The organism is Olivibacter sp. CPCC 100613 (assembly GCF_036959255.1).
Taxonomy (GTDB): domain Bacteria; phylum Bacteroidota; class Bacteroidia; order Sphingobacteriales; family Sphingobacteriaceae; genus Olivibacter.
Window position 1 is genome coordinate 1 of record NZ_JAWMTI010000009.1, and the last position, 57,671, is coordinate 57,671.

The 57,671-nt window shown below is 40.8% G+C and carries 47 protein-coding genes and 1 other RNA gene (1 of these 48 running past the window's edge); 25 read left to right on the forward strand and 23 right to left on the reverse strand.

Translation table 11 applies throughout. The features are described 5' to 3' along the window. Both RYH73_RS21595 and RYH73_RS21600 read left to right on the forward strand, forming a co-directional pair. Positions 1-593 (forward strand): glycoside hydrolase domain-containing protein (locus RYH73_RS21595; protein ID WP_335315566.1); only part of this gene is annotated, 593 nt, incomplete at its 5' end. 52 nt (positions 594-645) lie between these two features. Further along, the gene (locus tag RYH73_RS21600; RefSeq protein ID WP_335315567.1) at positions 646-2,133 is read left to right on the forward strand and encodes a sialate O-acetylesterase; all 1,488 of its coding nucleotides are present in this window, start codon (positions 646-648) and stop codon (positions 2,131-2,133) included. A gap of 18 nt (positions 2,134-2,151) precedes the next feature. Here RYH73_RS21600 and RYH73_RS21605 read toward each other — a convergent pair whose 3' ends face one another. Beyond that, positions 2,152-2,514, reverse strand: coding sequence for a response regulator (locus RYH73_RS21605; protein ID WP_335315568.1), 363 nt, complete (start codon positions 2,512-2,514; stop codon positions 2,152-2,154). A 15-nt stretch (positions 2,515-2,529) separates the two neighbouring features. Further along, a complete protein-coding gene (trxA, locus tag RYH73_RS21610) occupies positions 2,530-2,826 on the reverse strand; it encodes a thioredoxin (protein WP_335315569.1) in 297 nt (98 codons plus the stop codon). A 202-nt stretch (positions 2,827-3,028) separates the two neighbouring features. Between trxA and ssrA the strand changes: the two genes are divergently transcribed. Next, positions 3,029-3,395: a transfer-messenger RNA gene (ssrA, locus tag RYH73_RS21615) on the forward strand. 76 nt (positions 3,396-3,471) lie between these two features. Here the strand turns inward: ssrA and RYH73_RS21620 are convergent. Further along, positions 3,472-3,678 carry a hypothetical protein gene (locus RYH73_RS21620; protein WP_335315570.1) on the reverse strand — a complete coding sequence of 69 codons (207 nt, stop codon included), beginning with the start codon at positions 3,676-3,678 and terminating at the stop codon, positions 3,472-3,474. A gap of 373 nt (positions 3,679-4,051) precedes the next feature. Here RYH73_RS21620 and RYH73_RS21625 point away from each other — a divergent pair, with 373 nt between their 5' ends. Continuing rightward, the gene (locus RYH73_RS21625) at positions 4,052-4,960 is read left to right on the forward strand and encodes a carbohydrate kinase family protein (protein ID WP_335315571.1); all 909 of its coding nucleotides are present in this window, start codon (positions 4,052-4,054) and stop codon (positions 4,958-4,960) included. A 6-nt stretch (positions 4,961-4,966) separates the two neighbouring features. On the opposite strand, the gene RYH73_RS21630 is transcribed toward RYH73_RS21625, so the two are convergent. Continuing rightward, positions 4,967-7,735, reverse strand: coding sequence for a substrate-binding domain-containing protein (locus RYH73_RS21630; RefSeq protein ID WP_335315572.1), 2,769 nt, complete (start codon positions 7,733-7,735; stop codon positions 4,967-4,969). 268 nt (positions 7,736-8,003) lie between these two features. Between RYH73_RS21630 and RYH73_RS21635 the strand changes: the two genes are divergently transcribed. From RYH73_RS21635 to RYH73_RS21665, 7 genes are all read left to right on the forward strand, one after another. Beyond that, positions 8,004-9,383 (forward strand): sugar porter family MFS transporter, encoded by a 1,380-nt coding sequence (locus RYH73_RS21635; RefSeq protein ID WP_335315785.1) that lies wholly within the window; start codon positions 8,004-8,006, stop codon positions 9,381-9,383. Between the two features lie 51 nt (positions 9,384-9,434). Further along, positions 9,435-12,557 (forward strand): SusC/RagA family TonB-linked outer membrane protein, encoded by a 3,123-nt coding sequence (locus tag RYH73_RS21640; RefSeq protein WP_335315573.1) that lies wholly within the window; start codon positions 9,435-9,437, stop codon positions 12,555-12,557. Between the two features lie 38 nt (positions 12,558-12,595). Beyond that, positions 12,596-14,317 carry a RagB/SusD family nutrient uptake outer membrane protein gene (locus RYH73_RS21645; protein WP_335315574.1) on the forward strand — a complete coding sequence of 574 codons (1,722 nt, stop codon included), beginning with the start codon at positions 12,596-12,598 and terminating at the stop codon, positions 14,315-14,317. A gap of 61 nt (positions 14,318-14,378) precedes the next feature. Next, positions 14,379-15,947 (forward strand): glycoside hydrolase family 172 protein, encoded by a 1,569-nt coding sequence (locus RYH73_RS21650; RefSeq protein WP_335315575.1) that lies wholly within the window; start codon positions 14,379-14,381, stop codon positions 15,945-15,947. An 87-nt stretch (positions 15,948-16,034) separates the two neighbouring features. Next, positions 16,035-17,678 carry a glycoside hydrolase family 32 protein gene (locus RYH73_RS21655; protein ID WP_335315576.1) on the forward strand — a complete coding sequence of 548 codons (1,644 nt, stop codon included), beginning with the start codon at positions 16,035-16,037 and terminating at the stop codon, positions 17,676-17,678. 157 nt (positions 17,679-17,835) lie between these two features. Beyond that, on the forward strand, positions 17,836-18,921 hold the full coding sequence (locus RYH73_RS21660) for a DNA topoisomerase IB (protein ID WP_335315577.1): 1,086 nt from the start codon (positions 17,836-17,838) through the stop codon (positions 18,919-18,921). A gap of 108 nt (positions 18,922-19,029) precedes the next feature. Continuing rightward, positions 19,030-19,386, forward strand: a complete 357-nt coding sequence (locus tag RYH73_RS21665) for a bleomycin resistance protein (RefSeq protein WP_335315578.1) — start codon at positions 19,030-19,032, stop codon at positions 19,384-19,386. Positions 19,387-19,571: 185 nt separating this feature from the next. Here RYH73_RS21665 and RYH73_RS21670 read toward each other — a convergent pair whose 3' ends face one another. Both RYH73_RS21670 and RYH73_RS21675 read right to left on the reverse strand, forming a co-directional pair. Beyond that, positions 19,572-20,774 (reverse strand): pyridoxal phosphate-dependent aminotransferase, encoded by a 1,203-nt coding sequence (locus RYH73_RS21670; protein ID WP_335315579.1) that lies wholly within the window; start codon positions 20,772-20,774, stop codon positions 19,572-19,574. Positions 20,775-20,875: 101 nt separating this feature from the next. Continuing rightward, positions 20,876-21,256 (reverse strand): DUF1573 domain-containing protein, encoded by a 381-nt coding sequence (locus RYH73_RS21675; RefSeq protein WP_335315580.1) that lies wholly within the window; start codon positions 21,254-21,256, stop codon positions 20,876-20,878. Between the two features lie 464 nt (positions 21,257-21,720). Here RYH73_RS21675 and RYH73_RS21680 point away from each other — a divergent pair, with 464 nt between their 5' ends. Beyond that, positions 21,721-24,138, forward strand: a complete 2,418-nt coding sequence (locus tag RYH73_RS21680; RefSeq protein ID WP_335315581.1) for an alpha-ketoacid dehydrogenase subunit alpha/beta — start codon at positions 21,721-21,723, stop codon at positions 24,136-24,138. 637 nt (positions 24,139-24,775) lie between these two features. Continuing rightward, positions 24,776-25,513, forward strand: a complete 738-nt coding sequence (locus RYH73_RS21685) for a DUF6733 family protein (RefSeq protein WP_335315582.1) — start codon at positions 24,776-24,778, stop codon at positions 25,511-25,513. 73 nt (positions 25,514-25,586) lie between these two features. Here RYH73_RS21685 and aroC read toward each other — a convergent pair whose 3' ends face one another. The 6 genes from aroC to RYH73_RS21715 form a co-directional block, all read right to left on the reverse strand. Next, entirely contained in the window at positions 25,587-26,687 is a 1,101-nt protein-coding gene (gene aroC / locus RYH73_RS21690; RefSeq protein ID WP_335315583.1) for a chorismate synthase, read from the reverse strand. Positions 26,688-26,734: 47 nt separating this feature from the next. Continuing rightward, positions 26,735-27,982, reverse strand: a complete 1,248-nt coding sequence (aroA, locus tag RYH73_RS21695) for a 3-phosphoshikimate 1-carboxyvinyltransferase (protein ID WP_335315584.1) — start codon at positions 27,980-27,982, stop codon at positions 26,735-26,737. Further along, the gene (locus RYH73_RS21700; RefSeq protein ID WP_013666484.1) at positions 27,982-29,088 is read right to left on the reverse strand and encodes a chorismate mutase; all 1,107 of its coding nucleotides are present in this window, start codon (positions 29,086-29,088) and stop codon (positions 27,982-27,984) included. The genes aroA and RYH73_RS21700 overlap by 1 nt, the downstream gene beginning before the upstream one ends. A 39-nt stretch (positions 29,089-29,127) precedes the next feature. Further along, on the reverse strand, positions 29,128-29,955 hold the full coding sequence (locus RYH73_RS21705; RefSeq protein ID WP_335315585.1) for a prephenate dehydratase: 828 nt from the start codon (positions 29,953-29,955) through the stop codon (positions 29,128-29,130). A 268-nt stretch (positions 29,956-30,223) separates the two neighbouring features. Then, the gene (locus tag RYH73_RS21710) at positions 30,224-31,582 is read right to left on the reverse strand and encodes an ammonium transporter (RefSeq protein ID WP_335315586.1); all 1,359 of its coding nucleotides are present in this window, start codon (positions 31,580-31,582) and stop codon (positions 30,224-30,226) included. Positions 31,583-31,618: 36 nt separating this feature from the next. Then, entirely contained in the window at positions 31,619-32,680 is a 1,062-nt protein-coding gene (locus RYH73_RS21715; protein ID WP_335315587.1) for a porin, read from the reverse strand. A 555-nt stretch (positions 32,681-33,235) separates the two neighbouring features. Between RYH73_RS21715 and RYH73_RS21720 the strand changes: the two genes are divergently transcribed. From RYH73_RS21720 to RYH73_RS21730, 3 genes are all read left to right on the forward strand, one after another. Further along, entirely contained in the window at positions 33,236-34,384 is a 1,149-nt protein-coding gene (locus RYH73_RS21720; protein ID WP_335315588.1) for a BamA/TamA family outer membrane protein, read from the forward strand. 70 nt (positions 34,385-34,454) lie between these two features. Further along, positions 34,455-34,751: a hypothetical protein gene (locus RYH73_RS21725; protein WP_335315589.1), complete on the forward strand. Its 297-nt coding sequence runs from the start codon at positions 34,455-34,457 to the stop codon at positions 34,749-34,751. A gap of 267 nt (positions 34,752-35,018) precedes the next feature. Next, positions 35,019-35,780: a rhomboid family intramembrane serine protease gene (locus RYH73_RS21730; RefSeq protein ID WP_335315590.1), complete on the forward strand. Its 762-nt coding sequence runs from the start codon at positions 35,019-35,021 to the stop codon at positions 35,778-35,780. Between the two features lie 42 nt (positions 35,781-35,822). Here the strand turns inward: RYH73_RS21730 and RYH73_RS21735 are convergent, their stop codons facing one another. After that, complete coding sequence (locus tag RYH73_RS21735; RefSeq protein WP_335315591.1) at positions 35,823-38,165, reverse strand: hypothetical protein; 2,343 nt, start codon at positions 38,163-38,165, stop codon at positions 35,823-35,825. A 278-nt stretch (positions 38,166-38,443) separates the two neighbouring features. Here RYH73_RS21735 and RYH73_RS21740 point away from each other — a divergent pair, with 278 nt between their 5' ends. Both RYH73_RS21740 and RYH73_RS21745 read left to right on the forward strand, forming a co-directional pair. After that, complete coding sequence (locus RYH73_RS21740; RefSeq protein WP_335315592.1) at positions 38,444-39,130, forward strand: Crp/Fnr family transcriptional regulator; 687 nt, start codon at positions 38,444-38,446, stop codon at positions 39,128-39,130. Positions 39,131-39,241: 111 nt separating this feature from the next. Beyond that, positions 39,242-41,101: a chloride channel protein gene (locus RYH73_RS21745; protein ID WP_335315593.1), complete on the forward strand. Its 1,860-nt coding sequence runs from the start codon at positions 39,242-39,244 to the stop codon at positions 41,099-41,101. A 36-nt stretch (positions 41,102-41,137) separates the two neighbouring features. Here the strand turns inward: RYH73_RS21745 and RYH73_RS21750 are convergent, their stop codons facing one another. Next, positions 41,138-41,617 carry a nucleoside deaminase gene (locus RYH73_RS21750; RefSeq protein WP_335315594.1) on the reverse strand — a complete coding sequence of 160 codons (480 nt, stop codon included), beginning with the start codon at positions 41,615-41,617 and terminating at the stop codon, positions 41,138-41,140. A gap of 223 nt (positions 41,618-41,840) precedes the next feature. On the opposite strand from RYH73_RS21750, the gene RYH73_RS21755 reads away from it, so the two are divergent. Then, complete coding sequence (locus RYH73_RS21755; RefSeq protein ID WP_335315595.1) at positions 41,841-42,296, forward strand: hypothetical protein; 456 nt, start codon at positions 41,841-41,843, stop codon at positions 42,294-42,296. Between the two features lie 82 nt (positions 42,297-42,378). On the opposite strand, the gene RYH73_RS21760 is transcribed toward RYH73_RS21755, so the two are convergent. Further along, a complete protein-coding gene (locus tag RYH73_RS21760; protein ID WP_335315596.1) occupies positions 42,379-42,576 on the reverse strand; it encodes a hypothetical protein in 198 nt (65 codons plus the stop codon). Positions 42,577-42,856: 280 nt separating this feature from the next. Here RYH73_RS21760 and bla point away from each other — a divergent pair, with 280 nt between their 5' ends. The 3 genes from bla to RYH73_RS21775 all read left to right on the forward strand — a co-directional run bounded on the left by bla (position 42,857) and on the right by RYH73_RS21775 (position 44,654). Beyond that, positions 42,857-43,591, forward strand: coding sequence for a subclass B1 metallo-beta-lactamase (bla, locus tag RYH73_RS21765; protein ID WP_335315597.1), 735 nt, complete (start codon positions 42,857-42,859; stop codon positions 43,589-43,591). A gap of 572 nt (positions 43,592-44,163) precedes the next feature. Next, the gene (locus RYH73_RS21770) at positions 44,164-44,403 is read left to right on the forward strand and encodes a hypothetical protein (protein ID WP_335315598.1); all 240 of its coding nucleotides are present in this window, start codon (positions 44,164-44,166) and stop codon (positions 44,401-44,403) included. Positions 44,404-44,429: 26 nt separating this feature from the next. Then, positions 44,430-44,654 carry a dodecin family protein gene (locus tag RYH73_RS21775; protein ID WP_335315599.1) on the forward strand — a complete coding sequence of 75 codons (225 nt, stop codon included), beginning with the start codon at positions 44,430-44,432 and terminating at the stop codon, positions 44,652-44,654. 24 nt (positions 44,655-44,678) lie between these two features. Here RYH73_RS21775 and RYH73_RS21780 read toward each other — a convergent pair whose 3' ends face one another. Together RYH73_RS21780 and RYH73_RS21785 are read right to left on the reverse strand one after the other, a co-directional pair. Beyond that, a complete protein-coding gene (locus tag RYH73_RS21780) occupies positions 44,679-45,947 on the reverse strand; it encodes a DUF819 family protein (protein WP_335315600.1) in 1,269 nt (422 codons plus the stop codon). Positions 45,948-45,962: 15 nt separating this feature from the next. Beyond that, on the reverse strand, positions 45,963-46,976 hold the full coding sequence (locus tag RYH73_RS21785) for a dipeptide epimerase (RefSeq protein ID WP_335315601.1): 1,014 nt from the start codon (positions 46,974-46,976) through the stop codon (positions 45,963-45,965). A gap of 456 nt (positions 46,977-47,432) precedes the next feature. On the opposite strand from RYH73_RS21785, the gene RYH73_RS21790 reads away from it, so the two are divergent. Then, positions 47,433-47,990 (forward strand): hypothetical protein, encoded by a 558-nt coding sequence (locus tag RYH73_RS21790; protein ID WP_335315602.1) that lies wholly within the window; start codon positions 47,433-47,435, stop codon positions 47,988-47,990. A gap of 161 nt (positions 47,991-48,151) precedes the next feature. Continuing rightward, entirely contained in the window at positions 48,152-50,038 is a 1,887-nt protein-coding gene (gene htpG, locus RYH73_RS21795) for a molecular chaperone HtpG (protein ID WP_335315603.1), read from the forward strand. A 72-nt stretch (positions 50,039-50,110) separates the two neighbouring features. On the opposite strand, the gene RYH73_RS21800 is transcribed toward htpG, so the two are convergent. Together RYH73_RS21800 and RYH73_RS21805 are read right to left on the reverse strand one after the other, a co-directional pair. Continuing rightward, complete coding sequence (locus RYH73_RS21800; protein ID WP_335315604.1) at positions 50,111-51,559, reverse strand: glyceraldehyde-3-phosphate dehydrogenase; 1,449 nt, start codon at positions 51,557-51,559, stop codon at positions 50,111-50,113. A 194-nt stretch (positions 51,560-51,753) separates the two neighbouring features. After that, positions 51,754-52,614, reverse strand: a complete 861-nt coding sequence (locus tag RYH73_RS21805) for a sigma-70 family RNA polymerase sigma factor (protein ID WP_013666518.1) — start codon at positions 52,612-52,614, stop codon at positions 51,754-51,756. A 447-nt stretch (positions 52,615-53,061) separates the two neighbouring features. On the opposite strand from RYH73_RS21805, the gene RYH73_RS21810 reads away from it, so the two are divergent. Continuing rightward, positions 53,062-54,252 (forward strand): acyltransferase family protein, encoded by a 1,191-nt coding sequence (locus RYH73_RS21810; protein ID WP_335315605.1) that lies wholly within the window; start codon positions 53,062-53,064, stop codon positions 54,250-54,252. A 27-nt stretch (positions 54,253-54,279) separates the two neighbouring features. Here the strand turns inward: RYH73_RS21810 and RYH73_RS21815 are convergent, their stop codons facing one another. The 4 genes from RYH73_RS21815 to RYH73_RS21830 form a co-directional block, all read right to left on the reverse strand. After that, entirely contained in the window at positions 54,280-55,800 is a 1,521-nt protein-coding gene (locus tag RYH73_RS21815) for a sodium:solute symporter (protein ID WP_335315606.1), read from the reverse strand. A gap of 55 nt (positions 55,801-55,855) precedes the next feature. Further along, on the reverse strand, positions 55,856-56,665 hold the full coding sequence (murQ, locus tag RYH73_RS21820) for an N-acetylmuramic acid 6-phosphate etherase (protein ID WP_335315607.1): 810 nt from the start codon (positions 56,663-56,665) through the stop codon (positions 55,856-55,858). A gap of 92 nt (positions 56,666-56,757) precedes the next feature. Continuing rightward, positions 56,758-57,459, reverse strand: coding sequence for a polysaccharide deacetylase family protein (locus RYH73_RS21825; RefSeq protein WP_335315608.1), 702 nt, complete (start codon positions 57,457-57,459; stop codon positions 56,758-56,760). A gap of 2 nt (positions 57,460-57,461) precedes the next feature. After that, positions 57,462-57,671, reverse strand: partial view of a glycoside hydrolase family 9 protein gene (locus RYH73_RS21830; RefSeq protein WP_335315609.1) — the 3' portion only. It continues 1,602 nt past the right edge of the window; the window shows 210 of its 1,812 coding nt (coding positions 1,603-1,812); its start codon lies beyond the right edge, outside the window; the stop codon is at positions 57,462-57,464.

Genomic DNA, 57,671 nt, shown 5'->3' on the forward strand with positions numbered 1-57,671 from the left:
TGAACAAGCTGGATACGTTTTTTACCATGCATTCGGGATTTAAAGTAGGGACATATGGGCAGGAGATCCATGAAATGCGCGAAATGGTACTGGCCAACATGGGGCAGTATGCGCATGGTAATCAACCTGTTCAACATGTGGCTTATGCGTATAATTACGCCGGACAGCCTTGGAAAACCCAATACCGTGTCCGGAAAATCATGCAACAATTGTATAATGCTACCGAGAAGGGATTTCCGGGTGATGAAGATCAGGGACAGATGTCATCATGGTATGTAATCAGTGCCCTCGGCCTCTACAGCGTATGTCCGGGAACTACGCAATACAATATTGGAAGTCCGGTTTTCCGCAAAGCAACGATTACCCTGGAGGATGGTAAGAAATTCACGATCAATGCAACGAACAACAGTCCGGCAAACGTATATATTGAGTCGGCCACGTTGAACGGAAAGCCTTTTGAAAAGAACTGGATAGATTATCGGGATATCATAAATGGGGGAGAGTTGAAACTGGTGATGAGTGATAAACCAAATCGGGAAAGGGCCGGGAGCGATCAAGACAGACCGTTTTCGTTAACCAAGATGAAACCCTAGTACGCAGGCGTAAATCGCTTGTAAGGAATAGAACCTTTTAATACGTAAATAGATGTTAAGAAAATTGTTGATTTTATTGGTTGTTTTAAGTGGTACGCACACGGTGCGAGCGCAAGAAAAGAAGACAGATTTATCATTATCGCCTGTTTTGCAATCCAAGATGGTTATTCAACAGAATAAACCTTTCAAGATCTGGGGACGTGCTAAAGCCGGTGAATCGGTACAGATATCCGCCGATTGGCTTCGTACAACTATAAATGTGCAGGCAGACGATTCCGATCAGTTTATGGCCATACTGGATGTGCCCGCAATCGAGAAAAATGATTTTTCAGAACATGTGATACGGATACGGGCAGGGGCGGACGAAGTGCTATTGGATTCGTTGCTCATAGGTGATGTTTGGTTTTGTTCCGGACAATCAAATATGCAGTTTTCGTTAAAGGAAGATATTCATGCTGCCAGCGATTTGCCAAAAGCAAACCATCCGCATTTGCGTTTGTTCAGTGCAGGATTGAACTTTAGCGAAAATCCCATCGACTCGATCAGCGGCACCTGGGCGCTTTGTACACCAACGAAGGCAAAGGATTTTAGTGCCGTTGCTTATTATATGGGAAAAAAGCTGTTAGACTCTTTACAGTATCCTATTGGACTGATCTTTACGGGGATCGGTGCATCAGCCGCTCAGGCCTATGTGCCGAAATCGGTATTGGCCGATGATCCGCTTCTAAATAGACGCTATCTTCAACCCTATCTGGCTAGTCCGAAGTCGAAAGAAAAAATTGACGGAGGATTCTCTTTTGAAAAGGTGACGCGACCCTATCTATTGTACAATGCTTTAATTCACCCTTTTGTTAATCTGTCCATTAAAGGTTTTACTTGGTATCAAGGAGAAGCCAATCATTTAGAGCGCGAATCTTATACACATTTAACGCAGGTAATGATTGAAACCTGGAGAAAGATTTTTGGACAGGGAGATCTTCCTTTTTATTACGTGCAGATAGCCCCTTATGATCATGAAAAAAAAGATCCCAACTTGGTTTTTGATGCCTTTTTCAGAGAAGCACAAGGCAAAATTGCCGAACTAAATAATACAGCAATGATAACCAGTGTAGATATTGGCGAATCGGACAACCTGCATCCCAGAAATAAGAAACCTTTGGGAGAACGGCTGGCTTATACAGCGCTAAATCGGAACTATGCTCGTTTAGGGGTGCCTTATGAGGGGCCGAAAATGGCCTATGTTCAATATGAAGGTTCGAAGGCTATTGTGTATTATGAACCGAAAAGTATGGCCAATGGCTTAACGACGAAAGATGGCGCAATGCCGAAGTTCTTTGCTTTGGCGGGCGCAGATCAAATTTTTCACCCGGCGAAGGCTGTAATCCAGCAGGATCATATTGTGTTGACCGCTGAAGGTGTTGATCATCCGAAGGCGGTACGCTACGCTTTTTTTAACGATCCTGAAACGAATTTACAAAATGGCGCAGGTTTACCGGCGCAACCATTTAGAACAGATCAATGGGCGGAACCTAAAAATTAGGTGAGACCTGTTGAGAGGCTATTTTTTGAGTAATTCAAGTGCTAGATCTTCCAGTTCATTTAGATCGAATGGCTTCTTCAGATAGCTGTCTGCACCCGCCTCTTCTGCTAAGTTGGGAAGGTCATTGTTGGCAGAAAACAAAATTACCGGTATATCTTTTAAGTGGGCGGTGCTTTTTAACACTTGCGTCGCCCTAACGCCACTCATCCCCGGTATCCAATTGTCGATCAGAATGATGTTCGGTTCAGCTCGTTCAACCTGTTCAACTATATCTTTGCAGTGAGGAGAAGAAATCACTTCAAAATTTAGACCTTCAAAGACAACGGAACAAAAATATAAGATATCCTCGTCGTCATCGAGAATTAGTATTTTATTTCTCATGTATACCAATACGTGTTAAGCGTGGCTATTAATTATTTGTGCTAATTGATGTTGCGGTACTACGCCGCTCTGGCGCCATTTGATTTCGCCTTCTTTAAAGAGAATCAACGTGGGGACACCCCGAACTTGATACGTGTTGGCTGCTATGGGATTTTTATCCACGTCAACCTTTAGTATGGTGACTTTATCCCCAAACTGGGTTTTAACTTCATCTAATATCGGGGCCATCATTTTGCACGGTCCGCACCATTCAGCAAAAAAGTCAACCAATACCGGTGTTGGTCCTTTGATGAGTTCTGAAAATGTCGCCATTGTATATATTAGTTAAATAAAGTACTAATCTAATAAAAAATTGGGTAAATATAAGAAAAAGTGACGAAGAATGAGGACGAGATGAAATCCTTGGTTAATAAACTATTGTTTCAGAACCTCTAATCGTAATTGCGTGCAAGTGGAATAACCTACTTGGCAAAAAGCGAAAGATTTTGTATATTTGTTGGCTTAAATATTACATGGGGTCGACCGGAATTGACAGGATGGAGACGGTTATGTAAGCATGCAGTGCGTTGTTAGTATAGCACTCTAATCTGAACTTTCAACTTTATAAATGGCGAAAATAACTACGCCTTAGCTGCCTAATTTAGAATTAGAATAGCTTTTGTTCCGTTGCAGTCTGTTTCGTGCTGTAACACCGGGAGCATCGATTAACGAAACTAGCGAGCTTGGCGGTACGATAAGTTAGCGAAATTAAGTACCTACGGAAACTGGTACAGGTAAGCGACCGACCTTCCACTTCCCGACAATTAAACGGAAGCTAAGCATGTAGAAAGCATATACAGTACCATGTTTGGACGAGGGTTCGAATCCCTCCGGCTCCACAAAAAAGCCCCTTATTAAAAGTAAGGGGCTTTTTTTCTTTTCAGTTTGCATATAGTATGTAATTTAATACATCCTCATTTATTGTCCCTCCATTTCAATCTTTTTCTTTACTTCATCAGCGGTTTCGATGACATAAATCGGATTCAGGTGTGAGAATACGAATTCTATTTTTGCATATCTGTTTGAACCTATTTGTTCGTCAAAATAAACGGAAATGGAGTCCGTATTTAGATTTATAATAGTCTTCTCGTCATTTTTTAAGGTCAATTGTATGAACTTAGCCATGGCTGTAACATTGAATTTTTTATACACGTAAAGTTACGTTTTTGGATTTAATTCCCGGTACTTATATTTCGTTATGTAATGGATCAGTAAGAAGGGAGAAGAGACGTTTGGACTTTTTTATGCACTCATTGGCAGTTTGTTGGATTTGGTGGCCGATATGGTACGGGATTTAAGAAAAATCACACGATATAAAAGACTATTTTCGGAATAATGTCCTTACTTTGGCCCTGTAAACGATGGTTAATTAATGGTCATCGAAAAAAGAAAACCGAGAACAAATTTAATCGAATGAAACCTGCACAAATTGCCATATACAGAAGACGATGAATAATTTATGCAAGCTTCATTGCCATTGAAAAACAAATTTAATTAAATGAAAAAAGTTGTTTGTTTTGGAGAAGTGCTTTGGGATGTACTTCCTGAGGGAAAAAAGCCGGGCGGAGCACCTATGAATGTTGCCTATCACTTAAACCGCCTGGGTATAGAGAGCTATATGGTCAGCAGGGTCGGCGATGATCCGCTGGGACAAGAGCTAACGATGTTCTTAAAAAAAATGGGTTTATCTACCGATTACATTCAATTGGATAACTATCAAAAAACCAGTGAAGTAATTGCAACGGAAGGAGCCAATCACGAAATGAGCTATGAGATTGTGCAACCGGTTGCCTGGGATTTCATCCATTGGGATAGCAAGACATCGACGCTGGTTGAAACAGCTGATATGATGGTGTTCGGCAGTTTAGCAGCCCGTAATGAACGCAGCCGGACTACACTTTATGAGCTTGCTGAACAGGCAAAACTGAAGCTTTTCGATGTCAATTTTCGTGCGCCGCATTATACGCAATCCACCATTGAATACCTATTGGGTAAGGCGGATATCGTAAAACTTAATAATCACGAACTGCGCATCATTGCATCTTGGTTCGGTGATGATGGCGATCATGAACAGGATAGTGTAAATCGATTGCAGGATAAATACGGAATTGGAGAGATCATTGTGACGAAAGGTGGAGATGGTGCTTCTTATTATACGCCTATGGCGCGGTACGATTATAAAGCTTACCCTGTTATTGTGAAAGATACGGTTGGTAGTGGAGACTCTTTTTTGGCTGCATTTGTTGCACAGAAGCTATTGGGGAAATCCACGGAGGATATATTGGATTATGCAGCGGCATTGGGTGCTTATGTTACCTCGCAAGCGGGGGCCAACCCAGATTACAAAAGCACTGATTTAGCCTATTTTATGTGGCAAAAGCAATTGGAACGACTCAAATGGCAATAAGAGCCCTTATCTGATTTTGCTTTTATATTGGCTGGGCGAAGAACCGAATTTCGCTTTAAAGGTGGTTGAAAAGTAACTGGGACTGGAAAAACCGACAGCGTAGGTGATCTCCGCCACATTTAAGGATTCATGTTTAAGAAGATAAGAAGCCTTTTTTAGTCGACGCTCGAGTATATATTCATTAACGGTCATGCCTGTCAACGATTTGATCTTTCGGTACAGGTGCATTCGTGAAATTCCGATCAATCGGCAAATGTCATCGACACAGAACTGATCATTGCTCAGGTTTTCTTCGACAGCGCTTGAAAAATCATTTAATAATTTTTTATCGAGCGGACTTAATTTGGTGTTTTCGTTCGGGAGTTCAATATCGCTGGTAAAATGACTTTTTAGTACTTTTCTGTTGTTGATTAAGGCTTTGATACTTGCTGAAAGGTTTTTGATCAGGAAGGGTTTGGTAATGTACATGTCAACTAAGGCATTCATGCCGGAAACAAGCTGTTCGGAATTTGTCTGAGCCGTAAGGAGGATAATGGGGATGTGGGCTGTTCTAAAGTCACCTTTTAACGTTTTACATACTTCTTTGCCGGATTTTCCGGGTATGACATTATCGGTAATAATAAGATCGGGTACCTTTTCTTTCGCAAGTCGAATCGCTTCCGGACCATTGGTGGTAAAGAACACATCGTATTCGTCACTGAGCTCTGCTACCAGATAATTTAAAAGATCGGGATTATCTTCTACAATGAGCAGCGAATGATCTTTTAGACCCCATGGTGCCGTTTGTTTGATATCTTGTACCTGGATCTCTGGATCGATGACGTATGTCGTCGCTTTTTCATCCTTTTTACTTAGGGACGTATGAATAGCCCCCTTTTCGCGGTCGCTCAAATGCTGGTTTCCCAGTGGAAGTTTTACGGTAAAGATCGAACCCTGTCCTTTCATTGACGCTACCTTTATTTCTCCTTTGTGTTTATTAATAATCTCTTTTGCCAGCGATAAACCGATACCGAACCCATTAGAAGGCGAGTTATCGGCTTGATAGTAGGGATCGAAAATTAAAGCGATATCTTTTTCACTCATCCCAATACCCGAATCTTTGATTTGGATGCTTACATCGTTACCGCAGCGTTCGATATAAACTTTGATGAAACCACCGGTATTTACAAATTTAAAGGCATTTGATAAGAGATTCAGCAGGGCCTTATCGAGCATATTTGAATCAAACCAGGCCAATATTTCTTTTTCCCCGGGAACGAAGGATAGTTGTACTTGCTTTTTTAAAGCATATACTTTAAAAGGCTCGATGAGATCGCGAACGAATGAGACCAAATTGTTTGGAGAAGCCTGTATAAGGTATCCTTCTATTTCTATTTTTCTGAAATCCAAAAGCTGATTGACAATATTCAGAAGCCGTATCGAATTTCGTTGCACCGTTTGTATCTTATCGGCTGCCAGTGATAAAAAGCGGGTATCTTTTACCATATCCTCGATGGGCGATAAGATCAACGTTAAGGGGGTCCGTAGCTCATGGGTGATATTAGTGAAAAAGTTTAACCTTGCTTCTGTACCGGCGGCAGCTTGTTTTGACATCTCGATAAGCTGTTTCCGTTGGGTGTCGATTTCTAAATTCTTTTTAGCTAGGTTTTTATTGATCTTTCGATTGTCTCTCAGCAAGATGACCACAATGCTCCCAAAAATCAACGATAATACAAGCAATACAATGATAATGTTCAGAACGACCTGTTGGCTTTTGTATACTAATTTCTGTTCGTCAAGCAGTTTCCGCTGACTATAAATATCATCTTTCTGACTGCTGATCATTGCCGCCTGCATCTTCATAACACGAACATTTGTTGAGTCTATTACAATGGAACTTAATTTGTTTTCCTTTTTGAAAGGTTGCCCTTTCAAAATATCCAAAGCGGTCCGAATCGCCTCTTTTCCGAGTGTGGGATATACCAGTGAGGCGGTAATTTTTCCGTCGTACACCATATCTAAACCTCCCCCTTCACCAAAACAGGCATCTACACCAATAATGGGAATGCGCTTTTCAGGATAATATTTACGAAGGATTTTCCGCGCGCCCAAGGCCATATTGTCATTATGTGCAAAGATGGCGTCCACGTCGTGCAACTGCTGATGCATCTTGAGCAGGACATTTTTGGTAGTGTCTTCCATCCAATCGCCATAAACTGTTTTTGCGATGCTTAGACCTTTCGACTGATTAATCACTTCGGAGAAGCCTTTACTTCGATCGATAGCGGGAGAAGAACCCGATAAACCCGTGACTTCAATGATCTTTCCTTTATTTGCAATCAGCTGCGATAAATATTGACCCGCCATTTTACCAATTTCCACATTGTCAGCGCCGATGAATGCCGTGTAACCGTTTCCCTCAATTTCCCGATCGATTACAATGACCGGAATCCCACGATTCATTACCTTTTGTACGGTAGCCGTTAAGGGTTCGGCTTCATTGGGTGAAATCACCAACAAATCAATTCCTTTTTCGATTAGGGTGTCTACTTGTGCGCGTTGTGTGGCGCTGTTGCCACCTGCTTCCAAGTAATGAAAATCGACTTCGGGATGGAGGCTTAACTCCGTCAGCATTTCGGCTAACATATTTCTTCTCCATAAATCGTTACCGGTACATTGAGAGAACCCGATTGTGAATTTGTTGTACTTTTTGGTGCTTCGACAGGACATGGCCGACCCCAAAGCCAAAAATAGGAGCAAAACAATACATGATCGGTTGAAGGAAATGGTATTCATGTTTATAATTCAGTTTTAAGCTACAACTTAGGTTTTCGCAAATATAAGGGATTGTGTGTTTGAGTAAGAAGAAAAAGCATTTTCCTCATTTAGGTGGTTCAACATCAATGGTACAATATCGGAAGAAGATGTTACACGGTCGAAACTTCAACGTGAATGATTAAGTTGTTGAATTTTAATTATTTGATAATCAGTGTTTTAATTTTTGGTATAAAAACGAAATGATTTGATCGTTGTCAGCAGATCGTTCTCTTTATCCTGGTTTATCTTGCACCGCAAATTCAAATTAATCAATATAGATCAATATTTTATGAAAAATCACATTGTGAAGTTATGGTCGGTGGTGGTGGCTTTGGGGGGCTTTCTTTTTGGCTTCGATACTGCAGTTATTTCGGGAGCGGAGAAAGCCATTGAACAATATTGGCAGCTCACTATCTTCGAACATGGTTTTACTATTTCAGTTGCACTGATGGGAACTGTTATCGGATCCTTGCTTGGATCGTATCCCACGGACAAACTGGGACGTAAAAAGACTTTATATTTAGTCGCACTCGCTTATCTTTTTGCATCGCTTGGAACCGCTTTTACCGGTAACTGGTATCTTTTTGTAGTCTTTCGATTTGTTGGTGGCCTAGGCGTAGGCGCTTCGTCGGTTACGGCACCGATTTATATATCTGAAATAGCGCCACCTGATCGCCGTGGTGCATTGGTCGGCTTATTTCAGTTTAATGTAGTGCTGGGGATATTGATTTCGTATTTATCAAATTACTTAATCAATCAGTTGGGAGATGAATCCTGGCGTTTAATGCTTGGCATCCAGGCCGTGCCGTCCCTTCTTTTTTTAATCGCCATCTATTTCATCCGCGAGAGTCCAAGATGGTTGCTCATGAAGGGTTTACGACGAGACGAGGCAATAGAAACGCTAAGCATTATTAATCCGCTGGGTTATCATCAGGAACTCATTGCGATTGAAAATACCGCAAAATTAAAAGCAGCTAAAGAATCGCCGGCACTTTTTGTTAAAGCGTATCGCAGGCCATTGATATTGGCCGGGCTGTTTGCGTTCTTTAATCAGCTTTCGGGTATTAACGCCATTATCTACTATGCACCCCGCATTTTTGAGATGGCCGGACTGGGCGTTCATTCATCCTTGCTTTCAACAATTGGAATTGGCATGACCAATTTTGTGTTTACGCTACTGGCCGTCCAATTGATCGATAAGGTGGGCAGAAGAATGTTGATGAAAATTGGCTCTTTAGGTATCATCATTTCCCTGCTATTGGTTGTTTTCTCGTTTAATAATCCGGCCGCATCGGGTATGTATATTTCATTGTACTTCATGTTTTTTATAGCCTGTTTTGCTTTCTCTCAAGGAGCTGTTATCTGGGTCTTTATGGCAGAAATCTTTCCGAATCAGGTGCGGGCAAAGGGACAAACCTTTGGAAGTTCCATTCATTGGGTTCTGGCAGCACTAGTGACCTTCGCCTTTCCGATTTTGGCGGAAGCTTTAGGGGGGATGATGACCTTTCTGTTCTTTGGGGTAATGATGGTGTTGCAACTAGTATTTGTTATTTGGTGGATGCCTGAAACGAAGGGTATAAGCTTGGAAGCTATTGAAGCACAGCTGGCGAATGAGCCTCTTGCCTAGTTTTTCTATTAACCGATAAAATAAACCAAAAATCTAATTAATTAACCGAAAATGAGAAAAGAATTATTGATGGCATGCTGTATAAGTATGTTCCTTTTCCTTCGCGTGGCGGCGCAGGAAGTTATGATATCCGGCATTGTGCGGGATACGAGCTCGGTTCCGCTTGAGGGGGTAACCGTGTCTATTGTAGGAAAAACCGGTTCTGTTATTACGGACAACAACGGAGCGTACAGAATTGCCGCTTCGGTGGGGCAGAATATCTCCTTCAGTATGTTGGGAAGTGAGCCAATACGAATGGTAATCAGAAACGGCGATCCCATCAATGTACTAATGAAAACCAGCGTAAATGCGCTGGAGGATGTTATTGTAACAGGTTATACGTCGGAACGTAAAAAAGATCTGACAGGGGCCGTTTCTGTTGTTAAGATGGCGGATATTGAAAATGTGCCTTTGGGTAACCCGGTAAAAGCAATGCAGGGGCGTGTTCCGGGTGTAGAAGTTGGTGCAAGCGGCGCTCCAAATGGGGGGGTAACGGTACGTATGCGCGGTCAGACGACGCTCAATATTAGCAATGACCCGCTTTATATTATCGATGGGGTGCCGACACAGCGCGGATTACAAGAGATCAATCAGAGTGACATCGAGTCGATGCAAGTGCTGCGGGATGCATCAGCTGCTTCAATTTATGGATCGAGAGCTGCAGCAGGGGTAATTATTGTAACCACCAAGCGCGGTAAATCAGGTGTTAGACGGATTGATGTAGATGCTTCGCATTCACTTCAGTTTTATAACAGCAAAATCAACACCTTGAATACCGACCAGCGTGCACGGGCGTATTGGCAGGCTGCCGTAAATGACGGACGCTTCGGCCCGTCCCGTAATAATCCGCAAGACCCGTCCACATTAAGTCTGATTTATGATTTTGATTGGAATAAAGATTTTTCGAATCCGCAATTGAATGCAGTGATTTTGGGACAATACGTGGATCCCGAACAGTCGATGCTTACGTCGGATACCCGATGGTTTGATGAAGTTTCACGTATTTCTCAGATTAAACAATATAATATTGCACTCTCAAACGGAGGGCAGCACGGAACGTCTTTCTTTTCTTTGGGTTACTACGATAATGAGGGTATTATTAAACGTACGCGAAGTCAGCGACTGACCTTACGGATGAATGTAGACCATGCCTTGTTTAATGGCAAGCTGAAGATAGGGGAGAATCTAAACCTTTCTTATTTCAAAGACGCGCAAATACCAACTGGAGATGTTACCTCGCTGGCGCTGATATTGAATCCGATTTTACCGGTTCGTACGGTTAGTGGTGGTTGGGGCGGCCCGGTTGCCGGGATGGACGACCGGCAAAATCCGGTTAGACTGATTGAAGATAATAGGCAGAATAATAATCACTTTGCTCGTATTTTGAGCAGTACGTTTGCCGATCTTTCTATTTTACCGGGCTTGAATTTCAGAACAGCTTTTAATGTGGATTATGCAGGTACTTTTTATCGCCATTTACAGGTGCCCTACCATTCCGGTTTTTTAAATAGTGATGTGACCCAGGTGAATACAAACTTTGATTACAGTGGGTCATTAACCTGGCAAAATATCCTGACCTACGACCTGAATTCGAATGAGCATCGTGTTAATTTCCTGTTAGGCTCTGAAACGGTTAACAATCGATATCAGGGCTTTAACGCCAGTGCACAGGGATTGGCCATTGCAGACCTAAACTATGCTTACCTCACACAAGGTACCCAAAACATTCTTGCACGTGGTGATGGAAATTCGGACGCCTTGCAATCATTCTTCTTTAAAGCAAATTATAACTATCATGATCGCTACCTGGCTTCTGTCACGATCCGGAGAGATGGTTCAAGCAAGTTTGGTTCCAACAACCGCTACGCAAATTTTCCGGCAGCATCGTTGGGATGGCGCATCAGTGAAGAGGCCTTTTTTAAAGATAATATAAATTTTATCTCTGATTTTAAACTGCGTTATAGCTGGGGGCAGACCGGTAATCAAAGTATCCCTGCTTATGCCACTTATTCACTCTACCGCGCCATTTATGGGACAGACCTAACCTGGGATCCGAGCGAAGGAAGTGCCTATGACATAGGAGGGCAGGGTACGGGTACGCTTCCTGCCGGCTATACGGCCATTCAAACCGGTAATCCGGATCTTAAATGGGAAACCACTACGCAATCCAACTTTGGAGCGGATTTTGGATTGTTCTCCAATCAATTGACCGGTTCTGTTGAATATTATATCAAGAATACAGACGATGTGCTGATTAGTCCGCCTTATTTAGGTGTAGTGGGAGAAGGGGGAAGCACATGGATTAACGGTGCTTCGCTGCAGAACAAGGGCTTGGAGGCGGTTGTAAATTATAGCCGGCGTTTAAGCGATGATATGCGTTTGGATGTGGCGGCTAATATTACCAGAAATCGCTTAAAGATAACAGAACTTCCTAACAATGCGATTATAGGCTATCCGGGCAATGGTACAACCTATACCATCATTGGGCATTCGCCAAATACACATTTCGGATGGGTTGCAGATGGTTTGTTTACGACACAAGAACAACTTGACAATAGCCCCGAACAGCCGGGTAAAGCGTTGGGCCGCATACGTTACCTCGATCTGGATCAGAACGGACGAATCGACAATAACGATCAACAATACTTGGGTACCTCGGACCCTGATTTTACCTACGGCTTGAATTTAACCTTAAGCTATAAACGATTCAATATTGCTGTATTCTTCCAAGGTATACAGGGAGGGGTGGTCAATAATAGTTATAAAAATCTGACTGATTTTACTTCGCTGGCACCTGGATCAAATTGGGGTAGCCGTGTATTGGATGCCTGGACTCCGGAAAACCCGGGGGCGAGCGTTCCGGCCTTAACCTTGGTGAATACGAATAATGAGAATAGATTTTCGACCTACTTTTTGGAGCCTAGAAGTTATTTCAAATTGCGAAATATTGAAATCGGATACGATCTGAAGGATGCATTTGAAAGGTTTAATGTGAGCCGTGCACGTGTATACATGCAGGCATCCAACCTGTTACGCTGGAAAGACCGGGCGTATACGGCACCGGATCCGGAGAATCCGGGAAATGGCTATCCGGTACCGGTAATTGCTACGTTAGGATTTAACCTCTCCTTCTAACCTATTGTTCTATCATGATTGTATTAAAATACTAGCAAATGAAAAATTTACCTATCATATTATTGGTTTTGACGGCCATCCTATTTTCTGGCTGCTCGAAAAATTTGGAGAAACTGCCGCAAGGCGTTGTGTTTAATGAAAACCTGAAAACACCCGAAAATGTGGAGGCGATGGTGATCAGTGCCTACTCGGCTTTGGGTAATGATCATTGGAGCGTACCCTATACCACCATGTGGGCTTATGGCAGTGTACGCGGCGGAGATGCCTACAAGGGTGGGGGCGGAACGGGAGATCAGAATGATGTGCATGCCTATGAACTGTTTTCCATCAACCGGGTAGACTTGGGAGAAAGTGATGGTACTTGGTTCCGTTTGTATGTGGGCGTAGCGCGGTGTAATGCGGCCTTGGCGCTGTTGAATGAAATGGGTGATGACGTTTTTCCGCAGAAGCTGATGCGTACTGCGGAAGTGCGTTTCCTTCGCGCCCATTTTTATTTTCTGTTGAAGGTTCTTTTCAAACGTATACCCTATATCGACGAAAGTGTCGAAAAGTCCGCCTATCAAACCATTGGGAATGATCTGTACAGTAACGAGGAGCTTTGGACAAAAATAGCAGACGATTTTCGCTTTGCAGCGCAGTACTTACCAGTGACGCAGGAGGAGTCTTCGCGTATTACGAAGGGAGCTGCTCAATCTTACCTGGCAAAAACATTGCTTTATCAGAGTTATGTACAGGATGAGCAGCATAATGTGACCTCAAAAGATCAAGCGAAACTAAATGAGGTAGTGGCCTACTGCGATAGTGTGATCAATTCAGGAAGGTATCACCTGGCAGAAGATTTTGCTGAAAATTTTCTCTCCGAGTATGAAAAAGGACCGGAGTCTGTCTTTGCCATTGTCTTTTCAAAAAGCGATGGAACGCCACAGGGAAGGATTAACGCCGGTGTAGGGACGAATTATCCTATGAACCAAGAATATGGTTGTTGTGGTTTTCATCAACCCAGTTCCAATCTGGTGAATGCATTTAAAACGAATGCCAATGGATTGCCGCTATTGGATGATTATAATACCAATGATATCGTACCTTCCGGCGATTTTAAAACACAACGTTTTGATACACGTCTGGATCATACCATTGCCATTCCGGGACATCCTTACAAATACCAAAAGAACCTGGTGTTTCAGGCCTCATGGAATCGTGACAATGCCACCTATGGCAATTTTATGAGTATGAAGGAAACGGTAGCCTATACCGATCCGACATTTATGAAATACCCACCATTTATGTCGAGCGCCAAAGATTGGCCAGTGATCAGGTATGCGGATGTGCTACTCATAAAAGCGGAAGCTTTAATTGAACTGGGCCGCGAGCAAGAGGCACTTCCTTTGATTAATAGCATTCGACAACGTGCGCAGAAAAGTGCGGCCCGATTGACACAGGCGGATGGAACACCAACCTCAAGCTACTATGTCGCTACTTATCAGCCGGGCGTAAATTGTGTTTGGACGAATGACTTTGCGCGTAAAGCCCTGCGATTTGAACGCAGGTTGGAATTTGCCATGGAAGGTTATCGCTTTTTTGACCTCGTTCGGTGGGGAATTGCATCCGAGTTTATCAACGATTATTTTTCGGTGGAGCAAGGAAGAACACCTCATTTGGCAGGCGCCGCTTTCAAGAAAAATAGAGATGAATATTTACCAATCCCACAAAATCAAATTAATTTTAGCCAAGGATTATATAGGCAAAACTTTGGCTGGTAGTTATATTGCATATAAAACGAATTTATCTATTTTGAAAAAGGGGAACCAATAAATAAATCAAATGATGACTAAACTATTTTTATTAATCTGCGCTACGATTGGTCTTGCCCATTACGGCCATTGCCAGGAGGTGGTCAATATGGCGCAGCTATTAAAAGAAATGCGTGCTATTGAACAGGTTGCGCGCTATCCAGAACCTGCATATACCCTGAAACAAGTAAGTAGCTACGATAGGCGATCCGTCGCACGCAATGAGGCCGGATGGTTTGCTAACAGTGATTTTAACCAGTTTATCCGTCAGGAAGAACAGGAAGGAAGAGTAGAGTATGTCATGATGGACGCAGAAGGCCCCGGCGCCATTGTCCGTTTTTGGTTGACCTGTTTGGAAAAACCCGGGACGATGCGTTTCTATTTTGATCATAAAAAGGAACCCACCATTACCGTTCCCGGATTTGATTTGTTGAAAGCCGGACTGGATTTGGGCCCTGCCTTGTTGAACCCTCATACGAATTATGACCCGCAGGGAAAGGGAGGAAATACGCTATATTTGCCCTTGGTTTATGCGAAGCATTGCAAAGTAACCTGGGAGTTTGCGGATAGCGCAAGTAAGGAGAAACCACATTATTATCAGATCAATTACCGAACGTATCCAAAAAACGTGAAAGCCGAAACGTTTTCTTTTGAGCAGCTACAACAATTAAAAAAGGAAATTAATGATACGGAAAGTGCCCTTTGGCATCCATCGGTAAATTTTAGCATAACAGATTCTATTTCAAAAAGATTGAATCCTGCGGAGGAATGTGCGCTGGGTGTAAGGGACGTTAATAAGGCGATTCGTCTGCTGAAAATCCAATTAGGTGATTTAAACCGCGATCAGGAAGCGCTTTGGAGAAAGGTGATACTGAAAATATCCTTTGATGGTAAGGAAACGGTGTTGTGCCCTTTGGGTGATTTTATAGGTAGCGGCTATGGAGGAAATGACATAGCCAGTTGGTATAGAACACTGGCAGATAAGAAAACGCTGATTTCACGATGGGTAATGCCATTCCGAAAATCGGCAGTGATACGGGTAATCAATAACAATGATTTCCCTGTTGAATTAAAGCTTTCTATTGCAACCGATGATTTTGAATGGGATGAGCGAGCGATGTATTTTCATGCCTACACGAAAATGGAAGAACAGGTATGGGATGCCAAATGGGATTATGATCCGGAGAAGAACCCGAAGGGAGATAACCACGCACCGATCGACTGGAATTTTATTGATGTGAAGGGTAAAGGGGTGTATCTGGGCAACACCTTGGCCACCCTGAATCATATGCATTCCTGGTATGGGGAAGGAGATGCCAAAGCGTATGTGGATGGCGAAGATTTTCCATCCGAATTTGGTACCGGGTTGGAAGATTATTACAATACCTCATGGGCACCTGTAGTTATTTACCAAACGCCTTTTGCTAATGCAACGCGGACAGATCATACGTCGTCCACAGGGCATAATACCTTTACGCGGACGCGCATACTGGATGCCATACCTTTTAGTAAGCAATTTTCATATGATATGGAAATGCTAAGCTGGGATAGTGGTTATGTGGATATTGCGGCAACAACCTATTGGTATGCCAAACCCTGATGTAAACAGGATGATAAGGAAATGCAATAAATAAGGAGTCGATTAGGCTATTAGCCCGACTTAATAAATAATACAAAAAACAAACAGATGAAAACCTTTGCGAACAAATTTTTAACAGTTGCCCTGCTATTGGTAAACTATGTTTCATTAAGTGCAGGTGAAATTGAAATTAAAATCAACAAAAGATACCTTAACTTTCCGGTATCACATAAAGAAGAGCGTCAGAAGATGACGTTCAGCGTAGATGGCAAACCAGATCTTTCGGTGGTAATACGGCTGGCGAAGTCATCGCCCGATTATTGGGTTTTTAAAGATGTTTCGGACTTGGTAGGAAAAACGTTGAAGATAAGCTATGAGGGCGATGAGGCCGGGTTGGCAAAAATTTATCAAGACGACGAGTTAGCCGGTCAGGATAGTCTTTATAAAGAAAAAAACCGACCGCAGTTTCATTTTACAACCCGCAGGGGATGGATCAATGATCCCAATGGATTGCTTTTCTATGCAGGCGAGTATCATTTATTTTACCAGCACAATCCTTATGAAAGTGAATGGGAGAATATGCACTGGGGGCATGCGGTGAGCAAAGATCTGGTACACTGGACGGAGTTGCCGGATGCACTTTATCCAGATAAGTTGGGAACGATGTTCTCCGGATCAGCGGTAATAGATTATAACAATACAGCAGGCTATAATCAAGGTAAAACACCGGCTATGGTAGCTGCTTATACGGCAGCCGGACCGGATAGGCAGGTGCAGTGTTTAGCCTATAGCCTCGATAAAGGGCGTACATTTACAAAATACGAAGCTAATCCTGTTATTGATTCTAAAGAGAAGTGGAACAGTCCGGATACGCGCGATCCGAAGGTATTTTGGTACAAGCCGGGAAAACACTGGGTCATGGTGTTAAATGAGCGGGATGGCCATTCCATCTATACATCCAATGACCTGAAAAAATGGAAATATGAAAGCCATGTTACCGGTTTTTGGGAGTGCCCTGAACTTTTCGAACTTCCAATCGACGGCGATGCCAAGAATACAAAATGGGTAATGTATGGTGCTTCGGGTACCTATATGTTGGGTTCTTTTGATGGGAAGGTGTTTAAGCCGGAAGCGGGCAAATATGTTTATACAACAGGCCCTATCTATGCGGCACAAACCATTACAGATATGCCTAACGGGCGAAGGGTACAAATTGGTTGGGGGCAAATAACGCATCCTGATATGCCTTTTAAAGGGATGATGCAGTTACCGACAGAACTGACGCTGCGCAGCACAAAAGAAGGGCCGCGCCTTTTCAGTCAGCCAGTAAAAGAAACGGAGCAACTTTTTACATCGGTGCAAAAGGAAACCAACTTAACAACCGAACGTGCTAATCAAATGCTTGCAACGTATTCGGAAGCAGATGGTTTGAGGCTGAAGGCCACCATTAAGTTATCCCATGCAACTACTGCCGGGCTTAACCTTTTTGGGCAACGCATTGTGGATTATGATTTGAATTATAATAAGCTTAACGGTATGTTTTATTCGCCAAACGATCCCACCAGTATGGAAATATCGGCAGATATTTACATCGATAAAACGAGTATGGAAGTATTCATTGATGGGGGCGCTTATTCGTATTACCTGCCAAGAAAAGTGGAAGACGGTAATAAAGAAGGTTTTCATTTTTGGGGAAATAATATCGAAGTGACCGATTTGGAGATTTTAAAGGTTCAATCTATCTGGAATTAGTGTCGCGAATTCGCCAAATAAAATGGCCGATTTAAAAAGCGAAGACCCGATTCGTGTTGTATCACAAACTTTTTCCTTTCGTCAGCGTTTGTTAAACATTAAAGCTGGTTGGGCGTAATATGATCGCAAATTTTGGCCCCACCAATAAAGGTAGGGTATGAATCGTTTACAGGTAAAACATGGAAAAAATGGACTTGATGTCCGGGCTAATGCAAAAGCCGCCGGCTTGCGCTATATATCTGATAGTACGCCAGGATATAGTAGAGAAGCCACGAACAACGGATTCCGTTACCGGGATGCTGATGGAAAGATCGTCCGATCAAAGGCACTGATAGACCGTTTCAATAAGCTGGTGATACCACCAGCTTATAAAAATGTTTGGATATCACCGATAGAAAACGGCCATCTCTTATTTACGGGCTTGGATGCTGCAGGTAGGAAACAATACCGTTATCATACCGCATGGAATCAATTGAGAAATCATGCCAAATATGATCGAATGCAACTTTTTGCTTCCTTTTTGCCGATGATCCGGACACAAGTAGACCGAGATCTGCGGCGCCGGGACCTCCATCATGATAAGGTGGTAGCCTTGGTTGTGAGGTTAATGGAGCTGACGAGCATCAGGATCGGTAATAAATGCTATAGACGCTTGTACGGATCGTACGGTTTAACTACGCTGCAAGATAGACATGTGAAAATTGATGGTGCTAATCTAAAATTTGAATTTAAAGGTAAAAAGGGTATTGTACATCGTGTTCACTTATATAGTAAACGAATGGCACGTTTGGTTAAACAATGTAGGGATATTCCCGGCAAGGAATTATTTCAGTACTATGACGAAAATGGGCAACGACAATGCGTAGACTCAGGGGATGTAAACGAATATTTGAAAAAAATTACCGCAGAAGACTTTACTGCAAAGGATTTTCGTACCTGGGCGGGCAGCGTGAGTGCATTGTATGCTTTTAAGGAGGCCGGCGAATTTACTTCGATTTCAGACTGCAAAAAGAAAATTGTCAATGCCCTGGATGAAGTAGCGATCAATCTTGGAAATACGCGTACAGTTTGCAAGAAATATTATGTGCATCCAGCGATTATCAAAAGTTATGAGGAGGGATCTATTTATAAATACCTGGAGAATTTAGAAGAGGACATGCCGGCCGATTCTGCCGAACTGAGCTTAGCGGAGAAGGCATTAATTGAACTTGTAACAAAGGAGAGAATAGAGTTGGCGTGTTAAGCCAGACCGGCTGGGAACATCTAGTGTGTGCATGAGAAGGTAATATATCAACATGCTGACCTGTACTATACATGGTTAAGGAATAAATCTTACTTTTATAAAAAAGATATGCTAACAACGATTAACCCAAAACTACCCATGCGGGATAAAACCGCGACTAGGGCTTTCTACATCAATAAATTGGGCTTCCGAGCGCTTGGGAATACAGATTATGATGGCTACTTGATGCTGGGAAAAGATGGTATCGAAATCCATTTTTTTGAATTTAAAAACCTTGATCCAAGTGAAAATTATGGGCAGGTCTATATCCGAACAGATAATATTGATGAGTTGTACCATTCGATGTTACTTGATGAGGTGGAGATACATCCCAACGGAGCCTTGCAGCTAAAAGCTTGGGGACAGAAAGAATTTTCATTGCTTGATCCGGACAATAACTTACTGACCTTCGGACAGTCCGTATAAAAAAACCACCTCGTACGAAGTGGTTTTTTCTTGGAACTCTATTATGTTATTTTGTCAAATCGATTCAAATATAAAGTCCGGATATTAAGAAGATATTATGTATAGGTTATTAATTGCTAGCCTATAAATCGATAAACTAAGCCCTTGACACGTGAAAAGCGGAGTAAAATAGATTAACACCCATATTAGCTGGTTGTACGTCCGGGATATTTTTCCAATCCTTTTTCGATACATTGCAGGGCACTCGCCAGATCTTCCAAACATAAAACATAGGCTAGCCTTACCTGTTGCTTGCCTAAGGATGTATTAGCGTAAAAACCTGTTGCAGGCGCCATCATAACTGTTTGGTTATGATAGTCAAATTCTTCCAGCATCCACTGACAAAATTTATCGGCATCATCTACGGGCAATTGAGTGACTACATAAAAAGCACCACCAGGCGTAGGACAGTAAACACCGGGGATTTTGTTCAGCCCTTTTACCAATAAATCGCGCCTTTTGGTATATTCGCTGATGACCTTATCAAAATAGCTTTGCGGTGTATCAATTGCGGCTTCACCCGCTATTTGAGCGACGGCGGGAGGGCTTAATCTCGCTTGGGCAAACTTTAAACCGGTTTCTAGAATTTCTTTGTTTTTAGTAATCAGGCAACCAAGTCGGGCACCGCAAGCACTGTATCGTTTAGATACGGTATCGAAAATGACAACGTGATTTTCTAAACCTTCCAAATACATAGGCGAAATGAATTTATTGCCATCATAACAGAACTCCCGATAAGCTTCGTCAGCAAAAAGATAAAGATCATATTTAAGGCAAAGCGCTTTCAGGGCTTCCATTTCTTCTCGCGAATATAGATAACCGGTAGGATTATTGGGATTGCAGATGATAACGGCCTTTGTTTTCGGGCCGATTAACTTTTCAAAAGCCTCGATATCAGGTAAGGCAAACCCATTATCGATATACGAAGGAATGGGTTTAACTTCTATTCCGGCCATGCAGGCGAATCCGTTATAGTTGGCATAAAAAGGTTCGGGAATAATAACTTCGTCTCCGGGGTCTAAGCAGGACTCCATGGCGATGGTGATGGCTTCTGACCCACCTGTGGTTACGAGAATATGATCAGCTGTAATGTTATAGCCAATTTTATTATAATAGGTACTTAGTTTTTCACGATAGCTGGCATTTCCTTGGGATGGTGTATAGGCCCAGACTTTGAAGTCAATGTTTTTAACGGCATTCAGCATCGTTTCAGGTGTCTCGATATCGGGTTGCCCGATGTTGAGATGAAAAACCTTCCTGCCGATTTTTTTGGCAGCGTCCGCATAGGGTGTTAACTTTCTGATAGGGGAAGCAGGCATGCGCTTTCCCTTATTTGATATTGTTGGCATAATATATTGTTGGCAATTTCGGTACAAACTTACTAAAGTAAATCAACAAAAAAAGCCGCTTATTTTTATTAAGCGGCTTCCTATTCGTTTTATTTAATGCTTTATTTTACTACTTCTCCTTTTATATAGAGGGATTTCAGCGGTGTCTTTGCATTTGAACGGATGGTAACCGACTTGCTAAAAGGTGCCGCCTGGGCCGCATTGAATGTTACGTTTATGGATCCCGTTTCTCCCGGTTTAACCGGTGCATTTGTATATTTAGGAACGGTACAGCCGCAAGAAGACTCAACTTTGGTAATGATCAAGGGTTCGGTTCCTACATTCGTAAACTTAAATTCATAGGAAACAGGTTTACCTTGTGGGATTTTACCGAAGTCGTACGTTTCTTTTTCAAACTTGAATTCAGCATTACCGTCTACTTTCCAAGCTGTAAAAGCTGTAAAAGCAACTAAAAGCGTAACAATGGTTAATAGTTTTTTCATTTGCATACATTTTTTAAGTGATGAAACGAGCGGTCATTTCTCGGAAGTCTCATCTTTTCGTTTTCCAGAATCTATTTCTTTCAAGCATCTTAGCATCTTCTCCGACGCTTTTTAACGCTGAAGAACTTCGAATCTTTTGTATAAAATTATAATAAAAATATCATATATGGCAATTATAATGCCAATAAAGTACGTAATATATTTGTTTCTGTTTGATAGTGAAGTGCTTTAGTTTTTATGGAAATGCACCTGTCGAATCATACGGTTTTTTGATAGTCGGTTAATAATGTTACTTTTACTTAAAAAAAAGCCAATTTCAAGTTATGATGTAAACTCTTATGGGAAGAACTGAAATTTTGTTTGTTCTTTATGGGCTATTGTAAAATAGCTTTAGGGTTTATTCGTGTAACGCAGAATTTTATATAATTTTTATTACTTTTGAATTTTAAGCATGATTTCTTGATATGTCTGATACCCACTTGAAATATACCGATCCGATTGATACCTCGAAACTTAGCTTTGAAGACTTCAAAGCTACCGTGTTAAACGATTACCGAATTATATGCGAGAGTAGGGAGGCGAGTTTGTTGGGACGTAAAGAAGTGTTAACGGGAAAGGCCAAATTCGGCATTTTCGGTGATGGAAAGGAAGTTGCCCAGGTTGCTATGGCCAAAGTATTCAGGAAAGGTGATTGGCGATCGGGCTATTATCGAGATCAAACCTTCGCTTTTGCGACCGGGATATCGAATGTTTACGAGTTTTTTTCGCAAATGTATGCGCATCCGGATATTGAGGCTGAACCGGCATCAGGTGGACGTATGATGAATGGCCACTTTGCGACGCGGGAGCTGAATGTAGATGGAAGCTGGGTTAATCAAATGCAACTTAAAAATTCTTCTGCCGACGTTTCCACCACAGGTGGACAAATTCCACGATTGCTTGGTTTGGCGCAAGCTTCAAAGGTATATAGAGAAAATAAAGAACTCGCTTATTTAACGCATTTCTCTAACAATGGGAATGAGGTGGCCTTTGGTACAATCGGTAATGCATCCACTTCGGAAGGTGTTTTCTTTGAGGCGTTCAACGCAGCAGGTGTATTACAAATTCCCTTGGCAATCTCTGTATGGGATGATGGTTACGGGATCTCAGTGCCTAATAAGTATCAGACGACAAAGGAAGATATATCAGAGGTTTTAAGCGGTTTTCAGCGGGATGAAAAAGGAGAAGGCTATGAGATTTTTAAAGTTCGTGGATGGGATTATCCGGGACTTTGTGAAACCTATGAACGTGCTATTCGTATATGTAGGGAAGAGCATGTGCCAGTGTTTATCCACGTAACAGAGATGACGCAGCCGCAGGGGCACTCCACCTCGGGTTCGCATGAACGCTATAAATCGAAGGAAAGGCTTGACTGGGAGACTGAATACGATTGTGTGGTGCAGATGCGGAAATGGATGCTGGAATCGGCCATTGCCGCAGAAGATCAACTGGCAAAAATTGAGCAACAAGCGAAAGAGTTCGTTAAGGAGGAACAGGTTCGAGCCTGGAAAGATTATATCGGTGCTTTTGCGGAAGAAAAGGCAAAAGCTATTGAATTGCTGAATGCGATCGACCATAAAACGGTAAAAACGTTAACAAATCGGCTGAATGCGATTAAGGAGCCGAATCTGAAACAGATTTATGGAACGATCAGAAAGGCATTGCGAGAACTGAGGGGGGTGGCGAGTCAGGAAAAAGAAGAGCTGATCGGTTGGTATGAAAAACAGCAAACGGTTAATTTCGAACGCTATAATTCAAAGCTATTTACAGATACTTTAGAGGCTCCCGATAACGTGGCTGTGGTGCCTGTTACCTATGATGAGGAAGCTAGAATGGTAGATGGCAGAGAAGTATTAAATGCCTGTTTTGCTGCCAATTTTAGTCGAGAACCCCGCTTATTGGCTTTTGGCGAAGATGTGGGGGCTATAGGGGATGTGAATCAGGGTTTTGCAGGATTACAGGCCCAATTTGGAGAGCATCGTATATTCGATACGGGTATTCGGGAGACCGCTATTATCGGACAAGGCCTGGGCATGGCTTTACGAGGACTGAAGCCGATCACGGAGATACAGTATGTTGATTATCTTCTATATGGATTGACGGTACTGAGTGATGATCTGGCTTCGCTGAGTTACCGTACAAAAGGAGGACAAAAGGCTCCTTTAATTATTCGAACAAGGGGCCATCGGCTAGAGGGTATCTGGCATTCGGGTTCTCCGATGTCGATGATTTTAGGTTGCCTGAGAGGATTGCATGTTTGTGTTCCCCGTAATATGACCCAAGCAGCAGGTATGTATAATACATTGTTGCGATCGGATGAACCGGCACTGGTGGTAGAGTGTTTGAATGGCTACCGTTTGAAAGAACGGATGCCTGCCAATGTGGGTGATTTTACGGTGCCGTTAGGGATTGCCGAGGTTGTAAGGGAGGGTAGTGACATTACCGTAGTTTCTTATGGATCTACCTTAAGATTGGTACAGGAAGCTGCAATTGAGCTGAAGGAAATGGGAATTTCGGTTGAAATTGTGGATCCGCAAACCCTACAACCTTTTGATAAGTTGCAGATCTGTGCGCAGTCACTCGCCAAAACTAATAAATTATTGGTAGTAGATGAGGATGTTCCGGGAGGAGCTTCTGCCTTTATACTACAGCAAGTATTAGAAGAGCAAAATGGATATTTCAATCTCGATTGTAAGCCCCGTACCCTGTCTGCAAAGGCGCACAGACCACCTTATGGTACAGATGGAGATTATTTTACAAAACCTTCTTCCGATGATATCATTGAAACGATTTACGCGATGATGAATGAATCGAACCCAGATAAATTTCCGCGTATTATATAGCGGAAAATTTTAAGATATTCTTGTGTAAGGATCTCATATAATGAGATCCTTTTTTTTTAATCCTACTTCAACCTATTTTATTTTTTTGAGTTTATATAAGGGGTTTTTTATTTATTATTCGTGTTTTTCCTTATATTTTTACGACTTTATATAGTTCATTATTTGTTTTTATTCAATAATATTTGTTTTATGGTTATTTTTTGATGGATTTGATTGTTTTTTTGAAGTGTTTTGTATTTTTTTACGCAATGTATATTGTTTTTTATATCATATTTTATGTTTTTATATTAAAATAGCATTAGAATTTAATATTTTATGTCTTATTTCTAAATATTTTGGTGTTTTTTTGATAAAAAAGTAAATATTGACTTGTTTTTGTGGTGTAAATGATTTTTATTTGTGCTGTTGTTTTAACTATTTGTTTTATGGTACACTTTTACTTCATCCAACTTATGATCTAATATTTTTGATTCGGTTTTATGAATTTCTGTTTCTTTATTCCAATGAATATAGATGGCTATGGTCGTTTTGATATTTTTTCTTTTCGGCAAATGGTCAGTAAAAAAAATTGCACCTATGTTTAACTGTAATTTTATTTTATTAATCTTTATTTTATTTATTCATTAAAATTAAATTTATGAGAAAAATGACCACATTATTTAAAAGCTTACTCGCTTTCTTCTGCCTGTCTGTCTTAACCTATTCAAACATTGTGAAAGCGCAAGTCGCCGATGATGATTTTACATTTACTATTGGATTGAATTCTGATCAGTTTTTTGGGTTTGCACCATCATTTTCAGGCGCCTATACCCTAAGCCCTACCACACAGCTTACATTTTACGGTATACATTGGTCCGGTGGAACCGGTGGTGCCTGGGGTAACTGGACGGAATTTGGTGTGGGTGCAAATTTTATGCTTGCGGATGGTTTCGGTGTGAATCCAAGTATTGGTATAACAGGAGGTAACTTATTGTCGAGCGGTGCAGAAGGGCCATCCATTTTTGGTGATGGAATTGTTCCAAACCTTATTCTGTCGCTAAACAAAGAGCATATTGAAGGGCAAGGGTATTTCGGTTATTACGCCCCCTTGAGGAACAAGGCACCGGAGGATGGGACGACACTATCTTATATCCACTATTGGGCAAATGTGGGCTATAAAGTGAGTGCTAAATTTTCTTTCGGCGCGCATTTTGAAGAATTGATTAATTCAGGTGGGTCAAATGTTGAAGAATCTACAAGTGCTTATAAGTGGTTGGGACCCTATATTCAACTTTCGTCACCGAAACACCGTGTTTTTGCACGTCTCACTGCCGGAACCGATTTGGTGAGTGGCAATGATTCTTTCTTTAAGGTTGGGACCGGTTTCAGTTTTTAATGGTTGCAACGTGTTAATGTAGCAAAACGAAGGGCTATCTTTTGAGATAACCCTTCGTCTTTTTGTATTGTTTTTACGAGCGACCCAGACTTAAATTGCGTAGATAATGATCAGTAATTACGAGCGCAGCCATCGCTTCTACAATAGCTACGGCCCGAGGTACGACGCAGGGGTCGTGCCGTCCTTTTCCTGAGATTTCCGTTTCTTCACCTTCTAAGTTAACGGTGCTTTGCGCGCGCATGATCGTAGCGACCGGTTTGAAAGCAACCCTGAAATTGATGTCCATCCCATTCGATATGCCGCCTTGGATGCCGCCTGAAAAGTTAGTTAACGTTTTTAACGAGTTAGCTTGTTTTGCCGGATTGATAAAGATATCATTGTGTTCTGAACCTCGCATAGTTGCACCGCTAAAACCAGACCCGTATTCGAAACCATGGACAGCGTTTATGCTTAACATGGCTTTGCCTAAATCTGCATGAAGCTTATCAAATACAGGCTCGCCCAGACCTACGGGAACCCCTTTTATGAGCGCACTCACGATGCCACCAACGGTGTCGCCATCCTTTCTGACAGCGTCAATAAATGCAATCATCTGATTGGCGGTAGCGGGATCTGCACAACGAACAATGTTCGCCTCGCGAATAGTTACCAATTCATTGATATCCAGATCACCTAAATTGGGTGCTTCAATTTTTCCAACAGCGGATACGTGAGCGAAAACATGGATGCCGAGTTCTTGAAGAAAAAGCTTGGCAACAGCCCCGGCTGCAACCCTCGCTGCAGTTTCCCTGGCCGAAGAACGTCCTCCTCCTCGATAATCGCGTATACCATATTTTGTTTGGTATGTATAATCGGCATGAGAGGGGCGGTATTTATCCTGAATATGAGAATAATCTTTTGATCGTTGATCTTCGTTGGGGATTAACATCGCTACAGGCGTGCCTGTTGTTTTTCCTTCAAAGACACCGGATAGAATTTTAACAGTATCGCTTTCCTTTCGTTGTGTGGTGATCTTGGATTGACCGGGCTTACGCTTATCAAGTTCAGCCTGTATGAAATCAAGATCGAGCTTTATATTGGGAGGACAGCCGTCTATGATTACACCGATGGCATCTCCGTGAGATTCTCCAAAAGTAGTAATACGAAAGCTTTGTCCGAATGAATTTCCTGCCATAGCTACTATATTATTAAGTACATTGTATATTCGAAGGGTAGTCCTTCTTAATCTAGCTCGAAACCTATACTTGCCAAATGTTCCCAGAAAGCAGGATACGATTTACCTACTACTGCCGGATCTTCAATCGCGAGTCCGTCAAACGCAAGTGCCAAAGGCGCAAATGCCATTGCCATGCGATGGTCCTCATATGTTTTTATGAAGGCGTTTTCCGGTTTCTTTTGACGAGCTGTTTTTAAATGATAAATCTGATTTTCTTCAAGCAATTCTACTTCGAATTTAGCTAATTCATTTTGAAGCGCTGCAATACGGTCGGTTTCCTTGATTTTCAGGGTTTCCAAACCTGTAAAACTTGCATCGTATTTCAATGCTGCGCAGCAGGCAATGACTGTTTGTGCTAGATCCGGACATTCTTTTAAATCAAAAAATCGCGTGCCTTCCGATATTGCCAATTTCTCAATGCGAACGCCTTGGTTTTCAAAAGTTGATTTAACACCAAAGTTTGCCATGATTTCGACAATGGCCCGATCTCCTTGTAAACTGTGATCTTTGAGACCCGGTAAAAACAAACGACTACCTATCGGCGCAAGTGCTACAACCGCATACCAATAGGAGGCGGCGCTCCAGTCGGGTTCTACATGTAAAACAGCCTCTTGTACCGTTTGCTTGTGGATTGTAATACTGTCTGCAGTCCACGTATGCGTAATTCCTATTTCCCTTAACATGTCCAAGGTCATGTTAACATAAGGTTTAGAGGTTAAGGCGCCAAGAATGTTTAAACGAAGCCCTTTTGGTAGAAATGGGGCAACCAGCAGCAGGGCAGATAAGTATTGGCTGCTGATATCGCCTTTGATGGATACTTCTTCTCCTTGTTGTGTAAAGTCGCCCTTTATTAAGAGGGGAGGGAAGCCGTCTTGTTCGGTGTAGTTTATCGCTGCGCCAATGCTTCGAAGAGCATCTACCAAGAGCCCTATAGGTCGCTGCTTCATTCGTTCAGATCCCGTTAATATGAAGGTGCCCGGAACGGTTGAAAGGTAAGCAGTAAGGAAGCGCATGGCTGTTCCGGCCGGTCCGATGTCGATCGTTCGAGTTTGCTGCGGCACATCTAGTGCATCCAAAACGGCTTTCAAGGTTACGGTATCATCCGCGTTTGATAAGTTCTGAATACGGACTTTGCCATTGCTGAGCGCGCTTAAGATAAGTGCTCGATTGCTTTCGCTTTTGGATCCTGTTAGTTGAACGGTGCCTTGTATGACACCGCCTGAATATGATACGCCAAGTGTTTCCGTGTTCATTAGGCCTCCACTGCTGGTTTGGCGTTCATGATTTGATTTTGTTTGCGAATCGACTCACCATGGATCAATTCTAATAATTTTACCGTAAAATCTTCTTCAAGATTTAAGGCTTTTGCAAATTTACTGCGTTTCTCGATGATTTCTTCCCAGCGGTTTACCTGTAGAATAGTTACTTTATTGTCGCGTTTGTATTCGCCGATTTTTTCGACAATTTTCATTCGGTCTGCTACTTTTTTAATGATTTGATCATCAATAGCGTCAATTTCTTTCCGTAGGGCAGCAAGTTTGTCTTCGAATACCGGATCGTTGGATTCTGCTTTTCGTAACGAAAGGTTGTTAATAAGATCTGCCAACGCTGCAGGAGTGACTTGTTGTTTAGCGTCGGTCCAAGCTACGGAAGGATCGATGTGCGACTCAATGATGAAGCCTTGCATGTCTAAATCTACCGCTTTTTGCGCGACATAAGGAATTAATTCTCTTGTGCCGCAAATGTGGCTCGGATCATTGATGATCGGAAGTTCAGGTGCTACGGTTTTTAACTGAATGGCCAAATCCCACATGGGTTCATTACGAAAAGCTGTTTTTTCATACGAAGAAAAGCCACGGTGGATGGCGCCCAGTTTCTTGATTCCCGCGCGATTAATGCGTTCCAAGGCGCCGATCCATAAGGATAAATCAGGATTAACAGGGTTCTTAACAAGTACAGGAACATCTACGCCTTGCAAAGCGTCGGCAATTTCCTGAACAGTGAAAGGATTAGCCGTTGAGCGGGCACCTACCCATAATATATCAACACCGGCTGCTAAGGCTTCCTCTACATGTTTGGCGGTAGCTACTTCAGTGGCGGTCAATAAGCCAGTTTCTTCTTTAGCACGTTTTAACCATTCCAAACCGATGCTTCCGATGCCTTCAAATTCTCCTGGACGAGTACGGGGCTTCCAGATGCCCGCGCGTAACACCGAGATCTTACCCGTCGCTGCCAGCAAATGAGCTGTAGCAACTACTTGTTCTTCCGTTTCTGCACTGCATGGTCCTGCAATTACTAATGGTTCTTTGCCGGTTGCTAACCATGAGCTTAAGGGCAAGATGTCTAAATTTAGTTTCATTGTTCTATTGTTTTTATATTATATGCTTGTTAATTTGTTTTATACTTTGTCGTTTTTTATATATTCCCCAAGGATATTGAAATTAATGGTGTGCTTAAGTGTTTTACGGATAGCTGCATCGTAATTACCCTGTTTTTTCCACTCTATATCTACATAGAAGTCGTATTCATTACGTTTTCCTAATACGGGCATCGACTGGATTTTACTCATGTTGATTTGTTCTTCCGCAAAAAAGGTAAGTACCCGGGCCAACGAACCAATGCTATTATCCGTTTGAAAGAGTAGCGTCGCCTTATTCGCCTTTGGATTTTCCGTTTTTTCTTTTGAGAGGATCAGGAAACGTGTATAGTTCTTTTTGTTGGTTTCTATTCGTCTGTCGATGATTTCCAACCCATATAATTTGGCGGCCAATTGATTGGCTACTGCCGCTGTGTCGGTCAATTTATTTTCGGCGATTTTTTTTGCGCAAGAGGCTGTGTCGGTACCTTCAGTGACTTTAAACTGTGCGTGCTCCTCTAAATAGTCAGCACACTGCCGTAAGGCAATAGGGTGTGATTCTACTTTCTTGATCTGCGATAGTTTAACGCCGGGAAGGGCCAGTAGATTCAGTTGAATACTTAAATACACTTCACCTACGATTGGAAAATGATAATCGTGGAGTAAGGTGTAGTTAGGGAGTAGACTTCCTGCGATGGAATTTTCGATAGCCATAACTACATAGTCGGCTTCATTTTTTTTCAAGGCATCACAGGTGTGCTTGAACGTTTCACATTCCACCGTTTGGATATCTTGTCCGAAATATTTGAAAGCTGCTTCTTCATGAAAAGAGGCACGGGTTCCCTGAATTGCTACTCTAATTTTGCTCATTTTGAATTTCAAAAAAAAAGTCCCGGTTACTCACCGGGACTTTTTTATACATTTTATTTTCTTTATACATGCATATTAATCCCGGCCCTTACTACTAAAGTAAAAGTAACCAAAGAACCAATATGCAGCTGTGTATTTCATTTTTCCTTTTTGATATCGCAAATATATGCAAGAATTATTATGAAACAAGAAAAAAAATAAAAAAATGTAAATATACTTTCAAGAAGCGGGTTGTCCTGTTCGGACTTCCTGCTTCAAGTGTGTTCCTTTATGCGCCCGGCGATGAAATTAGTGTGCCTTGCGTATAGTTTTCGTTGTGTTGTGATAAATCTAATCCTTGCTCTTCTTCTTCGGAAGTGACGCGGAGTGGTTGGATCAAATTAACTAATTTAAAAATAACGAAGGATACAGCGAAGCTAAACGCTACCACGATGAGCATTGCTTTTAATTGCGTGAAAAAGAACTCGGGGTTTCCATAGAAAAGACCGTCGTTACCTATTGGATTCACTTTTTTGCTAGCAAAAACACCGGTTAATAACATGCCGACCATACCACCGACACCATGGCAGGGGAATACGTCTAAGGTATCGTCCAAAGCAGATCTTGATTTCCATTGCACAACAAGGTTGGAAATGATTGCTGCTACAACGCCGATAAATATACTTTGAGGTATAGCTACAAAACCCGCAGCAGGTGTGATTGCTACCAAACCAACAACGGCTCCGATACAGAAGCCTAAAACCGATGGCTTTTTACCTTTAATTACATCAAAAAACATCCAGGACAAGCCGGCTGCTGCGGCAGCAGTATTTGTTGTGCCGAATGCAGACACCGCTAAATCGTTTGCGGCCAGTGCCGAACCGGCATTAAAACCAAACCAGCCAAACCATAGTAGTCCGGTGCCTATTAAAACATAGGGGATATTTGCAGGTGGCACTTCTTGGTGTTCGAGGTGTGACTTCCTGCGTTTTAATACCAGGGCTCCGGCTAAGGCAGCGCAACCTGCAGATATGTGTACTACGGTTCCACCTGCGAAGTCAAGCACACCCATTTTAGCCAAAAAGCCTTCGGGGTGCCAACTCCAGTGAGCTAACGGTGCATAAACTAATAGGCAGAACAATACAATGAACAGAATGTAGGAAGTAAATCGAATTCTTTCCGCAACAGCACCCACCACCAATCCAGGTGTTATGATGGCGAACATCAGCTGGAAAAGCGCAAATAAAGAAAGAGGGATCGTGGGTCCACCTCCCCAAGGTTCACCCGAAATTACGTTATTAAAAAAAAGGAATGTTTTCGGATCACCTATAAGGCCGCCGATCGAGTCGCCAAAGCAAAGGCTAAATCCGACAATAACCCAGATAACGCTCACGATTCCTGCTGCAACTACACTTTTGATCATGGTAGAGATCACGTTTTTTCGATGTACCATGCCGCCGTAGAAAAAAGCCAAACCCGGAGTCATCAGGAAAACCAGCGCTGCTGCCGTTATTACCCATGCAATGTCAGCTCCACTGTAAACGCCTTCACCATTAAATGCTGTGACGGGCTGAATAAAAATTGAGGCAATAGCCACTACAATCAGGACCAAAAATGGCGTTGATTGTTTGATTGAGTTTGTTTCCATAATTGTACTTAAAGTTGATTCTATTTGTGTTTTTAGTTAAAATGCATATACTGCTGCAATCAGAAACTGCGAGGCAGTTTTGGTGGAATTCAGGTTCTTTTTGAAAAATATTTCGTCCGAACCTGAATCGAGCCGCAGCTCGGGTATGATTGTTAAAGGACCTGCTTTTACATTTCCACTGAGAGTAACCGCGGTTATGGAAGTGCCTTCTGCTTTTATACCATCAGTTGTTATGTCCTTATTTTTGAAATATTCACCCCGCGCACCCAAAGCGAAAGCGTCAGAAAAGGCATATTGCGCATATAAAGCACCGCCATGATAACCGCCTTCCTCATCAGAAATCTTATAGTTTGCACCATTCAATCCAAGTTTGAAAGCGTCGGTGATTTGATAAGAGGTAGTTAGATCGAAGATGGTACCTGTACCTCCTGCATCAGGTGCAGAATGACCGTTAAGGAAATTAAGGTAGGCATCCCAACCTTCTACAGGTGAAACGTGGAGTTGGGCACCGACATGAGACACACCATTGAAATCCTGATATTGATTCCAGTCGTTAAAAAGACCAACCATTAAACTTACCTTGTCGGAAAATGAGTACGTGCCCTTTATTCCCGCATTTTGAAAAGGACCCGTGGAGAAAAGATAGGAAGTAGAATAGTTAAAGTTACCCGTAGGTGAGATGATTTCATATCCTATAAAGGTTCCCATAAAACCGGCAGTCATTGAAAATTTGTCAGTAAAATCATAGCTCACATAGAGGTTCTGCAAATGAAATGAGTCTCCTTCCTTACCGGGAACGATGGATTGACCTTGTCCGCGAGGGCCAAATGAAATTTCTCCAACAAATGAGGCTTTGTCGACTTTTTTGCTGATCGCTAAGTCTAACATACCAAGAGATATGGAATTTTGTTCGTTTGCGAAGCTGGTGGGAATGTTTGAATATCCATCTTCTGTTCTGTATCCTGAAAAATCATATTTATAATACATGTCAGCTGAACCGGTGATAACTAATGGATTTTTTTCATCCTCTTGTGCGTTTACGCCCAGGGCAAGGGCGCAGAACATAAATGTTGAAGAAATTTTGGTAATAGATTTCATTTTTGATTTGGTTTACGATGTTTGGATAATTTGGATCTAAATTTTTGAGTATTTTCTTTTTTACTTCATATTATGGTTTTTTTAAATTGTTTATAATAGGATTCTAATCTTATTTGCGTTGACTTCGGCTTTGTTTGGTGATTTTTAGGTTATTTTATTTGTATACATGTGTTGTTTTTTTTAACAAATCTATAATAGAATATCTATTTTGCAAAGAAAAAGTTATTTTTTTTACCATTATTTTGATAATACCCATTTTTATTGACTTTGTGGCGTGTTTTTTTTAAATACATATTTTGATATTGCTGTATTTTAATGTTGTTTTAATGGTTTTTTTAGAATGTTTTTTAATTTTTATAAATTTTTACGTGTTATATCTCTTTTTTTCGTGTTTAAAATGACTGATTTTGTGTCTTTTTTGAGTTTTAATTTTTAATGTTTACGAAATCAGCTAATGAAGCTTCTTTTATTTTTCTATTTGATGAGTTATAATCTCATTTTAATGTTTCCAATGTATTCTTGTGTCTTAATTGCATATACTGCAATAGCGCTGCTATGGAAAAATCTTTCAAGTTTGTTGGCTTTCTGCTGCTGGTTGGGTGCTTACTTTTTAATGGACATGTACGGGCGCAACGTTTAAAAGACGGATGGCTGGGACGCCAGGTGTATCGTATTTTTAATGATACAGCTTCCGCTGCTGCAAAAAGTTTTACAGTTTATCCTACTTTTGGATATGCGCCGGAAACGGGCATTGAGCTGGGAGCCTCGGCACTTCAATTATTTCGTGCAAAGAATGATACATTGAACAGATTGAGCGAATTGCAAGCCTTCGCTTTCTTTACTTTCAAGGCGCAATATGGTCTGTGGTTGGATAATGCCGTATACGGGGATAAGGACAGGTGGTTCTTTCTTGGAAGAACGCGTATCCAACGCTTCCCGTTATTTTATTATGGTATCGGACCTCATACGGAAAATGCCAATCATGCTGTGGTTGACGCTTTCAGTATCGCTTTTAAACAACGTATTTTAAGAAAAATCAGCAAAGATTTTTTTGTAGGTCCCGAGATTGATTTTCAACAACTTACAGGTGTGTCTTTCAATCGGCCATCCACGAGTGGACCGACGCTTCCATTAGGGGCGAATGGCTCATTGAATTTAGGGTTGGGTGCTGCTTTAGTTTATGATAATAGACATAATGTATTGAATGTAAGAAAAGGGTTCTTTGGGGAACTCTCTTTTTTGAACTACAGCCCTTCTTTGGCGAGTGACTATCGATTCAGCAGTATTAATTTGGATATACGATCTTTTCATGCGTTGAATAAACGCAATACGTTTTCGTGGCAGTTTTTTGGCAATTTTGTTCAAGGGGATCCGCCGTTCAATCAGTTGGCCCTTATGGGAGGAGATATGTTGATGCGCGGTTACTATCAAGGTCGGTATAGAGACAAAAATATGCTGGCTTCGCAAGTGGAATTTAGAATGTTACCCTTCGCGTTCAGCAAAAGAGTCGGAGGGGTGTTGTTTGGATCGGTAGCAACCGTTGGCCCCACCATCGATCAGCTTCATTTTTCTAATCTAAAATGGTCGGGTGGTTTTGGACTTCGCTACCTGCTTTTTCCAAATAAAGATATTTATATCCGCTTGGATATCGGTTTCACACAGGAAGGCGCCGGCTTTTACATCTTCAACGGGGAGGCCTTTTAATAAAAAAATACACAAGCTAAACAAAATGAATTTCCGATGTGTTTTCTTTTTACACCCAATAATAAACTGTATGGAGCAAATAAGGATTCCGCGAGAAATGATTGTTAGCTTCGACTATGAAGCGAAGGATGTACCATCATCGGTAAGGGAACTGCGTCCAGTAATTTTCCAAGATGGTAATGATTTTTGTTGCGTGCTAGGGCCTGACATGAGAAATGGTATTTTTGCATGTGGTTTGTCCCCACAAGAGGCGCTAAAGAATTGGCAGCGAAATTTGGTTGAACGGATAAAAAACCATGCTGAAGATGATGAGGTGGCAATTTATGTTGTTGACACCTTGAAAGCGTCCAACAGGAAAGTTTGGTAAATTCTTTATAAACTGGCGATTATTCGTTTTTTACAGCAATGATTGGATCCGAGGCAGGTACTGCACGCTGTTAAGTAATTTTCGTTATGTATTAGTTCAGGATTTGGCGCTTATTGTCATTGGTTTGCTATGCAGCGATGGTATGTATAGATCTGGTTAGCAAGTTATATAGTTGTTGAAAATAAACAATTATAAAAACAACCAATTTTTTCTTTGATTTGCGTGTGTCTTTTGGAAAGGTTTCAAACGGCTTTAAAAACGAAAAAAATGCTTCTTCCCATTGGAGATGATAACCGGGATCGGAAGACGATCCCCTTTGTAAATTACTTGCTTATAGCCATTAATATATTGGTGTTTGTTTTCTTGCAAGGTGTTGGTAACAATATTTATTTCACGTTTGCTTATGCGACAATTCCTGCGGAAATTCTAACAGGCAGTGATATTGTTACCGAGAGTCAATTAATTACTGATCCATATACGGGAGACGTTTTTGAATTGCCTGGGTTGCAGCATACGCCCATACCCGTCTTTCTGACATTGATAAGCTCCATGTTTATGCATGGTGGTTGGGCTCACCTGGGAGGTAATATGTTATACCTTGGTATATTCGGTGATAACCTGGAAGACCGAATGGGGCATGTCAACTACTTATTTTTCTATTTGTTGACCGGCGTGTTGGCAGGGCTAAGCCATGTGTTGAGCACGTTCATTTTGGGACAAGATTTACTGATCCCCAGTTTAGGTGCATCGGGTGCAATTTCTGCGGTATTGGCAGGCTATATGGTTTTGTTTCCGAGAAGAAGTGTTTATATATGGATTTTATTCGTCGTTATCACTGTGCCGGCCTTCTTAGTCGTCGGGCTATGGTTTCTTTTTCAAGTATCAAATGGCCTTGGAGCCTTGGGTGGGCAACAGGCGGGCGGTGTTGCTTATGCCGCACATATAGGCGGTTTTCTATTTGGCCTGTTTTTGACGAAGCGCTTTGTCAAAACTGTTAGGAAAGCAAATCGCAGAAAACGCCGATATTGATAGGTAGATTTTACAAGTACGGCTCCCTTGAAAGGAGGGAGATTAAAGTTTCATGAAACTGACATCATCTAAAATAACTACGCCGGACGGTGATTGATCAAATACAAAAGATAATGAACGCAAATTGTTTAGATCGAAAGTAGGGTGATCCTTTTGCAGTTTATCCAAATCGAAATAAAAAAAATCAGGTATCGCTTCTGAATCTTCGTTCGCATTTAAAAAGGCGAATTTTGTTAGTTTTTTCTGTATTTGTGCTTGTAGGGGGGTACAGCTACTAAGTAGGAAATGTACTTTGTTCCCCTTTTTATCAATTAATTCAATCGTGAAATCAATTGGATTCGTTTCCTCATCGATCTGTTTACGTTTTTTATCATTGGCGCTCGCCTTCTTTTCCTTCTTTTTTTCTTGGTTGCTCTTTTTTCCCTTTTCAATATGAAGAGAACTTTCATTACTAGTTGCGAGATTGAAAACAAGTGCTTTTCCCTGTAACAGAAAACGGGCGCTATCGGCAAAATCAAATGTGTATTTCCCTATTAACGCTTTGTCCTTTTCCCAGTTCCAACCGATATAGACCGCACGGGAGAGATGATCTCGCCACATAAGGTTATTTTGTGCTTCTTTCCAGACACTCAGATTATTCGAATGAATGCGAACACCAGATGCGGTGGCTGTCTCTAGGTTCAAATCTTCTTCATATCGTGCAATAAAAGTCGATTCGCTTGATTCGTATTGATTAAAATAAATTTGGTCGGGAAGCCAATTGCGACCATAACGGTAATCGACGAATAAAGGCTTATAGTCGGTTATGTTCTTTAGATGGATGTCTAGAAAGGCACTGATATAAACCTTGGCTATTTGTTCCTGATCCTTTGCCGACATCAGATTCGTCATGTTGAACTGGTTGATGAAAGGGCTGCTAGCATCATATTTTCCCCAACTCGTATTAAATTGCCCGTGATTGGCATGATGAACATACAAACCTGCTTTAAAGCCTTGATAAGAAGGGCTATACTGAATACGTTTATAGGTGCTTAAGCCGCCATAGGACTGCATGTCCATGTCATGCGTCCCCTGGATGACAAAATAATTAACATCGTGTAAGGTTGCTAAAATGGAAGCAGGTTTGTATTGTCCGTCAACAGGCGCGATGGCTATGTAGGCTTTAATGGGGAAATTAAAATCAAACTTTTCATTTGCGTTGTCGGGAAAGCTCGGTAGTGTGTTGAATAAAGCTGCGTGAGACATAGCTTCACCACCTCGCGAATGGCCTATAAGTGCAATATTATTCATATCGACCCGCTGATAAAACGGATTTGACGGATCTTCGCTCCATTTCTTCCAAAGCTCCAGATGTTTTAACATCAACCATCCGCGGGTACCGTTTTCCCCCTCTAAGCCTCCACGTGGCATATCGGTAAAACTTCCGTTCAAAAAATTTTCATCAACGGACGCAACAATGTATCCTCTGCTTGCCAATAGCTCTCCTAGATAATCGTAACCACCTTCGGACCAGTCTTGTGCTAAATGATTTCCATGAACAATTAAAACAAGTGGTGCGGGAGCCTGTAGGTTGTTGGGATACCATACTATGGCGTTCAATGGAAGTGCTGTCTCATTGAAACCAAAATACCATGTCCGTAATTTGCCGGAGACCCCTGTCCAAGATTTCAATAGAAAGGAAGCATCAACGGCTGGGGTTTTTAGTGTAACATCGCTGCCGTATATTGCACGGTGTTTATCTTTACCCGAACCATAGCTTAAAACGGATACCTTCCACTTTCCTTTTTGGGCAGGATTGGGCGCCTCAAGGGGAGGGGGAAGTTTTGCTAGGGTTTTGTAGTTTTTGGTGGGTTTAACCGGGATTCCTGCGTATAGAAACAGAAATAGACCTGAAGCCAAACCAATGAAGCCCAAGCAAAAGGCAATAATGGGTAGTAGTCTCTTTTTGGGATATTGACTTTCGTTGGCTTGTCGCCAATAAGATAATGCGCCGAAAATTAAGGAAGAGAAAATGACAATCGAACCGATCACAATCCAATTATAGGGCCAACTCAGTCGATCGAAAAATAAAATAAAAAAAATAACAAAGGCGATCGACTGGCGAAAATAGCGCGGTGTTTTTCCAGCAAGGCTTATGATAAAACTGATAACCGCGGCAACTAAATAGGCAACTATCGTATAACATAGCAAAGTGAACAGATAATAGCCAAATCCAACGGCCGTGAGGAAGCCATCGGCCGTATTGAAGCTGAAAAAAAGAAAGGAAAGGAGAAAAATTCCGATTCCACAAGCCTTTAAAGTTCGATTGCTTGGTGTGATGAACACAATTGCCTTCTTGAACCAATTGCGCATCCCTTTCCACCAGATGTTATGACCTTGCTGCATGTTTTGTAGTTTAAGTCATCAGTTAGTAAGTGATTTTACAAACTGCATGATAAAGATAAAATGCTTTTCCACTATAAAACTGTATAAAATTAGCCTAATATGTGCTTTTATAAATTTTGTTTTATTTTGGTTATTTAAATAGTAGACAAGAAAAGTGCTCTTTTGTTACGCGCTGTTACGTATATGTATTCGGTTCTAGTCGGATAATACTGTACGCCGATTAATGCTTAGATCTTATTATTCTTTATTTATAGGTTCATTCCCTTTACATTTGTAGGATGGATTCGATCAAACGGTTATGCGGGGAACCGACTTGTTTTTTATGCAATCAGGTTAGTAACGAGGTGTTTAAAGCGATTAGTGCTAAAGGTACGCAAGGCCAGATTGCCAAAGGGCAAATACTTTTTAAAGAAGGGGATAAAACCGATACCATTTACTTTATTACCCGGGGATGCGTTAAAACACATATGAGATGGAGTGGTGATCGAGAGTTTATTCTTCATTTTAATAAAGCGGGTGAAGTTCTGGGATATCGTGGAATGGGGGGAGATCTAAAATATCCTATTTCAGCAACCGCACTTCAAAAAAGCCATATTTGTTCACTTAGTTTAGATTCTTTTGATCGGTTATTAGATGTAGATCCGGCTTTTGCCAGAAAATTTTTAAACTTTCACATCAATGAGTTACGCGGAGCGGAAAAGAGAATGCGTGATTTGGCGCTGATGGAAGTAAAAGGTAGGGTAGCGAATACCATTATTACCTTGCAGGAACATTTCGGCTGCGATGCGCTGGGTTTTATCGCAATCGAGCCTAAAAGACAAGATTTGGCTTATTATGCAGGAACGGTTTATGAGACTTTTTTCAGAATGCTCAAGCAATTGGAGGAAGAAAGTGCGGTGGAGTTGAAAGGGAAGAAGATCAGAATTTTAAATAAAGATCAGTTACTTCTCTATTGCACCAGCTAATTATTGTCGGTTTGGCCTGAGGAGGTTGCGGGTAGGGGTAATTCGTAAAAAAATTGACTGAAATATTTTAAAAATATGATATAAGTCATATTTTTGCAGCAAATTTATATCATGTCAATAAAGAAATCCGGAATCCCTATTTCCGTATCGTTATCATCGACCCTGGAGTCGGAAGCCATTTATCCACAGCAGGTAAAAAACAAGAAAAGATTACTTATGATATCTTGTTATGCTATTGCAGTGGGGGCAGCTATCAGCTTGATTGCTCGTTTTCTAGTCTATTTGATCAATCTAATAACAAATTTGTCTTTTTATCAAAGTTTATCGATTCATGAGGTGTCTCCTGCTCATAACCGATTGGGGTGGATTGTCGTTGCTATACCAGCACTGGGCGGTATTATTGTTGGTTTAATGGCTAAGTATGGATCGAAGGCGATTCGTGGACACGGTATTCCCGAAGCGATGGAACAAATTCTGACAAATGAAAGTAAGATACGTCCAACCATTACTTATTTAAAGCCCATCTCATCTGCAATTGCTATTGGGACCGGTGGGCCTTTTGGTGCTGAAGGGCCTATTATAGCCACTGGTGGCGCCCTAGGTTCTACCTTGGGGCAGTTACTACGCATTACGCATACGGAAAGAAAGATTTTACTTTCAGCTGGAGCGGTAGCTGGTATGACAGCCATATTCGGGACGCCCGTGGCTGCCATATTCCTGGCTATTGAATTACTTCTCTTCGAATTTACACCCCGTTCCATTATTCCCGTAGCCCTAGCTTGCATAACCGGTGCGGCCGGTCACCACCTGCTTTTCAGTGCTGTTCCTGTATTTTTTAGCGATGCTCATATTGGGGTGGTTTCGAATATGTCCATATTCTTTTATAGTTTAATGGGCCTGTTGATTGGCTTTCTAGCTATTTTAGTTACTAAATCAGTTTATGCCGTTGAAGATTTATTTGAAAAGCTGCCGGTACATTGGGTGTGGTGGCCGGCAATTGGTGGAATTGCTGTCGGCTTGATCGGATATTTCTTTCCTCGTACGCTGGGGGTGGGTTATGAAAATATCACCGATTTGCTCTCGGGTAAAATGCCCTTATATTTTGTACTTACACTTTGTGTTTTTAAATACCTCTCTTGGGTTTTGGCCTTAGGTAGTGGCACTTCAGGTGGAACATTGGCTCCTTTGTTGACCATAGGAGCGGCCCTAGGTGTGCTGATTGCCACCGCTTTTCAACAGCTTATGCCCGATTTGGAAATCAGCTTAGCTTTAGCTGCTTTGATTGGGATGTCGGCGATGTTTGCAGGTGCGTCAAGGGCGCTGCTTACTTCCATTTTATTTGCACTGGAAACGACGGGACATTTTAATGCCCTGATTCCTCTGCTTGCAGCCTGTGTTGCTTCTTACATGATATCATATTTATTCATGCGTAACACCATCATGACCGAAAAAATCAGTCGCCGTGGAATTCTTACCCCCGATGAATATGAACCTAATTTGCTGGAGATGATCAATGTCGGACAAATCATGCAACAGGTAGATGTGACGGTTGTAGATACGATAAGTATTGCAGAAGTGCAAGATTGGATAGGTCAATCTGTCAATAAACCCGATCATTTGATCATTGTCAATGAAGAACAGCAGTACGCTGGCCTTATTGCCACTAAAGAAATTTACACGTTTACAGGAGATAATACCAAGCAAGTGGGCAGTTTAATTGAAAATTCCGTTAGACCCTTATATACAGATAATAGCTTACGGATCGCGCTTAATGTTATGTTAGCAGAAAATAAACATTGTCTCCCCGTTATCGATAAAAAGAGGGAAATATCGGGAATTATTACCTACGATAGGTTGCTCAATTCTTTTCAGGAAATATCGGCTAGAAGTGAGCGGCGAACAATTAATATTTCGCTCCGAAGAAGGGGGCTTAAGTTTATCTCCAATCGTAAAAGGTCAAATCGGGTTTAACGGGTTGTTTCTGTTTGTTTTATATAGAAAAAACGTTCAATATAGGTCTTTTTTTTCCTTTTGATTCCATAAACTAAAGGGTTCAAACGCTTCTTCAAGTTGTTGGCATTCAAAGGGAATCTTTCTTTCCTTTCCGGTTAATGTTATTTCCTTGTAGATCAGTGCATCGTCAAAACCTGCTTCGGCTGCCGTATCGCGTGTTGCTGCATAGATAACACGTGATGGTCTTGCCCAATAGATCGCACCTAGGCACATGGGACAGGGTTCGCAGGATGTATAAAGCGTGCAATCATTAAGCTGGTATTCGCCCAGCTTTTTACAAGCATCTCTTATGGCTACGATTTCTGCGTGCGCAGTGGGATCCATCATGGATGTTACTGAATTGTAGCCTTTACCCACTACCTCGCCATTTTTAACAATGACGCAGCCAAAAGGACCGCCTTTATCCTGGGCAACCCCCGTTAACGCCAGATAGATCGCCTTTTTTAGAAATGAGATGTCTTCTTGTGTAATCATGCGCGTAGCTTTGCTAGCTAATCTACGGTTTTTTCCCTTCTATTAGGGCTAATATCATCAAAAAATCGTATTGAAAATAGAATAAATGAGTATCGGCAAATTTACCCGAGAAGGTTTTTACTATATCGGCTTTTTCCTCTAAAACAGGGATCGATTTAACACCCGGTTATCTTTAGGTATTATTTCCGATAGTCATAATAGATTAAATAACTATATTTAGCTTATGAAACTATACTGGCCAATTATACCACTTTTTGTAGGCGCTTTTTCCTGCACGGAATCTACTCATTCTTCTGTATCGCTACCTGTGCAAGGGACGTGGCGATTGATATCGGCTACCGTTGTTACAAAAGGAGACAGTGTTACTACCGATTATACGAAAGGAACCGGTATGATAAAAATCATCAATGAATCTCATTTTGCCTTTTTAAGACATGATGAAAACACACCCAAAGATTCATCGAATCATTTCGATGCAGGTGGTGGTAGGTACACCATTGAAGGTAATACATATACTGAGCATTTAGATTTTTATGCAAACAAGAACTGGGAAGGAAACACGTTTCATTTTACGATTTCAGTGAACAATGATACACTCGTGCAAAAGGGGAAGGAAAAGGTAGAAAGTGAAAATGTTGATCGCGAAATTATTGAAAAATACGTACGTGTGAGCCCCTGACTTCGCTGTTTTTTGATCAGCATGATTAGGTCGTAATGTATCTGTATCCGGTTTCCACCGAAACAAAGGCGCTGAAGTGATCTCACGAAGGCTTTGTAAGTGATTTACGTTTTAGTTTGTTGATTAATGAAAGGGATAAATTGGTCTCCTTTGCAATTTCGGCGTCTGAATAACCGTCTTTTTTCATGCCCCTTGCAATTGCCATTAAGGTTTTAAGGAAAGTACGGGCAGGGTGTACACTGTCGTTGATTTTAACAGATCCTATTGTTGAGTTTACCATAACAAAATCTATTTGGTACCAAGCCAAATATAGGCTTTTGCTGGAAGAAATCTAAAAGGGGTTCTTCTATTTGTGTTTTTTTTGCGAAAAAATGTATATGTATGTGAAAGCCACTGGACTAAGTGTAATAAAAGGCTGATTTGGGCCGCTAAATATATTTAATGACTTATACAATAAGAAGATCAGGCATAATAAGCTATCTTTGCTGTTAAAAAGACCTCTTTTATGTGAATTTTATCAGAAGGGGATGAGACTGTTTTACTTAATTTATAAAAACTGCATGAAACACTATTTTTTTTATGGGTTGGCCTTTTTTTTACTTAGTAGTTGTAAACCAAATGTACAAGCGGACAAAAATTATGTGTCTGAAAATCTTGTTATTAAGAAGGTGAAAGACAATGTCTATGAACATACCAGTTATTTGCTGACAAATGACTTCGGAAAAGTGCCTTGTAATGGTATGATTGTTTTCGATGCGGGAGAGGCGGTTGTTTTTGATACGCCCGCAGATGATTCAACGGCTACCGTTCTAATTAACTGGATCAAGGATAGGCTGAAGTGCAAAGTAGTGGCCGTTATTCCTACTCATTTTCATGCAGATTGCTTAGGAGGGCTACAAGCCTTTCATACGAATCAGACGCCGTCTTATGCGGCTAATAAAACGATTGATTTTGCGAAAACAAAGAAGCTGATAATCCCCCAACACGGTTTTGATAAAAAACTGGAACTACATGTCGGAAACAGGGAAGTGATTGCTGAATTTAATGGAGAAGGACATACGAAGGATAATATAATAGGATATTTTCCGGATCAAAAGGTGATGTTCGGTGGTTGTTTGATCAAAGAAGTGAATGCAACCAAAGGAAATTTGGAAGATGCGAATGTAAATGACTGGTCTGAAACAGTTAGAAAAGTTAAACAAAAATATCCCGAAACGGAACTGATCATTCCCGGACATGGTGAATCAGGAGGACAAGAATTGTTTGACTATACAATTCAGCTATTCAAACCATGATCGTTTTTTTATGAAAGTGGAAAAAGGAAGTTTTACATCAATTAAAACTTGGTTTTACTTCTATATTTAGTATATATTGCTAATATTTTTAGTTTTTATAGATTCGGATATTCAATTAAAAAGGGATATCCGCTCTTTAAGAGGTTCAAGCCGGTGCTAAACGATGCTGCTTTTTGTACCGGACTTGAACCTATTTTAAATAGAAAAGCCCGATTTTTGGGGATATCGGACTTTTCATTTTTTTATCAACCTAAACCTATGTAAATAGTCACAAAGTTTATGCCAAAGATATCGATAGCGGGGGCTCTAATTGTGACGGAATAAACAAGCCAATTAACGTTTAATTCTTCCGGATTAGGCGATTAGAATAGGAAACATTTTATGCTATTTTTAGGACATGCTAAAAGCCTTGCCAAAATTCTCGATTCTTGATTGATCTAGCTTAAATACCCTCTTACCCTCCTGTTAAACTCGGTATTCATTAAAAACAACCAAATATCGCCTTATAGGACATGTTTTTGCTTTACCTATAAGGGTGTTTGACTTCAATTGTTTGTTTGAAGAAGTTTAATATGGAGTTACGTAAATTCAATTGGGATGCTTTAAAAGAATGGAAAGATACCGGGTATAAACACGTGAATTTAACGCAATCGCAAAACGTCGGTTTAACGGACGATTCCGAGAAGCCCTTTATCTTATTGGAGCCTTATTTGGATGACGATAAGGCATACAAATATGGAAGCGTGGTAGCTATTACTTCTGTAGAAATCGAACAAATTATCATGGATGGTTCCGGAAAATATTATAAATAGATGTTTAATATTAAATAAAACGAGTTATGACTTTGGTAAAAGTAATCGAAGTGATCGCTTCATCAGAAGTAAGTTTTGATGACGCTATTAAAAATGCGGTAAAGGAAGTTACTGAAACAATCGAAAATGTTGATTCTGTTTACGTAAAAGATTTCAAAGTGCATGTAAAGGATCGTCAGATAACAACATTCGGTGCTGTTTGTAAGGTCTCCTTCAGAATTGATGAAGGGAAAAGAAATCAGTCGCATTAGAAATTTAGTTAAGACAGTGCTGTTTCAAGATAACCAGTTTGAAATGACTTGTAACGCCAAGCCACAGATATACCCCCCATAGGTGCCCACGGCATAACCTAATACGGCCAATAGCACCCCCACAGGGGTTAAGTAGCGACTAAAAGCTGCGGCAACAATCGGAGCTGACGCGGCACCGCCGATGTTGGCCTGGCTTCCTACGGCCACAAAAAAGAAAGGGGCACGGATAAGACGGGCAATTAATAACGTAATGGTAATATGGCTCAAAATCCAAATAATTCCGACTAGAAAAAATTTCGGATTATCAAGCAATGCTTTTAGATTCATATTCATGCCAATAGTAGCCACTAAAATATAAAGAAATAAGGAAGCTATGTTAGAGGCACCATCGTGTTCAAGTTTACGTGCTTTGGTGAAAGACAAAGCCATACCTATCGTGGTAGCGATGATGACAAGCCAAAAAAAGTTACTGGTCAGTGAGTATTGAGCAGTTTGTGGAAAATGCATCTCAAACCAAGGAGCAATAAAGTCAGCAAGTAAATGCGAGACTCCTGTAGCACCAAAGGCCACCCCCAGAACAATAATCCAATTGGATATTCCCTGGGCAGTATTTGACTGACCGGCATGCAATTGCTCCATTTTTTTTTCTAGATCGGCGATAGCAGAATTATCGGCCTTCAACCAGCGGTCAATCTTTTTTCTGTGTTGAGCACCATATAGCAGTAATCCCATCCAAATATTTGCAACGAGTACATCGACCGCTATCATCTGTGCAAAAAGTGTCTTACTAGCACCGAAAACTTCTAACATAGCTGCCTGGTTGGCACCGCCACCGATCCAGCTGCCTGCAATGGTGGCTAAACCACGCCAAGTTTCTTCTTCTTTAAAATGTAATATATCGGGGAAAGTTGAACCTACGATGGCGAAAGCAAGTGGACCACCTAACATAACGCCTAAAGTGCCCGCAAAAAATATAATGATAGCCTTGGTACCCAAACGTTTCAGCCCTTTTATGTCTATACCGATCGTAAATAAAACCAAGCTGGCAGGTAAAAGATAACGAGAAGCGACATCATATAAAGCAGAGTGCGCTCCTGAAATCAAGTTAAATGTATTAAATAGGGCCGGCACAAAATAACATAACAGTACGGTGGGTACAACACGATAAAAGCGTTTCCAAAAGAATGTTTGTAGTTTTGACGTATAAAAGACCAGGGCCAATACAGTCATTAATAAACCAAATACAATGGCGTCATTTGTGATCAATGGGTTTGTACTTTGTGCTGTTTCCATCAATAGCGATATGTTTTATGAATTTTCGATATAAGGTTCTACCGTGTCCCACGTTGGTTTCTTCAGTCCTAAACCCGGACTGTTATCGACTCGAATTTCACCTTGGACGCAGGGAAAAGCAATAAATGGATCATTCGTAACGCCTAAGTTGCCATCAAGATCAATAAACTCGGCTAAACTTCCCAGCTGCGCTCCCGCGGCTATTGCACAAGAGGTTTCGGACATGCAGCCGATCATTGTATGCAACCCTTTCTTCTTAGCTGTTGTAAGCATGGTAAACGCTTCACGGATCCCGGTCGATTTCATTAGTTTTATATTCACACCGTGATAAAATAAACCGGCATTGTCTATATCTTTTATTCGTTGTATTCCTTCATCTCCTATAATTGGCAGGCTGCTGCGATTTTTTAGCCACTCCATCGCATCAAAATCATTTTTAGGCATGGGCTGCTCGATAAAGAGGCAAGCCTGCGTACTAAGCCAATCGATTAACCTAGCGGCCTCTTCTTTGTTTTTCCATCCTTGGTTTGCATCGATGTACAAAGGTTGATCGGTCACTTTCCGTATGGCCTGAATAATTGCCCGATCTTCGGCTGTTCCCAATTTAATTTTTAGGTAGCGAAAATCTTTTGCTTCCGTCACCCGGGCTGCCATTATTTCCGGTGCCTCAATGCTGATTGTTTTAGCTGTTTGGAGTATTTCGTTAGATAAACCATATAATTCATGAACGGATCTTTTTGTTATCTTTCCCCACAAGTCATGTAGGGCTATATCAAGTGCAGCTTTGATCGCTGGATTTCCCGGTTGTATATGGTCGATGTATGATAAAATGGGATCTATTGGTGAGACGGAATGAAATTGGCTCAGATCTAGCTGATCTAAAAAAACTTTAGCTGTATTTAAGTCCTCGCCATAACGTGGCGGCATGGACGCTTCGCCGAAACCTTCCATATCCCGATAAGAAATTTTAATAAGCATAATGGGAGTTCCGGTCCGAACATTATCGGCGATACGGAATGGATGTTCCATCTTTAAAAAATAAGGCTTATAGGTGAGGTTTAGCATTTTTCTAACGGAAATAATTGCTTAAAGAGGGTTCTTTTATCTGAAGTCTTTTTGATATGCTTTTTTGTTCGCACTGAATGTAAATATCGACTTTTTTTTAGAAAAAATGAAATCATTTACTAAGAGGAATTTCTCTTTTTTTGCCGGTTCTTTATGATTTATCTGCATAAAGCCTATTTTGGCGACAATGACCGAAAATATAAGGGTTGTTTTAATGGGATTCAAAAATAAATCCACATGATTTTTCCTAAATCAGTTAAAATTATTTTTATAAAAAACAAAATATTATTCTGATTCTAATCGAATTTTAATCTTTTTAAGTAGGTTTTTTGTATGTAAATTGCTATATTTGATAGGTATGAAGCAGGGTGGGAGCTGCTTCGGATGTAGTAAATAGTGATAACATTAAATTGAATTGAGATGGTAAATTTTGTAATGTTCTTATTCGTGGGGCTTTTTGCTGATACGAGCGGACAAATAAATACAGGGGGATTCGTAACGGATCAAAATGGAAAATATGTGGTTTATCATCAGGAAGAGGCTTCGAAGCTAGACGATAAGCAGCACATAGAAAGCTATATCAGTAAATTTTTTGAAACGAATGCTTCAACACTGGCAGCGGACGGACAGGAACGTGTGACAGTGGCAGGTAAAACTACCTTGAAGAGACATGCGACGATTGGAAACTATATAGCAGGAGATGTAAACTATAAGTTGGTTTTTGAAAAAGTGGGCGAGGGGTACCGTTATTGGTTCACTGATTTGTCATATCAGCCATATATCAAGGATCGGTATGGTAAAATCGTTCCGGCCAAAGTAAAACCAATTCCTTTAGAAAAAAATATGACGCGTGTTAACCAGGGGAGCTGGAACAAACAACGGGAATATGCTTATCAGACCATAAGCAACTTAGCGGAGCATTTTAATGAATACTTGAATAGGGGGGATCAACCAACTGTTGTGAATATTCCGCAATAGCAACAAACTCGTATTATAAGAAAGTGAAAAGCCGGATTCTTAGATGGAATCCGGCTTTTTTGTCAGTTGTGAGCTGTCATACTGACTGTCTGTGTCTTTTGGAACATTGCTTGTTGATGACTTTTTGTTTACAATTAGGAATTATCTATAAATATCATATTATGCAAGAAAAAGGGAACATCTCAATTCATACCGAGAATATATTTCCGGTAATTAAGAAGTTTTTGTACTCCGATAATGAAATATTCTTACGAGAATTAGTGTCAAATGCGGTCGACGCTACGCAGAAACTAAAGAGGTTGGCTTCTTTAGGGCAGTATGCCGGTGAAGTTGGTGACACAACTATTGAAATTTCGTTTGATGAAGCTGCGAAAACGATTACCATTTCTGATAAGGGGATCGGTATGACGGCTGAAGAGGTGAAAAAGTATATTAATCAGATTGCCTTTTCGGGTGCTACCGAATTCATGGAGAAGTTTAAAGAAGCAAAGGATGCGAATGAAATTATAGGTCGTTTTGGTCTTGGTTTTTATTCGGCCTTTATGGTAGCTGATAAGGTAGAGATTCAGACTCTTTCGTATCAGGATGGTGCTCAAGCAGCGAACTGGGTATGTGATGGTAGCACTTCCTACGAAATTACCGATGGCGAAAAAACAAGTCGCGGTACGGACGTGATTTTGTATATTAATAAGGAATCTGAGGAGTTTTTAAACAAGGCGAAACTTGAAGAAATTTTAAATAAATACTGCCGCTTTCTACCGGTGGCTATTAAATTCGGAACGAAGACGAAATCAGAAGAAGACGGCCAAGATGAAGAGGGTAAACCTAAATATAAATCCATTGAGGTTGACAATATCATCAATAATACGAATCCGGCATGGACTAAATCTCCCGCTGAATTAAAAGATGAAGATTATCTGAATTTCTACCGTGAATTATATCCTTTTTCTGAAGAACCGTTGTTCTGGATTCATCTTAATGTGGATTATCCTTTCAACTTGACCGGAATATTGTATTTTCCAAAGGTTAAAAACGACTTCGATCTACAACGAAATAAAATCAAGTTGTTCTCGAGGCAAGTATTCATTACCGACGAGGTGAAAGATATTGTCCCTGAGTTTTTGATGCTATTGCATGGGGTTATTGATTCACCTGATATCCCGTTGAATGTTTCACGTAGTTTCTTGCAGGCCGATAGCAATGTGAAACGAATCAGCAATTACATAACTAAAAAGGTGGCTGACAAGCTGAGCGAGTTGTTTAAAACGGATCGCAAGGGTTTTGAAGGAAAATGGAAAGACATCGGTCTTTTCGTGAAATATGGCATAGTCAGTGAGGATAAGTTTGCTGAAAAGGCCGGTGATTTTGTCCTGGTTCAAAATGTGGATAAAGAGTTCTATACTTTAAAAGAGTATGCAGAGAAGGTGAAGGATCTTCAAAAAGATAAAAATGACCAAGTGATTTACCTGTATGCAAATGATGCCGCTAAGCAAGACAGTTTTATTTCAGGTGCGAAGTCAAAAGGTTATGATGTATTGCTTTTCGATTCTCCGATTGACGGACATTTTGTAAGCTACTTGGAACAAAAAACAGAAAACACACAATTAAAACGAGTTGATTCGGACGTGTTGGATAAGTTGATTCAAAAGGACGATGTAACGGAATTGGTATTGAGTGAAGAAGAAAGCACAACGGTTAAAAGTCTTTTCGAGAAAGCGATCAAGAAGGATAATATGCAGGTAGAGGTGGCCGCACTTAACGCAGAAGAAATGCCTGTAACAGTTACCATGGATGAATTTATGCGGAGAATGAAAGATATGGCTCAAAATGGCGGTGGTATGGGATTTTATGGTAATTTACCAGATAACTATAAGGTTTCGGTCAACGGTAATCATCCGCTAATTAAACGTATCCTAAGCGCTGCTGATGACGAGGAAAAAGAGAATTTAGCAAAACAAGCTTTTGATTTAGCATTATTGTCTAATGGTTTGTTGGTGGGCTCTGAACTGACAAATTTTGTAAAGAGAAGCGTTAGTTTAATTGACTAATTTAGCGCATTACTTATTGCATTAAAAGGAGAGGGCACTCTTTCAGTGCCCTCTTTTTGTATAGTAAACTCATTAATAATAAGTTAATCGAACTACATTGGCAAGTTTTTTTGCCAATCGAATTACCTGTCTGCTATATCCGTATTCATTATCGTACCAAACATATATAATCAACGTTTTGCCGTCGTCCGAAATGGTGGTCGCTTGACCATCGATAATGCAAGTATGGCTATTTCCCACTACATCACTGCTTACCTGTTCTTTTGATATAGAGTAATCAATTTGCTCAGACATTGAACCAAATAAAGCCTCGTGTTTCAACGTATTTTCGATTATTTCTTTTGTGACGGTTTTTGATAACTGTAAATTTAAGATTGCCAATGAGCCACTTGACACGGGAACGCGAACTGCATTTCCGGTGAGTTTTCCGTTTAACCTCGGAATTATTTTGGAAAGAGCCTTTGCTGCACCGGTTTCCGTAATAACCATATTACTTGGAGCAGCTCGACCTCTGCGTTCTTTTTTATGGAAGTTGTCTAAAAGGTTTTGATCATTCGTGTAGGCATGAATAGTTTCTATGTGTGCTTTTTTTATCAGGAAATGTTTATTAATTACCAACAATATAGGCGCTACAGCATTTGTTGTGCAGGAAGCGCAGGAAAAGATATTTTCTTTACTGATATGAAATTGCTGTTCATTAACGCCTGCTACGATGTTTGGAATATTGTCTTTTCCCGGTGCTGTTAATAGTACTTTACTGATTCCTTTTGCTTGAAGATGTTTGCCAAGCCCTTCGCGATCGCGAAAGATACCGGTATTGTCGATTAGCAAGGCATTATCGATTCCGTATTTGGTGTAATCAATTGTTTCGGGTTTATGACTGGTAATTAGTTGAATCAATTGACCGTTGATAATTAAGCAGTTTTTCTCCTGATCAAGGTTTACTGTACCTTTAAAATTTTTATAAATGGAATCATAACTGAATAAGTCGGCTCTTTTTTGAAGATCTCCGTTTTGTAGATCGCGCACGACAATTGCACGAAGGCGTAGCTGTTCACCCTTACCCGTTTGTGATATAATTTCTCTAGCCAATAGCCTGCCAATCCGACCAAAGCCGAATAAAACAACGTCTTTTGGTGTCAATTTTACTTTGTTTGCGCCTATATGGTTGGCCAACTCTTTTGTAATAAAATCGTGTATGGAAGAATATCGTTGATGCTGCTCGATCCATTGGAGTGTTAGCATTCCTAAATCGATTCGACTAGGGGCTAGGTTGCTTGTTTTAATTGCTTTCGCGAGCTCTAATGTTTCATAGATGGAGATGTCCTTTTGTGTCACGTTGCGCGCATCTTGATGAATCGCTAATACTTCACTGCTACCGATATCAAATAGCGGCTTTCGAAAAAGCATAAGCTCAATAGAGCGTTCAAAACGAAGCTGCCCTACGGTGGTAGTCAGCTGCAATGCTGTCTTTTCTTTTTCAATCCAGTTTTGAAATTCTGTTTGGATTTGATTTGTCATTTTGAAATTTAATAAGGTTTATTTTTGACAAATCTATAAAATATTATGTTTTTAAAAAGGTTTTATTGAGTATTTGATAATTTTTTTGACTGGTGTGGTCAGACCGTTTCGAGAATGGCTTTACGAAATAAATCAATAAAAAAGCAGCCATTGTAGGCTGCTTTTTTATTGATTTATGAAATGATTGAAGAGTTTTATCCTAGATAAGACTTCAATATTTTACTCCGTGAAGTATGGCGTAAACGTTGTAGGGCTTTGTCTTTTATTTGTCTCACACGCTCTCTGGTGAGGTTAAATGTCTCACCGATCTCTTCAAGAGAAAGCGGATGGTTGGAGCCCAGACCAAAAAACAGAACGATGATTTCACGCTCGCGTTCCGTTAGCGTTGCTAAAGAGCGTTTGATTTCTTCAGAAAGCGATTCATCGATCAAATTGCTATCTGTATTTGGATCATGGTTCTCTAATACGTCTAACAAGGTGTTTTCTTCCCCTTGAACAAAAGGTGCATCCATAGAAACATGGCGACCCGAATTGCTTAAGGTGTCAGAGATCTTGTCCACAGTAGTTTCTAAAATATCCGCTAATTCTTCAGGTGAAGGCTCGCGTTCATATTCTTGTTCCAGGCGTGAAAAAGCCTTGCTGATTTTACTTAATGAACCTACCTGATTTAACGGTAAACGAACGATACGTGATTGCTCTGCAATTGCTTGTAAGATAGACTGACGGATCCACCAAACAGCGTAAGAAATAAATTTAAAACCTTTGGTCTCATCAAAACGTTTAGCTGCTTTGATCAATCCTAAGTTTCCTTCGTTGATAAGATCTCCAAGTGTAAGCCCTTGATTTTGGTATTGTTTAGCTACCGAAACCACGAAACGTAAATTGGTTTTTGTTAAACGCTCTAAAGCAGCTTGATCGCCCTCTCTGATCTTTTGGGCAAGTATTACTTCTTCCTCTGCTGTAATTAGGTCAACTTTACCAATTTCATGCAAATACTTATCTAACGATTGCGATTCACGGTTAGTAATCGACTGGGTTATTTTGAGCTGTCTCATTAATTATTTATATGCCCCTTTCTTTAATAAAGTGTGCAAAAGTACAAAAATTATTTTTCTTATTAACGATTGAAAAGCAAAAAAGTTGTCTGATTTTTAGGGTTTTATACAGTTTTTTTTGCAGTATTTCTATAGCAAAAAACGAGCCAAATCATGCTGCTGACAGCCCATGTCTGCGATTCTCGGAGACGTTGTAAAGGTATTATGAACCAACGATGACAAAAAGGCATTTGATTAACTAAGTCGTTACATAAAATCATATACTTGTTACAGCTGCAAAAACGAAATTTATTTATAGTACCCTATTGGTTGTTATATGAACGTTTTAATGATCATGGGTGCGTTTTTGTGCATGTTTTTCTAATGTTTTTGCATATTCAGTTATGAATTTGTAGCTTTATACACAATAGATAAAGAGATGCATATTTTCTTGCCTGAACAAATTAGATGAACCAACGCTACTATTCGCTCGATGTTTTTAGAGGGGCAACGGTGGCCCTGATGATTCTCGTTAATAACCCAGGGAGTTGGAGTTATGCTTTTTCACCTTTAAAACACGCACCCTGGCATGGTTGTACACCAACTGACTTAGTGTTCCCTTTTTTTCTATTTGCTGTAGGTAATGCAATGGCTTTTGTGATTCCAAAGTTACGCGTTCAGGGTGATCGTGTATTCTGGAAGAAGATGCTGAAGCGAACGATGCTGATTTTTCTGATTGGTCTTTTGCTTAACTGGTACCCCTTTGTGCAATGGAGTCATGATTCTCTTCTTATTAAATATTGGATAGATCCTGTCAACTCGACTAGTGGTGTACGTATATTAGGCGTATTGCAACGAATCGCACTCTGTTATTGCTTTGCGTCCATTTTGGTTTATTTTTTAAAAAACAAAGCGATCATTTGCTTAGGTGTCTTGGTATTGCTTTTTTATTGGAGTATATGTGTGTTTTTTGGGGAAACAGACCCTTATAGTTTACAGGGCTGGTTTGGAACAAAGCTCGATATAGCGGTGCTGGGTATTGCCCATATGTATAAAGGTGAAGGTGTACCATTCGAACCCGAAGGTATTGCTAGTACCTTTACGGCGGTTATCCAAGTTGTTATAGGTTTTTTGGCAGGGCAATATATTCAATTAAGTTCAAAAGTGGGTGAACGGCCTACTCCTGTTTATCGAACTATAAGTGGCTTAATGGTTGTTGCCGCCTTACTAACCTTGGCAGGGCTAACTTGGGGGTTGGTTTTTCCTATAAACAAAAAAATATGGACGAGCTCCTTTGTCCTTTATAGTAGTGGATTGGCTATTACCACCTTAAGCGTACTGATTTGGTTTTTAGAGATTAAAGGGATCAAAAACGGCGTTACGAAATTTTTTGATGTGTTTGGCAAAAATCCATTGTTCATTTTTGTAATGAGTGCCTTGATACCGAAAACACTATCGCTTATACGAATTGAAAATGGATTTGATGAGCTTGGTAATCCTTCTTACACTTCACCGTTGAGATGGTTTTACACGTCCATTTGTGCCCGATTCCCGGGACCTCCTGAAGTCGGATCATTTGTTTATGCTATTTGTTTTCTTTCGTTGCTCTGGGTGATCTGTTATGTGATGGACAAGAAGGGAGTATACGTGAAGGTGTAATGTTGGTTATTTGTTATTGGTCGTTGGCTATTTGTTACTTACCCCATTACTTCTTCCAACCTCAAATCTTATTCCGTCGCCTTCTGCCTTTCGCTTGCTGCTGGTGATCAACAACATGAACCAAGTTAAGAATCCATTTAATAAAATTAGTTCAAATCCAACGGTATAGCCGATCGATTCTTTCAGCCAAGATTCAACGAAGTAAGACAGTATCGGTGAGATAAGACAAATGTAAGGGACCAATTTATCCCGTACAGAGCGCTCGGATAACATGCCGAAAGCAAAAAGACCTAAAAGCGGTCCGTATGTATATCCGGCCGCTATAAAAATTGCATTGACAACGGAATCATCGTTAATTAAACGAAAGATAAGAATGACCACTAACATCAGAAAAGAAAACACAAAATGGACTGTATTTCTTGTTTTGATCAGTTTATGGTCATTAGGGTCTTTCTTTTTGTTGAAATTTAAAAAATCGACACAAAATGAAGTGGTAAGTGCCGTAAGCGCCGAGTCGGTTGTAGCAAAGGTTGCTGCCGTTAACCCAAGCATAAAGATAATGCCTGGTACAATGGCTAGATGATTCAGCGCTATCTCAGGATACAGGTGATCCGGCGTTCGCAATTGCGAAACATCAATATTGTTTTTTGCAGCGTATAGGTATAACAAAGCGCCAACTGATAGAAAAAACAGATTAATGAAAATGAAGATTGTTGTAAAAGTGAGCATATTTTTTTGGGCTTCACCGATTGTCTTCATACTCAAGTTTTTCTGCATTAAATCTTGGTCTAACCCCGTCATGGCGATGGTGACAAAAATACCGCCCAAAAACTGTTTCCAAAAATTGGCTTTGTTGCCCATAAAATCATCCCAAAAGAAAATCTTTGAATAACTACTGTTTTTCACCGTTTCAATGGTATCGAAAAAGTTAAGATTTAAACTGGATGCAATAAAATAAATAGATAGTACCACGGAAAGCAACAGAAAGAAGGTCTGCAATAAATCGGTTATAATAATTGTCTTCAATCCGCCCTTATGTGTGTAAAGCCATATAAGCAAAAGGCATATAATTATGGTAAGCGCAAAAGGAATATGCCAAGCGTCAAAAATAAACCGTTGTAGGACAATAGCCACCAAGTAGAGCCGAAATGCCGAGCTGATCGTTCTTGAAATCAAAAAGATCATTGCACCGGTTTTATAACTATAAAACCCCAATCGACGTTCGAGATACGAATAGATAGAAACCAAATGCATTCTATAGTAAAGAGGCAAAAGCACTAAGGCTATAATGACGAATCCAACGGCATTGCCCAGTACGAATTGAAAATAACCGAAACTCCCGTTGCCAACAGCTCCCGGAACGGATATAAACGTAACACCCGACAAAGCTGTACCAATCATCCCAAAGGCAACCACATACCATTTAGAGCTCTTATTTGCGATAAAAAATGTAGCGTTATCAGATGATTTTCGGGATGTTAAATACGCAATTAAGATTAAAACCCCAAAATAAATCAAGAGAAAACTTAGCAAGGTAATCGGAGACATACTTAAAAGATGTTTTACAGTTTACAGGATGTGATTTGAATAGCTGAGATTAAGCTTACGGGTGCTGCATGTACTCTATAGCCTTTCTGACACTGCCATATTTTTCAAGTAGCTCGTTCGCTTTTTCTTGATTAACGCCGGTTTCCTCCATTATAATGCGGGTGCCTCTGTTGAATAATTTTGTATTGGTTAACTGCATATCTATCATTTTATTCCCCTTTACTCTTCCGAGCTTGATCATGATCGAGGTACTTAACATATTCAGTACGAGTTTCTGAGCCGTGCCTGCCTTCATTCGTGTTGAGCCGGTAACAAATTCAGGTCCCGTAATTACCTCTATCGGAAATTTCGCGATTTTTGCCATGGGTGTATTCGCGTTACAAACTAAACAACCTGTTGTGAGTCCGGCCGCATTGGCGGCTTCTAGCCCGCCAATTACGTAAGGTGTAGAGCCAGAAGCAGCAATACCCAATATGACATCTTTATTGTTAATGCCGTGTTCACTGAGGTCTTTCCATGCTTGTCCTTTGTCATCTTCCGCAAATTCTACAGCTTTTCTAATCGCAGTGTCACCTCCTGCTATCAATCCTACGATCCAGTCGAATGGTACACCGAAAGTGGGCGGGCACTCGGAGGCATCCAATATACCTAAGCGTCCGCTAGTACCTGCTCCTATATAAAAAAGACGGCCACCCTCTTCCATTTTTTCGACCGTAGTTTTTACCAAGGCCTCTATTTGTGGGATTGATTTTTTTACCGCTTCGGGTACACTTTGGTCCTCTTTATTAATATTAGTTAGCAACTCATTAACCGACATCTTTTCCAGGTCGTTGTAGTAAGATTCTTTTTCAGTTGTATTCTCCATCGTTATTATTAACTATTACAGTCAAATTTCCACTCAACTAAGATATGCACTTTTGTGCATTTTTATATATGTAAAACTAAAAAACACGCATATTATTGTTTCAAAAGCTCGTCTATTCTTTTGAATTGATATCCTTTGTCTATTAAAGTGTCTATTAAGTTAGGTAATCTATTGTAAAATTTGTCCGTTCTATGCGGCCCTACACCTAGATGAATTAACATAATAAATCCCCTCAGTTCATGTGCGTCTTTTTTCATAAAGGAAAGAACGGAGTCATATATGACTTCCGATGAACGATATCGTTTGCCCATATTTGGGATGGTATAGTCAGCAGTTGTCAAGGTTCCGGGCGTAAAGTTAATTAATTGTAATCCATGATTGCTAGTCCATTCACTTATTTCTTTATTATACCATTCGTAGGGGGGTAAGAAGAAGGAGGCCTTGGTTTTATTGACACCAAACCGCTCTAACTTCCTGTAAACTTGTGAAAGATCTTGATCGAACGTATATTTATCTATTAATAGGCTATCCCTTTTTGTCCAATCGCAGTAAAGTAGATGTTGATCCGAGTGTGCACCGACATAATGCTGGTCCCTAAGCATACGCGAAATTAATAACTCATTTGTTGGATTGTCCAAAAATCTACCTGTTAAAAAGAAGGAGGCTTTGATTTCTCGTTGGTGCAATTGGCGAAGGATAGTCGTTGCTCCTTCCGCGAATTCGTCGGCTGAAAATATCAACGCGATCTCCTTACGATTATAATCACCTCTGATGATAGCACCATAAGGATCCATAACTACTTTTTTATTGGAGCTCCTCCCAACAACTCGTGCTCTTTGGCGGCTAATAAATAAATGAGTGAAGCGCTACCATCCATGGTGGGTTCATTCGTGCTATAATCACCATAGTCATCGTGGTATACCGCCAAGTCTGATTGAAATGCTTCATATTCGTCCGGATTAACCAATTCAATACCAATAAGCTGGTTAAATATACTGCCGTATAC

Bases quoted from the DNA above. Each gene is read 5' to 3' on its own strand.
- RYH73_RS21790 (WP_335315602.1), top strand. From the start codon at position 47,433: ATGGTAAATTTTGTAATGTTCTTATTCGTGGGGCTTTTTGCTGATACG.
- RYH73_RS21810 (WP_335315605.1), top strand. From the start codon at position 53,062: ATGAACCAACGCTACTATTCGCTCGATGTTTTTAGAGGGGCAACGGTG.
- RYH73_RS21745 (WP_335315593.1), top strand. From the start codon at position 39,242: ATGTCAATAAAGAAATCCGGAATCCCTATTTCCGTATCGTTATCATCG.
- RYH73_RS21660 (WP_335315577.1), top strand. From the start codon at position 17,836: ATGAATCGTTTACAGGTAAAACATGGAAAAAATGGACTTGATGTCCGG.
- RYH73_RS21750 (WP_335315594.1), bottom strand. From the start codon at position 41,617: ATGATTACACAAGAAGACATCTCATTTCTAAAAAAGGCGATCTATCTG.
- RYH73_RS21760 (WP_335315596.1), bottom strand. From the start codon at position 42,576: ATGGTAAACTCAACAATAGGATCTGTTAAAATCAACGACAGTGTACAC.
- RYH73_RS21815 (WP_335315606.1), bottom strand. From the start codon at position 55,800: ATGTCTCCGATTACCTTGCTAAGTTTTCTCTTGATTTATTTTGGGGTT.
- RYH73_RS21680 (WP_335315581.1), top strand. From the start codon at position 21,721: ATGTCTGATACCCACTTGAAATATACCGATCCGATTGATACCTCGAAA.
- RYH73_RS21700 (WP_013666484.1), bottom strand. From the start codon at position 29,088: ATGAAACTAAATTTAGACATCTTGCCCTTAAGCTCATGGTTAGCAACC.
- RYH73_RS21685 (WP_335315582.1), top strand. From the start codon at position 24,776: ATGAGAAAAATGACCACATTATTTAAAAGCTTACTCGCTTTCTTCTGC.
- aroC (WP_335315583.1), bottom strand. From the start codon at position 26,687: ATGGCAGGAAATTCATTCGGACAAAGCTTTCGTATTACTACTTTTGGA.
- RYH73_RS21645 (WP_335315574.1), top strand. From the start codon at position 12,596: ATGAAAAATTTACCTATCATATTATTGGTTTTGACGGCCATCCTATTT.
- RYH73_RS21710 (WP_335315586.1), bottom strand. From the start codon at position 31,582: ATGGAAACAAACTCAATCAAACAATCAACGCCATTTTTGGTCCTGATT.
- RYH73_RS21800 (WP_335315604.1), bottom strand. From the start codon at position 51,559: ATGACAAATCAAATCCAAACAGAATTTCAAAACTGGATTGAAAAAGAA.
- RYH73_RS21670 (WP_335315579.1), bottom strand. From the start codon at position 20,774: ATGCCAACAATATCAAATAAGGGAAAGCGCATGCCTGCTTCCCCTATC.
- bla (WP_335315597.1), top strand. From the start codon at position 42,857: ATGAAACACTATTTTTTTTATGGGTTGGCCTTTTTTTTACTTAGTAGT.
- RYH73_RS21730 (WP_335315590.1), top strand. From the start codon at position 35,019: ATGCTTCTTCCCATTGGAGATGATAACCGGGATCGGAAGACGATCCCC.
- RYH73_RS21740 (WP_335315592.1), top strand. From the start codon at position 38,444: ATGGATTCGATCAAACGGTTATGCGGGGAACCGACTTGTTTTTTATGC.
- RYH73_RS21640 (WP_335315573.1), top strand. From the start codon at position 9,435: ATGAGAAAAGAATTATTGATGGCATGCTGTATAAGTATGTTCCTTTTC.
- RYH73_RS21715 (WP_335315587.1), bottom strand. From the start codon at position 32,680: ATGAAATCTATTACCAAAATTTCTTCAACATTTATGTTCTGCGCCCTT.
- RYH73_RS21805 (WP_013666518.1), bottom strand. From the start codon at position 52,614: ATGAGACAGCTCAAAATAACCCAGTCGATTACTAACCGTGAATCGCAA.
- RYH73_RS21655 (WP_335315576.1), top strand. From the start codon at position 16,035: ATGAAAACCTTTGCGAACAAATTTTTAACAGTTGCCCTGCTATTGGTA.
- aroA (WP_335315584.1), bottom strand. From the start codon at position 27,982: ATGAACACGGAAACACTTGGCGTATCATATTCAGGCGGTGTCATACAA.
- RYH73_RS21600 (WP_335315567.1), top strand. From the start codon at position 646: ATGTTAAGAAAATTGTTGATTTTATTGGTTGTTTTAAGTGGTACGCAC.
- RYH73_RS21605 (WP_335315568.1), bottom strand. From the start codon at position 2,514: ATGAGAAATAAAATACTAATTCTCGATGACGACGAGGATATCTTATAT.
- RYH73_RS21625 (WP_335315571.1), top strand. From the start codon at position 4,052: ATGAAAAAAGTTGTTTGTTTTGGAGAAGTGCTTTGGGATGTACTTCCT.
- RYH73_RS21650 (WP_335315575.1), top strand. From the start codon at position 14,379: ATGATGACTAAACTATTTTTATTAATCTGCGCTACGATTGGTCTTGCC.
- htpG (WP_335315603.1), top strand. From the start codon at position 48,152: ATGCAAGAAAAAGGGAACATCTCAATTCATACCGAGAATATATTTCCG.
- RYH73_RS21770 (WP_335315598.1), top strand. From the start codon at position 44,164: ATGGAGTTACGTAAATTCAATTGGGATGCTTTAAAAGAATGGAAAGAT.
- RYH73_RS21785 (WP_335315601.1), bottom strand. From the start codon at position 46,976: ATGGAACATCCATTCCGTATCGCCGATAATGTTCGGACCGGAACTCCC.
- RYH73_RS21705 (WP_335315585.1), bottom strand. From the start codon at position 29,955: ATGAGCAAAATTAGAGTAGCAATTCAGGGAACCCGTGCCTCTTTTCAT.
- RYH73_RS21725 (WP_335315589.1), top strand. From the start codon at position 34,455: ATGGAGCAAATAAGGATTCCGCGAGAAATGATTGTTAGCTTCGACTAT.
- RYH73_RS21720 (WP_335315588.1), top strand. From the start codon at position 33,236: ATGGAAAAATCTTTCAAGTTTGTTGGCTTTCTGCTGCTGGTTGGGTGC.
- trxA (WP_335315569.1), bottom strand. From the start codon at position 2,826: ATGGCGACATTTTCAGAACTCATCAAAGGACCAACACCGGTATTGGTT.
- RYH73_RS21825 (WP_335315608.1), bottom strand. From the start codon at position 57,459: ATGGATCCTTATGGTGCTATCATCAGAGGTGATTATAATCGTAAGGAG.
- RYH73_RS21780 (WP_335315600.1), bottom strand. From the start codon at position 45,947: ATGGAAACAGCACAAAGTACAAACCCATTGATCACAAATGACGCCATT.
- RYH73_RS21735 (WP_335315591.1), bottom strand. From the start codon at position 38,165: ATGCAGCAAGGTCATAACATCTGGTGGAAAGGGATGCGCAATTGGTTC.
- murQ (WP_335315607.1), bottom strand. From the start codon at position 56,665: ATGGAGAATACAACTGAAAAAGAATCTTACTACAACGACCTGGAAAAG.
- RYH73_RS21630 (WP_335315572.1), bottom strand. From the start codon at position 7,735: ATGAATACCATTTCCTTCAACCGATCATGTATTGTTTTGCTCCTATTT.
- RYH73_RS21775 (WP_335315599.1), top strand. From the start codon at position 44,430: ATGACTTTGGTAAAAGTAATCGAAGTGATCGCTTCATCAGAAGTAAGT.
- RYH73_RS21755 (WP_335315595.1), top strand. From the start codon at position 41,841: ATGAAACTATACTGGCCAATTATACCACTTTTTGTAGGCGCTTTTTCC.
- RYH73_RS21620 (WP_335315570.1), bottom strand. From the start codon at position 3,678: ATGGCTAAGTTCATACAATTGACCTTAAAAAATGACGAGAAGACTATT.
- RYH73_RS21665 (WP_335315578.1), top strand. From the start codon at position 19,030: ATGCTAACAACGATTAACCCAAAACTACCCATGCGGGATAAAACCGCG.
- RYH73_RS21675 (WP_335315580.1), bottom strand. From the start codon at position 21,256: ATGAAAAAACTATTAACCATTGTTACGCTTTTAGTTGCTTTTACAGCT.